The sequence below is a fragment of the Rhodanobacter terrae genome (assembly GCF_042657005.1).
Lineage (GTDB): Bacteria > Pseudomonadota > Gammaproteobacteria > Xanthomonadales > Rhodanobacteraceae > Rhodanobacter > Rhodanobacter terrae.
This window is the reverse complement of sequence record NZ_JBHSNG010000022.1, coordinates 1-57,671: the sequence shown is the minus strand read 5'-3', so window position 1 is coordinate 57,671 and position 57,671 is coordinate 1. Positions and strand designations below refer to the sequence as shown.

Here is a 57,671-nt window from a genome sequence, read left to right as displayed (position 1 = left end):
AGCCTTCGACCGGCATGCCCTTGCCAGCCTTCTGCGCACCGACCAGAAAGACCTCGTGGGTGTCCGCATCGAGCGCCAGGGTGCGTGCGCTCTTCAGCGTCGGCACGGTTGCCGCCACCCTGTAGCGCTCCTTGCCGTGCTGCGCGTACTGCTGCACCACGCTCAGCGTGCCTTCGCCGTTCGAACTCAGCACCAGCTTGCGTTCGGCATCCCACGCCACCGCGTCGGGCCGCTTGCCGATCGCGATTTCGGCAACATGATGTCCGTTGGTAGCATCGGTCACGATCAGCATGCCGTTGGCGCAGACCGAGAACAGCCGCTGCATGCCTGCGTCGAATGCCAGCCCGGTCGGGCCTTCGCACGGCGCCAGCGACCATGTCTGCAGCAGCTTGTTGGTGTTCAGGTCGATGTGCGCGAGCTGGGCGCTGTCTTCCAGATTCACCCACAGATTGCCCTTGCCGTCGCTCACCGCGAACTCGGGATTGCTCGGCAGCGCGATGGTGGTCAGCTCCCTGCCGGCGACCGGATCGATCACGCTGATGTTGTTGCTGTGGCCGTTCATCGCCAGCACATGGCCGCTGGCCGCATCGACGATGATCGCGTCTGGGTCCTTGCCGCTCACCGCGATGTGGCCGGTCACCTTGAACGTGTCGGTATCGATCACAGTGATGTTGTCGCCGTGGCCGTTGCTGACGTAGCCGCGATGCCCCATCGGGATCAGCGCCACGCCGTGGGCGTGCTGCATGCCTGGAATTTCGGCGAGCAACTTGCCGCTGGTCGTGTCCACTACCATCACCCGGTCGTCGCGGGCGATGAAGAGGTGGTGCGCGGCCGGATCCAGCGAGAGGTAATCCCAGCCGCCCACGCCGCCCAGCGCATGCTGCGCGGTGACCGCATAGGTCGGTATGGCCGGCGGCGCCAGCGGCATCGGAGGAAGCCCATGGTGAGATACGGCTGCCTGGGCAGCGGCCATCGCCGGTGCGGCGGCGGCGAGAAGCAAAGCAAATGCCGGAGTTTTCATCGATGAGTCCTGCAACGAAGGTGGGTTAAGGACGCCCTGGTCGATTCAACACAGGCGTCACCGATTCTGTCTGCTCGCAGATCTTAAGGTGCGCCGACGAAGGCAGGCTGGCCGCCTGTCGAGGAGGGGCGCCGCGGGGATGGGGGCAGACGGAGCCGGCCCCAACCGATTGAGAATAAATGACGGGGTGATGTCCAGAAGGTCCACAGGCGGCAGCGCGCGACTTGCCCACGCGGGAAGAGTCCACGGATGGACTCGGCTTTGAGGAGCGAGGAAGGCAGCCAGCCTTGGCTGCGCCACCCACTACCACCTGCGAACCTTCTGGACATCATGCCACCTGTGTTGAATCGACCAGGACGTCCTTACAGCTTGACGCGGAAACCCAAGGTATAGCTTTGGTCGTAGAACTCGCGCTGGATCGGCCGGGCATTCGACGGTCCCTCGGTGAATTTCATCCGGGTGCTGGTGAGATTCTTGGCACTGAAGAACAGCGACATGCGGCTGTCGAGCGCGTAGCTGGCACCCAGATCCAGCGAGAAACGCGGCTGCGACCAGATGTCGGTCGACGGATCGGCGCCCACGCCGAAGATGTTCTTGCTGACGTAGTAGGCGCCCAGGTTCACGTCGAGGCCACCCAGATCGTAGAACAAGGTGAGGTTGGCGGTGTGCTGCGAGGTGGAGGGCAGCAGTTCCTTGTCGCCGGGACGCAGCTCGGCGCTGGAGTCGACGTAGGTGTAGTTCGCACCCGAACCGAAGCCGCTGAGCCAGCCCGGCAACATGCCGAACTTCTGCTGGTAGTTCAACTCCACGCCGCGTGCATAGGCGTTGTTGATGTTGCCGTAGGTGAACACCTTGGCCGCCCCGGTGAAGCCGGCGAACAAGCCGTTGTTCGGGAAGCTGACACCCACTTCTTCCTTGTTGACGATGTAGTTGCTGAGCTCCTTGTCGAACACGCCGATCGAGGCGATGCCGCCGTCGTTGAGGTAATACTCCAGCGAGGCGTCGAAATTATCGCTGGTGGTGGGCTTCAGATCGGAATTGCCCTGGCTCACGCTGTCGGCCGACGGATCGATCAGCGTGGACGCGGTGATCTGATTGAAGCCCGGCCGGGCGATCGTCTTCGAGTAGCTGGCGCGGGCAATCAGGTTGTCGCGGATCTCATAGCGTGCCTGCACCGTAGGGAAGAAATCGCCGTAGCCGTGCCCGCGCGAGGTCGGCACCGCGGCCACGAAGTTGCCGTTCGCATCGAGCACGATCTGGTTCGCGCCATAGCGCGCCGCGGTGCGTTCCCAGCGCACGCCGGCGAGGATGCCAAGCTTGTCCAGCGGCTGGAACTGGTACTGGCCGTAGAGGGCGTACACGTTCTCGCTGGCGGTCGAGGCGCCCTGGGCGGCGTTCTGCTGGTCGGCCAACGGGTTCTTTTCCGGGAACAGCGTCGGATTGCCCACGAACAGGTTGCGCAGCATGTCGGCGTTGATGTTCGGGCCGTTCTGATAGTGACCGTCGTAGAAGGTGATCGGGCCGCCCATGATGAACTGGTCGAGCGGCAGCGACGGCGTACCGGCATTGAAGCTGGCGATGCCGATATGCCGATCGCGCAGGCGGCCGCTGACGCCGAACTTCAGCGCCTCGTCATCGCCCCGGAAGAGACGGGTCGGCACGGTCAGGTTGAACGCGCCGGAATACTCCTGGTCGTGCGCGTGCTCGGTGCTGTTCTGGAAGCCGCCCAGGGTGTAATTCGCCGGATCCAGCGGATCGGGGCCGGCCAGCGTGGAGAAACGCGGAAAGCGCGGGTCGCTGACGTTGTCGTAGGCAACCGTGGAGGGTGCGTCGGTGGAGAAAGTCGAGTTGTAGTCGAACAGCTTGTTGTAGGAGCCGATCGCCAGCGCGGCCAGATAATCGACACGGAAATCGTGAAAGTCGTTCTCGCCGCCGAGGGTGACGACGCGGGTGTCGATCTGCTCCTTCTCGTCGCGCAGCGTCTTGTCGAAGGTGACGGTGGGATCGATGAACCCCTGCGGATGGGCCGGATCGACGCTGGCCGAACCGGTGCCGTTCTGGAACATGTTGTAGGTCAGGCGCTGGCGATTCACCGTCTCGGTATAGCCGGCATCGAAGTAGCGTGCGTACCAGCGATTGTCGGCGTCGGGCTGGTAATCCAGCTCGGCACCATAGCCGAGCCGGCGCCGATGGTAGTTGTAATAGCGCTGCTCGAAATCGTTCATCACCTTGTCCGGCGTGCCGTTCGTCTGGTCGTCGGCATAGGCGCCCTCGATGTCGTCGACGCCGCGCTTGTCCTCGAAGTAGGCCAGCGTGCCGATCACGCTGAACGCATTGCCGGGCCCGAAGCGGCCGCCGCCGCTCAGCATCAGATCCTTGATCGGGCTGCCGCGCAGCGACTCGACGCCGCCGCCGATCTCGCCGTCGAAAAACCGGTCCTTCTGCGGCGGCACCTGCCGCGGAGTGATTTCGATAGTGCCCCCGAGGGCCTCGGCATCCTGGTCGGGGGTGTTGGTCTTGGTCACCGTGATCGCGCCGATCAGGCCGGCCGGAATCGAATCGAAGGCGACCGCGCGACCGCCGCTCAGCGGCGACGCCACGTTCGTCGGCGGCAGCCGCACACCGCCGAAGGTGGTGCCGTTGAGATCCGCGTCGAGGCCCCGGATGTTCACGAAACGGCCCTCGCCGGTGTCGCTCTCCAGCGCGATGCCGGGCATCCGGCGCACCGCCTCGGCCGCGTTCACGTCGGGCAGCTTCTGGATCTCGGTCGCCGGCAGCACGTTGACGATATTCGGCGCGTCCTGCTGGATGCTGCGGGCAAGTATGGCCGGTGTGGTCTGGGCGGTGACCTTGAGCGCCTGCAAGGTGGTGGCGCCCTTGCCGCCGACATTCATATCCTGCTCGACCCGCTGGCCTGGCTGCAGCGTCACGTGCTGTTCCACCGCCGGCTGCGGCTGTCCGTCTGCCGATTGCGCATTCACCACCAAGGTGTAGCTGCCCGCGTCGACATCGCTGAAATCGTAGCTGCCGTCGCCCTCGGTCACCGCGCTGCGGCCCAGCTCGCGCAGCTCCACGCGCGCGCCCGCCACCGGCTGCTGACCGTCGTCCACCTGCCCATGCAGGCTCGCCGGCGCACCGGCATGCGCCAGTGCCGCGCCTGTCAACGTCACGAAACCCACTATCAAGCTGCCTGCACGTGTTCGAGCCATGAAAAACCCATCCGATCCGGTGAATACGCGGGACATCGCAGGCCGGCGCGATCGCCGTGAACTCCTGCTGTCATCTGATCGACGTTAAATGGGCGGCATGACCGAATGGATGCGGGAGGCTTACCAAGCTGTAAGAAAGGCGCTGTCCGCAGACGACGCGCCTGCAGCACAACCGATCCACCACCGCCGAGCCGGGCTTGCACATGAAGATCCTGATCGTCGAAGACGACCACGCCATGGCGGCCCACATCGTTGCCGGCCTGCACCCGCGGCACCGGCACGTCGAACGGGTTGCCGACGGCTACCAAGGCCTTTCGCAGGTGGCCAGCGCGCACTACGACCTGCTGATCGTCGACCGCATGCTGCCGAAGCTGGATGGCCTCGGCCTGGTGCGCGAACTGCGCGCCGCCGGACGCGAGACTCCGGTACTGATGGTGTCAGCGCTGGGTGAAGTGGATGCGCGCGTCGAGGGACTGGAAGCCGGCGTAGACGACTACCTGGCCAAGCCGTTCGCGATGACCGAACTCAATGCCCGGATCGACGCGCTGGCGCGCCGTCCGCGACTGGGCGAACCGACGACGCGGCGGCGCGTGGCCGACCTCGAACTGGACCGGCTCAGCCGCACGGTGAAGCGTGCCGGCCGCACGATCGAATTGCAGCCGCGCGAATTCCTTCTGCTCGACTACCTCATGGCACATGCGGGCCGCGTGGTGACTCGCGCAATGTTGCTCGAACACGTCTGGGAATTTCATTTCGAGCCGCAGACCAGCGTGGTGGAGACGCACATCAGCCGGCTGCGCGCGAAGATCGACCGCGACTTCGACGGCGAGTTGCTGCATACCATACGCGGCGTCGGCTACAGTCTGCGTGCAGCGCACTGAGCCGGTGCGCAGCCCGGTATTGCGCACCGCGGCGTTCCGGATGGCGCTGTGGCAGGCCGCCTTGTTCGCGCTGCTGGGCGCGGCACTGCTCGGCATCGTGTGGCTGCGCATCAACGACTACGCGCAGGACGAACTGCGCGGCAAGGTCGCCACCGAGATGGCCAGCCTGCGCCAGGCCGACGCCGACGGCACACTCGTCGTGCAGTTGCGCCAGCGGCTCGCCGCGCTGCCGGCGGGACCGGATTACTACCTGCTGACCGACGCGCAGCGGCGGGTCATCGTCGGCAACCTGCGCTATCGGCCCGACGCCGTCGGCTGGCATGTGCTGCCGCTGCGCGGTGCGATCGGCAAGGACAACAACGACGCCGACCAGGTGAGCCTGTACGTCGCACACTTTCCCGACGGCCGCTGGCTGTCGGTGGGGCGCGACAACCGTCTGGTGGTCGAACTGGGCGAGGTGCTCGGCAACAGCTTCATCGATGTCGGCGCGCTGGCGATCGTGCTGATGCTGCTTGGCGGCGGATTGGCGAGCTGGCGTTATCTGTATCGCATCGACGCACTGGGTGCCCGTGCCGAACGCGTACTCGAAGGTGCCCAGGAACTGCCGCTGGTCGGCAGCGGGCGGGGCGACGAGCTCGACCGGCTGGCGGCCCGCCTGAATCGCCTGCTCGAACGCACGCAGGTGTTGATGGAAGGCATGCGCCAGGTATCCAACGACATCGCGCACGATCTGCGCACGCCGCTGGCGCGGACGCGCCAGCGGCTGGAGGCGAGTCTCGCCGATGGCATGGACGCGGCCGGCCTGCGCCGGACCATCGGCGAGGCGGTCGGCGACATCGACGACTTGCTGGCCACGTTCCGCGCCCTGTTGCGTATCGCCAGTGTCGAGGCGCGCCAGCGCCATAGCGGCTTCGAGCTGATCGATCTGTCTGCGCTGTTCGAAAGCATCGCCGAGATCTACCGGCCCGTGGCCGAGGACAGCGGCCACCCGTTCGAGGCCCGGATCGCCGCCGGCCAGCGCCTGCACGGCGACCGCGCGCTGCTCACCCAGATGCTGGTCAACCTGGTGGAAAATGCGCTGCATCACACTCCGGCGCCCTCGCGTCTCCGGCTGGAGCTGCAGGTGCGGGCCGATGCCACGATCGGGCGGGTGATCGATGGTGGCCCCGGCATCGCGCCCGAGTCGCGCGCGCAGGTACTGAAACGTTTCGCGCGGCTGGATAGCAGCCGCAACCTGCCCGGTGCCGGACTCGGCCTCGCGCTGGTCGCTGCGATCAGCGATCTGCACGGCATCGGCCTGGTGCTGCGCGATGCGATGCCGGGGCTGATGGTGGAGCTGCAATTTCCGCGCGCACGCATGGGTCAGGGACGCCCTGATCCAATCGACGCAGGCCTCGCCGGATAAGCCAATCCCGACCCTTCCGGCCGCCGTTCGACGCTCGCCGCACGTGCCGCGCCGGCGTCATTCGGCTATCGTGCAGCTCCCAACGCCTTGCCCAACATCCATGGATCAGTCACCGACTACCGCCCCGCCGCAGCGCCGGGCCGCGCTCACTTTCATCTTCGTCACCGTCACGCTGGACATGCTGGCGTTCGGCATCATCATCCCGGTGCTGCCGCACCTGATCGTGGAGCTGATCGGCGGCAGCATCTCGAGGGCAGCGGTGTGGTCGGGCGCGTTCGGCGCGCTGTTCATGCTGATGCAGTTCATCTTCTCCCCGGTGCAGGGCACGCTGTCGGATCGCTTCGGCCGGCGCACGGTGATCCTGATCTCCAGCTTCGGTCTCGGTGTCGACTTCATCGTGATGGCGCTGGCGCCGGTGCTGTGGCTGCTGTTCATCGGCCGCGCGGTGTCGGGTATCTGCGCGGCGAGCTTCTCCACCGCGAATGCCTATATCGCCGACATCGTGCCGAAGGAGAAACGCGCGGCCGCGTTCGGCACGCTGGGCGCCGCGTTCGGGATCGGCTTCATCGTCGGCCCGGCGCTGGGCGGCTTTCTCGGCCATCTGCATATCCGGCTGCCGTTCTGGGTGGCGGCCGGATTGTCGCTGGTCAATTTCTGCTACGGCTACTTCGTGCTGCCCGAATCGCTGCCGAAGGAAAAGCGCAGCGCCCGCTTCGACTGGCGTCATGCCAATCCGTTCGGCGCGGTGGTGCTGCTGCGCCGCTATCCGCAGGTGTTCGGGCTGGCCGTGGTGTTCTTCCTGATCAACCTGGCGCAGTTCTCGCTGAACTCCACCTACGTGCTGTACACCGATTACCGTTACGGCTGGGGACCGCAGGCGGTCGGCTACACGCTCGGACTGGTCGGCCTGTGCAGCGGGCTGGTGCAGGCCGTGCTGGTGCGTCGGCTGATGCCGAAGCTGGGCGAGCGGCGCATGATCCTGGCCGGGCTCGCGCTGTGCATCGTCGGCTACGGGTTCTTCGGCTTCGCCTCGCTATCGTGGCTGTTCCTGCTCGGCATTCCGTTCCTCAGTCTGGGCGGCCTGGCCGGGCCGCCGGCGCAGGCGATGATGTCGCACCAGGTCGATCCGCATGAGCAAGGCCGCCTGCAGGGCGCGCTGACCAGCCTGGCCAGCCTCGCCGGCATCTTCGGGCCGGCGCTGTTCGCCAATATCTTCGCGCTGTTCATCAGCGATCACGCCCCGGTGCGGCATCTGCCCGGCGCAGCGTTCGTGCTGGCCGCGTCGTTGCTGTTCGCCGCCGCGTTGATCGCCGTACGCGTGATGCGCCATGCACCAGCTGCGGCGCCATTGGCAATCGACGACGTCGTCCCCACTCTGCCATTCAACGAATTTTCGTCCGAATCGATTCCCCACGCCCCACCGGAGCAATCCCCATGACGCTTTCCTTGTATCAGGCTGCCGTTCCCGTCTTCACCCGCGCGCTCAACAATCTCGTGCACGTGCTCAAGAAAGGCGAGGAGCATGCAAAGGCAAAGAACGTCACCGGCGAAGTGCTGCTGCAGACCCGGCTGATTCCCGACATGCTGCCGCTGGTCAGGCAGGTGCAGATCGCCTGCGACATGGCCACCCGCGGCACGGCCCGTCTGGCCGGAGTCGAGCCGACGCCGTTCGAGGACAACGAGACCACGCTGGAGCAGGTCCATTCGCGCATCGACCGCGCGCTCGAGTACATCAAGACGTTCAAACCCGAGCAGATCGACGGCAGCGAGGGCCGCACCATCGTCCTCAAGACGCGCACCGGCGAGATGACCTTCGACGGCCAGGCCTACCTGCTGCAATTCCTGATCCCGAACCTGTTTTTCCATTGCACCACCGCCTACAACATCCTGCGCGAAGCCGGCACCGAGATCGGCAAGACGGATTTCATCGGCCAGGCGTAACGCGCCCGCCGGCGGCTTCACCGTGGGAGCGGGTTCAGTCGCGATGCTCTGCATCCCCCACGGGAATCCGCGCGACCAGACGCGCCCTGCGCCGCGCCGGGTCCGCAGCGCCCGCCCGAGCGCTGAAATACCCCGGATTCGAAATCTGTGATCCATACCGCATTTGCCCGCGGCGTGGTGGCTTGTCCCGTGCTTGGTATATCGGCAACTACCCCGCTACGCGATTACCGAGGACACTTCCATGGAGCAGAACATCGAATACGTTATTGTCGGCGGCCCGCAGCACGGCCTGGTCTGCCAAGACCCATCGCATCAGGCCCGCGCGCAGGCGATCGCCAGCAATGATGGCCATCTCTGTCTGGCCGCAGCTTGCCGGCATTCGCGCCGGAGTGCAGCGCGCCTGATCCTGCTGCATCCACAAGCCACGGGTGAGCAATTCCTGGCCATTCTTGCCGCCTGAACTGACGCCGTGCGTCAGCTTCGCAACACCAGCAAGCGATGATCGGCGGCCAAGGGCTCAAAATTGCGCCTTGTCCATCGCGCGCGATCGCATCGACAATACCGGGCCAGCCCCGACGGCGTGACGGCCCTGGGGCCCTTCTCCCCGCTTCGACCGACCACGACGGATCCGCATGCTGCGACTGACCGACCTCAAGCTGCCGCTGGATCACAGCGAGGCCGCACTGACCGCCGCGATTCTCAAGCGACTGGATATCGAGGCCGGCGCGCTGACCGGTTACAGCATTGCCAAACGCAGCTATGACGCACGCAAGCGCGGTGCGATCGCGCTGATCTATGCGCTGGACATCGACACCACGCACGAGGCGGAGCTGCTGCGGCGTTTCGCCGACGACCCGCACGTCCAGCCCACGCCCGACACCAGCTACCACTTCGTGACGCAGGCACCCCCAAAACTGTCCCAGCGCCCGCTGGTGATCGGCTTCGGTCCCTGCGGACTGTTTGCCGGGCTGATCCTGGCGCAGATGGGCTTCCGGCCTATCATCCTCGATCGCGGCAAGGGAGTGCGCGAGCGCACCAAGGACACCTGGGATCTGTGGCGCAAGCGCCACCTGCATCCGGAATCCAACGTGCAATTCGGCGAGGGCGGTGCCGGCACGTTCTCCGACGGCAAGCTGCACAGCCAGATCCGCGATCCGCTGCATCACGGCCGCAAGGTGCTCACCGAATTCGTCAAGGCCGGCGCGCCGGAGGAGATCCTCTACGTCAGCAAACCGCACATCGGCACGTTCCGGCTGGTGACGATGGTGGAGAACATGCGCGCCACCATCGAATCGCTGGGCGGCGAGATCCGCTTCAGCAGCCGCGTCGACGATCTCCTGCTCGAGCCGGCCGCGGATGGCCGGCAGCGGATCCGCGGCGTGACCCTGGCCAGCGGCGAGCAGATTCGCGCCGATCACGTCGTGCTGGCGCTAGGCCACAGCGCACGCGATACCTTCGAGATGCTGCACGCGCGCGGGGTGTATCTGGAAGCAAAACCTTTCTCGATCGGCTTCCGCATCGAACATCCGCAGTCGGTCATCGACAGCGCCCGTTTCGGCCCGCAGGCCGGCCACCCGGTTCTCGGCGCGGCCGACTACAAGCTGGTGCATCACTGCAAAAAAGATCAGGACGGACGCGGCCGCACGGTATACAGCTTCTGCATGTGCCCCGGCGGCACCGTGGTCGCCGCGGCTTCCGAACCGGGCCGCGTGGTCACCAACGGCATGAGCCAGTACTCGCGCAACGAGCGCAATGCGAACGCGGCGGTGGTGGTCGGCATCGATCCGTCCGATTTCGCGCCCTACGACGCCAGCGGCGGTCCGCTCGCCGGCATCGCCTTGCAGCGCGCGCTGGAAAGCCGCGCCTATGTCCTGGGTGGCGAAAACTACAGCGCACCGGGTCAGCTCGTCGGCGACTTCCTCGCTGGCCGCGCTTCGCGCGAATTCGGCGACGTGCAACCTTCATACAAGCCGGGCGTGACCCTGGGCAATCTCGACAGCATGCTGCCCGACTATGCGATCGCCGCGATCCGCGAAGCGCTGCCCGCATTCGAACGCCAGATCCGCGGCTACGCGATGCACGACGCGATCCTCACCGGCGTCGAGACGCGCACCTCCTCGCCGGTACGGATCACGCGCGACGACAGCCTGCAAAGCCTGAACACCCGCGGCCTGTACCCGGCCGGCGAAGGCGCCGGCTATGCCGGCGGCATCCTTTCGGCAGCGGTGGATGGCATCCGCATCGCGGAAGCGGTGGCGCAGAACATCGCTGGGAACTGAAGCAAGCGGGTATTGTCAGCGAACGGTGACATCCGTATATTGTCATCGATCGCTGTCATTTTATAATGCCGCCGTACGGCGACTCCGAGACCCATCATGTTCATCCGGACCCCGCAGGATATCGGCGCATTTTTGCGCGAGAACCGCAAGAATGCCGGACTTGGCCAGGCTGAATTGGCCCGCCGCATCGGGGTCAGCCGACAGTGGGTGGTGGAGGTCGAGCGCGGCAAGCCACGGGCGGAGATCGGCTTGGTGCTGCGTGCTCTCAACGCGCTCGACAGCCCATTGCAGACAGGTCTGGCGACGTCCTTTCGTGGCGTTGCCGATGCACCGGATATCGACATCGATGCCATCGTCGATGGCGCGCGGCAGCCATGACTGCAGCCCACGAACTGGTCGCCGTAATGAACGGTGTGCCCATCGGAACCGTTGCCCGCGAACGCAACGGCCAGTTGCACTTCGAGTACGCGGACGAATGGCGCCAGCGCCCGGATGCCATCCCGTTGTCGCTGTCGATGCCGCTGCTGCGTGCAGTGCATCCGCATGCCGCGATCGATGCCTTCCTGTGGGGCCTGCTGCCCGACAATGAACAGACCCTGGCGCGCTGGGCCGCCCGCTTCCAAGTCTCCGCGCGCAATGCATTCGGCCTGCTGACGCATATCGGAGAGGATTGCGCCGGCGCCGTGCAGTTCGTGCCAACGGAGCGCTTGCCGACCCTGCAACGCCCGGCAGACGACGACATCGTCTGGTTGGACGAAGCCGAGATCGGCGAACGCCTACGCGCCTTGCGACAGGATCCCTCCGCCACCCGGCGCGCCACCGACCATGGCCAGTTCAGCCTTGCCGGTGCGCAACCGAAGACCGCGCTACTGCTGCGCGATCGTCGCTGGAGCGTACCCGCCGGGCGCACGCCCACCACGCATATCCTGAAGCCGACCACCGCCGCATTCGACGGCCATGCCGAGAATGAACATTTCTGCCTCGCCCTGGCCCGCCGGCTCGGCCTGCCGGTGGCACGTTCCGAACTGCGCCGATTCGATGGCGAAGCGGCCATCGTGGTGGCCCGCTTCGATCGCATCGAGCGTCAGGAGCAGTGGCTACGGGTGCACCAGGAAGACCTGTGCCAGGCGCTCGCTGTTTCGCCCACGCGCAAGTACCAGAGCGACGGAGGCCCCGGTCCGCTCACCATCGTCGAGCTATTGCGTACGCACTCCAGCGCCCCGTCCCGCGACGTGGACACTTTCATCGACGCACTCGCCTTCAACTGGCTGATTGTGGGCACCGATGCCCATGCGAAGAACTACGCATTGCTGTTCGGTCGTGGTGGCCGCATCCGCCTGGCACCGTTGTACGACCTTGGTAGCGCGCTGCCCTACCCGGCACTGCACCAGGACAAACTGGCGATGGCGATGAAAATCGGCAACACCTATCGCCTGCGCGATATCCGTCGGCACCACTGGGAGTCGTTGCTGCGCGGCAGCCGGGTGAATGCCGAGGCGGCGCTGGCACGCATGGCCGGCATGGCCGATGCGCTGCCGGACCACGCCAGCGATCTGGCCCGAAGCATGCGCGACGGCGGCATCGACCATCCGATCCTGCAGCAATTGCCGGCCCTGCTCGCCGAGAGTGCCCGCGAGAAAGGGCGCTGGATAGCCCAGACTCCCTGGAGAGCCTGAATGAAACTTCATCCGCCCATCCGGCGCTCGACAGCCCGGAAGCGGGTCAGGCGGGCTGACGAGCAGAAGCTTGTTCTGGCGTTCTTCGAGGTCCGCTTGGTGCGCCAGACCGAGCGTCCGGCAAAAAAGCTTCGGCGAGCTTTGATGGCGTCCACCGCGGTGACGCAAATCGTCGATCCGCCGCTACATCCGGCCGCACACCGATCATCCCATCAGGAGTCGCCCGATCCGGGCCCAGGCCACATCCCAGCCGATCCGCTCCTGCTCCAGCCGCACGCGCACACCCCAGCGGTCGCCGTGCAGATCGCGATAAAGCGCCTGTTCGGCGGCATCCAGGTGGTCGATCGTGCCGGCACGGTGCGGCTGCGGCTCGATTACCCACAACGCGCGATGGGCCAGCAAGGTCGCTTCGTCCATCAGCAACGATGTCACCTGCGGCAGATGGCCGCGAAGGCGGCCGAGGATGGCCAGGCCATGGGTGTCCAGGTCGCCCCAGTAGTGCACGGCCTGCGCAGCGCGCAGCCACGGCAGTGCGTGCAGATGCTCCACCGCGTAGCCGCGTGCCATCAGCACGACGGAATCGGGCAGGTCGTCGAAGGCCAGGCCGGTCTGCTTGTTCTCGACGATGAAGACGCGGCGCGCCGGCAGATCCAGCGAGGCCAATTCGCCGAACGGCGCATGGATGTCGCCCAGGCCGCCCACACGCGAACGCAAAGCGGGATCGAGCACGCGCAGACGCAGGCGATCCGGCTCGCGGCGCAAGCCGCTGGCTTGCCAGAACTCCGTGTCGCGCGGCAACCCGACCAGCGTGCGCAGCCAGTCGCCGAGCAGGCCGGTGCGGCTTTCCAGCCACTTGCTGTCCAGCCCGGCCACCGGCAGCTGGCGCACGAACAGATTCGACGACGGATGCGCCCACAGCCACGCCAGCATGTCGCCGAAGCGGGCGAATTCCGTGTCGTCGGCGTCGGCCAGCAATGCATACTGACGGCGCAACGTGGCGGCCAGCATCGGCCAGCGTTGCACCCACGCGTCGAAACGCATGCCGGCACGCCGCCAGCGCACGGCTTCGCCCAGCAGTTCGGCCAGCGCCTCCGCGTCGGGCAACGACAAAGCCTCCGGCACGGACTGACGACCGAGCAGCGGCCAGCGCCGTTCGGCCCAGCTCACCTCGCCACCGTGCCAGTCTTTCCACCCGGCTCGCCACGCCTCGAACGCCGCCCAGTGCGCACTGGCCTGACGCTCGCCCGGTGCTGCCAGCGATACGCGCAACGGCCAGTCGCCGCCGCCGCCCAGCCAGTCGCCGGCCTGCCGCCGCCAGCTGCCGCGCAGCAGCGCGACGGCCTGCTCAGGGCTGCGCATCGTCGCCCTCGCGCGCAGCGCGTGGCAGATCCAGGCGCTGGTTGTCGGCGTCGTACTCGATCATCAGCACGCGGGAATCGTGGCGGCCGTCGATCTCGACGAAGCAGGCGCCGCCGATGAACGGCTCCAGGGTCATCACCGATTTCAGCGGCGTGGCGACGATCATCTGGAAACCAAAGTTCTCGAAGATGCGCATGGCCATCGCGGTGAATTCGTTGTCGGCCTTGTCGAACGCCTCGTCCAGCACCACCGCCGCGTATTGCGGCACGCCGCCGTCCTCGTCGCCGAGCTGGTAGCGCAGCGCGGCAGCCAGGCAGGTGGTGGCCAGTTTCTGGCGCTGGCCGCCGGATTTACCGGCGCCGCTGCGGTACACCTCCAGCTGGCGGCCGCTTTGCTCATCGCGCTCCTCGCCGATGAACTCCACATGCAGGCGCACGTCCAGCACCTGCTCGCGCCAGCGCTTGTGTTCGGGGTCGGTCGAGGCCAGCCGCGCCACCAGCTTGCGCAAGCCATCGAACTGCGCTTCGGCGCGCTCGCGATCGTCGGTGCGCTGATGCGCCAGCACGTCGCGCAACTGCTGGCGGAACTCGATCACCTCCGGCAGGCGGCGATCCTCGGGCTTGATCTGCAGGATGCTGCCGCGGTTGAACGGCACTTTTTCCAGGCTGGCGTTGACGTCTTCCATGCGCGCCCGGATCGCCTTGTGCGCCTGTGCGATATGCGTCTGCAGCGCCACCAGGTTCTGCCCGCTCTGCGTGCGCAGCATCTCGAAGAAGCGTGCCTCGTGGGCCGGCAGGCCGTCGCGTTCCAGCCGCTCCAGCCGCGCGAAGAAATCCGTCGCGCTTTCCAGGTTGGCCTGCACGTCGCCGGCGTCCTGCACCCAGCGGCGGCGGAAGCTTTCGAAGCAGCTGACGATGCGGTGGCTCTGCTCGGCCGCCTCCGTCTCCAGCGCAGCGATGCCCTGGTTGAGCGCGCGCTCCATCGCCAGCGTGCGCTCGGCCAGGTTACCCAGGGTGAACGACGCGCCCGCATCGCAGCGCGCATCCAGCCCTTGCTGCTGCAACGGCGTCAGCGGCCTGGCGGCCACCTCCTCCCCGCAACGGGCACGGTCCTTGTCCAGCCGCTCGCGCTCGCGCCGGTGATCGCGGCGCTCGTCGCGAACGTCGTTCAACAGGCGCTGCGCGGTGGCGACCTGTCTGCCGCTGGCCTCGATGCGCTCGCCCAGTTCGCGCAACGCCACATCGCCTTCGCGTAGTTCCTTCAGCGTGCGCTCGATGGCATCCAGCCGCGTCAGCAGGGGTGCGACGTCGATGTCGCTCCAGCGCAGGTTGGCCAGCGACTGCGCCGCGGCGGCACGGCTGGCCTGGCGCGCGCGTTCGGCCTTGATCGCCGCCATCGTGTTGTCGGCCTCGGCGATCTGCTGCGCCAGCGCGCCGGCTTCGGCCTTGTACAGCGCCAGCTTTTCGCGGTTGTCGAAACCCATCACCCACTGGCGGCGATCACCGACGGCGTGGCGGTCGTCCTTTTCGTGCCGGCTGCGGCCGTGCTTGATCTGGCCTTGCACGGTGATGGCGCGTTCGCTCTGGCGCAGTGCCTGCACGCTGTCCACGCAGGCGTAGTCGTAGCGGCGCAGCAGTTCGGCGTGCAGCCACTCCTGGTGCGCGTGCGGGGCCAGCTCCAGCTTGTGCAGCAGCGAGCGCGGCGGTGGTGCGGACACGTTCGGCGCATCCGCCGCGCCGATGCGGTGATAGACCAGCTTGCCGCCGAGATGGGTGGCATCGACCCAGGCGGCGACCTTGGCGTAATGCCGCTCGTCCACCAGCAGCGACAGCGCGAAGCCGTGCAGCAGGCGCTCGATCGCGCCGCTCCACGCCTGCTCGTCCGCGCGCACCTGGATCAGCTCGCCGGCGAATGGCAGCGCGGTATCGGCCAGACCCAGCGCGGCACACAGGCGGCCGCGCAGGGCCTGCAGATGCGCGGGGATGTTCGACGGGTGCGCTTCCAGCGCGGCGATCTCGGCCCGTGCGCCGTTAAAGGCGTCTTCGGCTTGCTTCTTCTGCATGCCCAGTTCCAGCATGCGCTGGTCGGCATGGGCGGTGGCGTCCTGGCCGGCATCGAGCAGGCTGCGTGCCTGGGAGAGTTGCTCGGCGAAACCCTGCGGCGTGCCGGCGAGCTGCCAGTCCAGTTGCCGGCAGGCGGCGTCGGCCACGCCACGGTGGCGCAAACAGGTTTCGCGATCATGCGACACGCTGTCGCGCTCGCGTTCGAGCTGCTCGATCTGCGCACCGCCCTGTTCGCGGTGACGCGCCTGCAAGTCGCCGAGTTCGCGCTGGTGCTGTTCCAGGCCTTGCAGGCGACGGCCTTCTTCGCCTTCGAGGCCGCGATCCAGCGTGTCCAGTTCGGTCAGGCGCGCATCGAGCAGGCGCACGCGCAGCCGCTCGCGATGGCCGTCCATGCCCGCCAGCAGCTCGTCCAGTTCGCTGCGCTCGCGGCGCACGGCCATCAACCGCTCATGGGCCGCACGCGCGGGGCGCAAGGTCTCGATCTGTTCGCGCGCGGTGACCACCGCCTTGTGCGCCTCGTCCAGCTCGGCGAATTCGGCCACCAGGCGATCGGCCACGGCGAAGGTCTCGGGGCGCTCCAGCATGAAATCGCGCAGGAAATGGTTGAGGTCGCCCAGGTTCTTCGCCGATTGCGTCTTGTGCAGCAGGCGCAGCGCGGTGTCGTTGCCGATGCCGAGCAGGCGGCGGAAGCGCTCGGCGTAGGCGTTGAAGCTGTCGTGATGGTGCACGTCGGCCAAGCGCTGCTTGAGCCGGCGCAGGTCCAGATCGAAACCCTTCAGTTCCTCGGCCAGGTCGAACGGCCGCTCGGCGACGATGAAATGCTTTTGCACGTCGGCGGCGGTAGAGCTGTTGCCGCGAATCCACAGCAGCCGCACCAGGGTCACGCAGCGGCCCAGCGCGTTGCGGTATTCCAACGCCAGCGCCGACCATACCGGGCCGCGGCGCAGGTACTGGGTGGCGACCTCACCCGAATCCTCGTCGTGCTGGTCGGCCCAGGCGCCACGCACGTAGGACACCAGCGAACGGTCGCGGCCGCTGCGTTCGGCCTCGCGCGCGGCGGCGTTGAAATCGACCAGCGCAGGCGGCACCAGCAGCGCGGACATCGCATCGAGCAGGGTCGACTTGCCCGAGCCGGAACGGCCCACGAACAGGAAGCCGCGCTCGGCGATCGGCACTTCATGCAGCCCGGAGAAGGTGCCCCAGTTGAATACCTGCATGCGGCGCAGGCGGAATTGTTCCTCGCGCGGCGTGGGCAGGTCGCTGAGGAACAACGGTGCGTTGGTGTCGGCCCTGGCCATCAGTCGTCCTCCTCCGGCGTGACGCCGTCGAGGATGCGGGCGCCGGCCAGGTGTTCGCGATAGACCGCGCCCAGCGCCTGCACGTCCTCGGCGGAAAACAGCAGCTTCAGCGTGGGCGATACCTCGTGGCGGCCTTCGCTGCCGCGGATCGGTTGCAGCACGTTGTTCTTTTTCATCTTCTCGATGGCGGCGTTGAGCTTCTTGGTGAAGCCGGCGCGGTCGGTGCCCTGCGGCGGCTCGTACACGGCCAGCTGCGCATGCAGTTCGTCCACCTCCACCACCGCGCGCTGGCCTTGCGCCTCGGCTTCGGCCAGGCGCTGGCGCAAGGCCAGCAGCAGCACCGAGTCGATGAAGGTGAGCGGACTGGAACGCAGCAGAGTCGGGGTTTCCAGCTCGCCGGTATCGGCCTGGCGTACGAAGGCCACGCGCAGGTCGCGATCCAGCACCAGCTCCAGGAACAGTTCGCACAGGCGCGCGCGGATGGCGGTTTCTTCGCGCAGCAGCACCGGCCAGAGCAAGGCGTGGCGCTCGGCGTCCACGCTGGGGCCGGCCAGCAACTGGCACAGCACGCGGCGCGCCTCGAACGGCAGGCTGCCGCTGTCCCCGGGGAACAAGCCGGCATCACCCACGCCTTCCGATGGCGGGTTTGCCGATTCCGGCTCGATCATGTCATCAGACCAGTTCATCGCGTTTTTCCTTGAGGAAGTACAACAGGGGAATGCGGGCGCGGCGCTCGTGACCGTCCTCGCCGCGCCAGCTCACCGATTCGTGGCGGTCGGGCACCAGCATGCCGTGGCGGCTGCCCAGCGCCACGTAGCCGACCACGCTGCCCAGGCCCTGTTCGGCCGGATAGCGCTGCAACACGGCGCCCACCGAACATTGCGCGTGATCGGCCAGCAGCGTGTGCACGCATTGTTTCAAGCTGCGGAAGTCGATCTCCGACTGCGCAACGAGTTCGCCCACACCGTCCAGCGTGATCGCCGCGCCCTCGGCGCGCACGATGCTGCTGTCGACCTGGCTGTGGCGCGGGTCGTTCAGACGCCAGCGCGACAGCGAGTGCACCCGCGCACCGCTCAGTATCAACGTGTAGTCGATACCCTCGTTGCTGCGCACCCGGTCGCGCAGTTTCAGCGCCTCGGCCTGGGTCTGCTTGAGCAACTGGTGCAGGCGGCGCTGCTCCAGGTAGGCGCGGCTCTGCACGAAGCCCTTCAGGCTGCGCGCGAAATGCTGCAGCACATCGTGCACGTGACCGCCGCGGTCGAGCAGGGTGCGGGTAAGATGCAGCAGGAAGCTGCGCTCGCGCCGGTCCAGCTTGCGCGCGAACTCGCGGCCGGTCACCGCATCCACCGCGGCTTCCAGCTGGCCGCTCTGCTCGGCGTCGGTGAGCAGCCGCCAGAACGCGTCGAAGCTGCGCCCCGATTCGCTTTCAGCGATCACGTCGACGCCGGCGAACAGCGCCTCCAGCATCTCGCCGCGCTGGCGTTCGTCGTCGATGATGCGCTCGCGGAAGTCGCGATCCAGCTGCTGGAAGTCGTCGCGCACATGACGGAAATCCTCGGCCAGCTCGTCGGCCAGCGCGATGATCTCGCGTGCACGTTCCAGCGCGCGGGTATCGTCCAGCACGTCCACCCGCCCCTCGCTGACCGCGGCGATCTGCGCGTCGACGCGCTCGCGCTCGGCCAGCAACTCGGCCAGCCGGCTGTGCGGGTCGCCATCGGTCTGCCGGGCCAGTTGCACCAGTTGCTGGATGACCAGCGCAAGCCGGCTTTCGGTCGCCACATTGCGGCTGCTGTCCAGACTGCCGAGAAAGCGCAGCGCACCGATCGCCTGGGTGGACAGCTCGTACTGTTCCTCACTGGCTCCTTCCGGAAAGCGCCGCTCCAGCCAGCCAGAACCCAGCCATTCGGCCACGTAGGCCTGTGCGGTGCGCGGCACGGCGTGGCCATGCGCACGCAGTTCCTCCAGCTCGCGCGCCAGCCGCTCGTGCAGCAACGAAGCCGGCAACTGGCGCTCGACGTCGAGTAAAAGACCCTGCAGCAGTGCGGCGGTCAGCGGCGCGTTGTCCGCCGCCAGCAATTTCCAGGTCGGCTGCTGACGCAGGCGCTGCCAGGTGGCGATGCGCGCACGGGTTTTCACCGCGGCACCGGATGCTGCGCACCAGCCAGTCCCGGAACGGTGACCGGCAAGGTCTCGTTGCTTGTCTGCAGGGATAGTACGTGCACGATGTGGATATCCGCCGTTCGTTGTCCGGACACGACGGTGCCTGGACGGTCGCCCAGTGTAATCGGCGACGTCTCATCCGTTGCGACGTTTCGCGCCGGCAATGTCATGTTTCAACGCCTTGAACCGGCCGACGCCACCCCAACCTCTGCACTGCCTTCCACTACGGCAGACGCCCCATGACCTCTCCCGCTATCATCCGTATCGACTTTGTCTCCGATGTCTCCTGCCCGTGGTGCGCGATCGGGCTCGCTTCGCTGCAGCAGGCGCTGGCGAAGCTGGAGGGCGAGGTTGCGGCGGAGATTCATTTCCAGCCGTTCGAGCTGAATCCGCAGATGGCCGCCGGGGGCGAGGATTCCACCGAGCATCTGGTGCGGAAATATGGCAGCACGGCCGACCAGATCGACGCCAACCGCGCGTCGATCCGCGCGCGCGGCGCCGCGCTGGGCTTCACCTTCAACATGGATCGACGCAGCCGCGTCTACAACACGTTCGACGCGCACCGGTTGCTGCACTGGGCCGAGCTGGAAGGTCGCCACCTCGCCCTGAAGCAGGCGCTGTTGCGCGCCTATTTCACCGATGGCGAGGACGTCAGCGCGCATGACACGCTGCTGCGGCTGGCCGGCGAGGTGGGCCTGGATATCCAGCACGCGCGACAGATCCTCGCCGGCGACACCTACGCGAACGAGGTGCGCGCGCAGGAGCAGTTCTTCCAGAGCCGTGGCATCCATTCGGTGCCGGCGACGATCATCAATGGCCAGCACCTGATCTCCGGCGGGCAGCCGCCGGAGGCTTTCGAACAGGCGTTGCGGCAGATTGCCGCCACGACATAAGTCTGCTCACGCGTCGATTGCGCGCGGCTCCGACCAGTGCGCGATCGGCGACGGGTGACCGAGCAGGTAGCCCTGGCCCATCTCGCAGCCCATCGCCATCAACGCACCGTACTGGATTTCGCTTTCGATGCCTTCGGCGATGACCTGGATGTTCAGCGCGCGCGCCAGCGCGAGGATCGCCGCCACTACCGTGGTGCTGCTGGTGTTGGCGCCCTTGTCCAGCTCCTGCACGAACGCACGGTCGATCTTCAGGATGCGCAGCGGCAGCGAGTGCAGGTAGCTCAGCGAGGAATAGCCGGTGCCGAAATCGTCCAGCGCGGCACCGACACCGATCGTGCGCAGGCGATCGAGCGTGGCGCGAACGCGCTCGGGGTTGTCCAGCAACGCGCCTTCAGTCACCTCGACCACCAGCCGCGACGGCGACAGGCCGATGCGTTCGAGTAGACGGATCAGGCGTCCGTCGAAATCGGCGTGGCGCAGGTGCAGGGCCGAAACGTTCACAGTCATGAACATGTCGGCACGGCCGTGCCGCAGCAACAATTCACAGCTGAGTTCGAACATGCGCCAATCGATCGTCTCGATCAGTCCGCTGTCCTCGGCGATTTTCAGGAAGTCGGCGGGTCGCAGCACGCCGCGTTGCGGATGGTTCCAGCGGATCAGCGCTTCGTAGCCCACCACTTTGCCATCATTCATCGCACAGATCGGCTGGAAGTACGGCTCGAACTGATCGCGCTGCAATGCCTGACGCAGCTCGCCTTCCAGCGTCAGCACGTCGACTACGTTCTTTGCCAGCGTCTCGTCGAACAGCTCGAACCGCTTGCGCCCCAGTTCCTTGGCCCGGTACAGCGCGATATCGGCATCGCGCAGCACCTCATCGGCCGCGTCGTAATGACTGTCGCCGATCGCGATACCCACGCTGGCGGTCACCTGCAGTTCCTTGCCGATGATCTGCATCGGCGCGGTCAGTGCGTGCATCACGCGTTGTGCCACCGCCGTGGCATCGGCCGGCAGTTCAACGTTTTCCAGCAGGATGGCGAATTCATCGCCGGACAGTCGCGCCACCAGATCGGGATGGCGCACGCAGCCGGCCAGCCGGGTCGCCACCTCTTTCAGCACCTCGTCGCCCGCCAGATGGCCCAGGCTGTCGTTGATGATCTTGAAGCGGTCGACGTCCAGATACAGCAGCGCACAGCGTTGCTGCGGCTCGCGCCGGATTGCAGCCAGCACACGATCGATGCGATCGCGCAGGTAGCCGCGATTGGGCAAGCCGGTCAGCGAATCGTGCATCACCTGGTGACGGAGCTGATCCTGCATGCGCTCGCGTTCGATGATTTCCTTGCGCAATGCCAGCGTGCGCTCTTCCACCCGAAGTTCGAGTTGCTCGTAGGCACGCTTCAGCGACTCGGCTGAGCGGCGGCGGGTCAGGCTGTTGGCGATCTGCGAGGCGACGAAGCTGAGCAGCTCCTGATCGGCTGGGCCATAGACCACGCTGGGCCGGTAGCTCTGCACGGTCACCAGGCCGATCACTTCGTCGCCCACGATCAGCGGCACGCCCAGCCAGCACATCGCGGGCGAACCCATCCGTCCCGGCGCGATCTCGCCCAGCCGGTCGAGCTCTTCGATGTCCGCGTTGTCGGCGCGCAATGCGGTGCCGCGGCGCAATACGTACTCGCTGAGGCCGCGGCCCAGCGGACGTTCGGCCGGCGGCCGCTTCACGGCATCCACGGCATAGGGAAACGTCAGTCGCTGGCGATCATCGGAGAGCAGCGCGATGAAGAAATTCTCCGCATTCAGCAATTCGCCGACCACCGCGTGCACGCGCCGGTAGAACTCGTCCTGGTCGATATCGGCGGTAGCCAGCTGGGCGAGCTGGAACAGCGCCGACTGCAGGTATTCGGCGCGTTGCCGTTCCAGGATTTCCAGTTGCAGCCCGCGATTGGCCTCGGCCAGCTGCAGGGTGCGCAACTGCACCCGCTGCTCCAGATCGGCCTTGGTCTGCTTGCGGTCCAGCGCGGTGAGGATATGGCTGCCGACAAACTCCAGCAGGGCCAGATCCTCGTCGGTGAAGCCGATATCCTGCCGATAGCTCTGCACCACGAGCGCGCCGCCCGGCTGGCCGTCGCGCAACATCGGCACACCGAGCCAGTCGTAGCTGTCCACGCCGATCAGCGCCACCGGCCCAGGCACCTGGCTGCGCAGCTCCTCGGCGTTGCCCATGCGCGCGTTGCCGTCGCTGATCACGTACCAGGTCAGCGTGTATTCGATCGCGCTCAGCGGAATGTCCTGTCCGTTGCCGGGCGGCTCCGGATCCTCGACATCGACGAAATACAGGAAGCGGATCGTGTCCTGCTCGGCATTGCGCAGCACGATGAAGAAATTCTCCGCGTACATCAGCGTGCTGACGATGGCGTGGATGCCGCGCAGCAGCGCCGGCATGTCGCGTTCGGAACCGGCCAGGTCGGAGATTGCAAAAAGTGCGCGCTGCAGTGTTTCGGAGCGCTCGAGTTGCTGATGCGAATACTGCAGCTCGCCCCACTCCAGCGCCCGCCGCATATATTCACCGGCGAATTGCAGCGGCGCCGCCAGTTCGTCGAGAAAGCCGGCGCCATCGCGACCGGGCTGCAAGGTCAGCAGCAGCAGCGCCGGCTCGGGCCGCTGGCACAGGCGGATCGCGACGCGACGGCGATCCGGATGCCAGTGCGGTGTTTCCGCGCGGCTGGCTTCATCCAGCCACGGCCACTCCGTCGGGTCGATCCGGGTTACCGGCGCATTGTGAAGATGGTCCGGCTGATCCAGACCCCACAGCACGCAAGCCGCGGCGCAGCCCGGATGGGCCTGCGCCAGCGCGGCGATCGTCGCGCCCACTTCCTCGGGAGTATTGCCCGCTGTCAGCCGAGCCAGCCAGCTCAATTGCAACGAGCCGTCAGACGGCGTCGATTCAACCGCACCCGCGTGTTTCATTGGTGGAGCTCCCCCGAGCACGGCCGCCAACGCCTGCCGGCTAGCATACCCCTTCGATGCCGCGCAACAACGCTTGCCTCGGGTTGCCGCGAGCCTGCATATATATGCGGTCGCACACGCAATGCCGATAAACTGCCGAAGTTGCATACGCCCGGCTGCGCTTCCGACGCGAGGCGTCTGCCCGCAAGCCGTTGCCGCTGCCCGGTTCCATGCGTCATCCGCGTCACAGGTTCTCGATCCAGCATGCTCGCCGACACCACCAAAGACGCCATCCGCGCCGCCTATGCACGCCTGAAGGACGGGCTGCCGGGCTTCCGCGCGCGTGCCTCGCAGGGAAAGATGATCGCCGAGGTGGCCAAGGCGTTCGGCCGCGCCGGCGGCGTGGCGGTGGTCGAGGCGCCTACCGGCACCGGCAAGTCGATGGCCTACCTGATCGCCGGCGTGGCCGTGGCGCGCTTCCAGAAGAAGAAGCTGCTGATCGCCACCGCCACGGTGGCGCTGCAGGAACAGCTGGTGCAGCGCGATATCCCGCTGTACCTGCAGCTCAACGGCATCGAGGCGAAGGTGGCGCTGGCCAAGGGCCGCGGTCGCTACCTGTGCCCGCGCAACCTCATGATGGCGGCGAACAGCATCAACGACGCCGCACAGATGGGCCTGGCTGGTTTCGACGCGGACCTGGCGCTGTGGACCAGACCGCCGCAGGCGCGCGACAAGCAGGCGCTGGCAAAACTGCGCGCCGCGTTCGACCGAAACGAGTGGAACGGCGACATGGACAGCGCGCCGGAAGCCGTCAGCGACCTGCTGCGCCCGATGGTGACCACCAGCGCCGGCGGCTGCACCGGGCGCAAGTGCGGCCAGTTCATGATCTGCCCGTTCTTCGCCGCGCGCCGCGCGGTGGACGATGCCGAGATCATCGTGGCGAACCAGGACCTGGTGCTGGCCGACCTCACCATGCCGGGCGAGGACGAGGGCTGGGGAGGGATCATCCTGCCGCGGCCGGACGAGACGCTGTACATCTTCGACGAAGGCCATCACGTGCCGGGCAAGGCGATCGACCGCGGCGCCAGCGAGGTCTACATGAACGTCACCGTGCGCCAGCTGAGCCGGCTCGGCCGGCAGGTGCATGCGGCGTATTCGCTGACCGACAAGCAGACGCTGGGCAAGCTGTCGCTGGATGCCGGCGACTCGAAGCTGCAGGAACTGAGCAACACGCTGGAGGAACTGGAGAAGGAAATCCGCCTCGGCTGGCTGCCCGATCCGGCCGAAACCGAGCCGATGTATCGCGGCTCGCTGGGCCAGTTGCCGGAAACCTGGGTGGAGCATGCGCGCGTACTCGGCATGTATACCGGCGAGGTGCATCGCTGGCTGACCGCGGTGCGCCGCGCGGTGGTCGAAATGACCGATGGCGGCCCGACCCAGGAAGCGCTGTCGCGCGAACTTGGCATCGCTTTGGAGCGCATCGGCAAGCAGGCCAGTTGCTGGCGTGCCTGGTCCAGTGAAGATCCCGATGACGCACCACCGCTGGCACGCTGGGTCACGCTGGGCGGCGATCAGCAACTGGTCTGCCATGCCTCGGCAGTCTCCGCCGGCGGCCTGCTGCAAAGCGTGCTGTGGGGCAACGCCAGCGGCGTATTGCTGACGTCGGCCACATTGAGCGCGGGCGGCAACTTCCGCGGCTTCGCCGATGCGGTGGGCCTGCCCGACGACGCGGCATGCCTGAGCCTGCCCTCGCCGTTCGACCTCGCTGCGCAGGCACGGCTGGAAGTGCCGGCAATGCGCACCTTGCCCGACGCGCGCGAGGCGCATGCCGAGGAAATCAGCGAATGGCTGGCCAAACATCTCGACTGGGACGCCGGCAATCTGGTGCTGTTCACTTCGCGGGTGAAACTCGATCGCGTGCTGCAGAAGCTGCCGATCGCGCAGGTGCGCAAGGTGCGCGCGCAGGGTTCGCTGGGCAAGTCCCAGCTGATCGCCGAACACTGCGCCGACATCGAGGCGGGCAAGGGCAGCACGCTGTTCGGACTGGCGTCGTTCGGCGAAGGCCTGGACCTGCCGGGCAAGCTGTGCGAGACGGTGGTGATCACCCAGCTGCCGTTCGCCGTGCCGACCGACCCGGTCGGCGCTACGTATGCCGAATGGCTGGAATCGCGCGGGCGCAATCCGTTCATCGAAGTGAGCATTCCCGAGGCGACGCGCCTGCTGACGCAATACTGCGGCCGATTGATCCGCAACGAAACCGATCGCGGCCGCATCGTGCTGCTGGATCGCCGCGTGGTCACCAAGCGCTACGGCAGCGGCATGCTGAAGGCGTTGCCGCCGTTCCAGCGCATCATCGAGCGCACCGCATGATCATCCGCCTGTCCGACTGTCCGTCGCAACCGTGGAAGAACGGCCTCGGCAGCACGCGCGAAATGGCTGTCCATCCGCCCGGCGCCGGCAGCGACGATTTCCTGTGGCGCGTGAGCATCGCCGAAGTCGACAGTGCAGCGCCGTTCTCCCGCTTCCCCGGCATCGACCGGCAGATCGCGTTGCTCGACGGCAACGGCTTCACCATGACGCTGGACGACGGCCGCATACATCCATTGACCACGCCGTTCGCGCCGTTCGCATTTGCCGGCGAAACCAAGGTGGCGGTGAACCTGGTGGATGGGCCGACACGCGATTTCAACCTGATGGTGCGCCGTGAGCATGCCCGTGGCGAAGTCCTGGTTTGGCGGGGGCCCGGAACACACGAACCTGATCCATCCAGCGTGCTGGTCTACTGCGCCCGCAGCGTGATCTACAGCGCGGAAGGTCCGCTGCACGCAGGAGATGCGTGGCGGCCTTCGTCGGCGAGCCCGGTCCAGTTGCACCTGCAACACGGCGCGCTGGCGCTGGTCGTCCGGATCGAGCGATACGCACCTGGCAGAAGCCGCACCTGACAGAAGCCGGTAGTCGCCTATACTCGGCCCACCCTTCCGCAAGGTATCCGCCATGTCCGTGCTGATTCTCGGCCTGCTGATCTTTCTCGGGGTGCATTCCCTGCGCATCTTCGCCGATGGCTGGCGCAGCCGGCAGATCGCCCGGCTGGGCGAGAAACCCTGGAAAGGCCTGTTCGCGCTGGTGTCGCTCACCGGCTTCGTGCTGATCTGCTGGGGCTTCGGGCTGGCCCGCCAGCATCCCGTGCTGCTGTATGTGCCGCCGCTGCCGTTGCGACATCTCAATGCACTGTTCACGCTGGTCGCGTTCGTGCTGTTTGTCGCGGCGCGCGTGCCGCGCAACCGCATCAAGGCGAAACTGCATCATCCGCAGCTGCTGGCGGTGAAGGTGTGGGCATTCGGCCACCTGCTGGCCACCGGCATGCTGCACGACGTGGTGCTGTTCGGCGCATTCCTGGCGTGGGCGATCGTGCTGTTCGCGGTATCGCGTCGGCGCGACCGCCTGGCCGGCACCGTCTATCCGGCCGGCTCGCTCAAAGGTGACGTACTGGCCGTGGTCATCGGTGTCGTGGCGTGGCTCGCCTTCGCGTTATGGCTGCATTTGTGGCTGATCGGCGTGAATCCCATGACGTGAATCCCATGGCGTGAACCGTGAACGGCCGGGGTGGCAAGAGTCATCTGGGCACTTGCCTCCGGCTGCGCTAAAGTCCGCGCATCCCACCCGCGCGAGGTCGTGTCATGGCCGCTTTCCTGCTCTGGCTGTTGCTGCTGGTGTTCTGCTGGCCGCTCGCGCTGCTGGCGCTGGTGCTGTATCCGATCGTGTGGCTGCTGTTGCTGCCGCTGCGCCTGGTCGGCATCACCGTGGGCGCGGTGTTCGCCTTCCTCGGCGCCCTGTTGATGCTGCCGGCGCGCGTGCTGCGCGGCCGGCCGGTCTGACACCCGCGCCGCCCCTTACACCAGCACGTCGCTGGCCTGAGGCATTCGTAACTTTACAATAGGGTCGGATAACTATCCAATAGGCGCCGCATACTCTATGGTGTCCCATGGCCCGACCCAGTCGTTCTGCGGAAATTGACGCCTCGCTGCTGGCCCAGGTCCGGAGCCATCCCAACGACCTGGTGCCCGTTGTCGCCGAAACGCTGGGCCTCAGCCGCGCTGCCGTAGCCACGCGGGCTCGCGCACTGATTAGCGAAGGCTATTTGGCCAAAATCGGAACGACACGGCCAACCTATCGTCTCGGCACCTCCCGCCGAGCCAGTTTTCGCTATCCATTGCACGGTCTCGCCGAGGATCGCGTATGGGCACGTGATGTCGCACCGCTGCTGAAAGACCTGCCGACGAACATCGTGGACATCAGCCACCATGGTCTTACCGAAATGGTCAATAACGCCATCGATCACTCCGAAGGAAAACACCTCAGGGTCCTCGTGGATCGCAACGGCGGCCAGGTTGCCATGCTGGTGGCGGACGATGGCATCGGCATTTTTCGCAAGATCACTCGCGCACTGGAGCTCCCCGACGAACGGCTGGCGCTGCTCGAGCTTTCAAAGGGAAAGTTGACCACCGATCCAAGGCGCCATTCTGGTGAGGGTGTGTTTTTCACTTCGCGCATGTTCGACCGCTTCCAGATCGCTTCTGGCGACCTCGTCTTCGACCATGATGATGGAGCGGGCGACGATCTGCTTTTCGACAACGACATGCACCATGTCCGCCATGGCACGACCGTGCTTATGGAAATCAGGACCGACGCCACCAGGACGGCCAGGGAAATCTTCGATCAATATTCCAGCGGCCCGGACGACTACACCTTCGCCAAAACGGTGGTCCCGGTCAGGCTGGCCCGGGTCGGCGACGAGAACCTGATCTCCCGCTCGCAAGCCAAGCGCCTGATGCAACGGCTAGAGCGGTTCCGCACCGTGGTGCTCGACTTCGAAGCGGTGACCAGCATCGGCCAGGCCTTCGCGGATGAAGTGTTCCGTGTCTTCGCGCACGACCACCCGGATGTCACCCTGGTTCCGACGCATGCGGTTCCTGAGGTTCAGCAGATGATTCGCCGCGCCGAAGTCGCACGCGATGCGGAAAGCGATTCGCTCTGACTATGACCATCAAACCTCACTCGCCCTCCTGCGAGCGCAATCGCGAGCCGATCCTCGGCGTGCTGCGTGAACACTTCGCCGATCGCCGGCATGTGCTGGAGATCGGCAGCGGCACCGGTCAGCATGCGGTGTATTTCGCCGCGGCGCTGTCGCAGCTGGTCTGGCAGAGCTCGGATCGCGCGGAAAACCTGCCGGGCATCCGCGCCTGGCTGGACGAAGCGGCGCTGCCGAACACACCTGCGCCGCTGGAATTCGATGTGGCCGGCACTTGGCCGGCGATGCGGTTCGATGCGATCTTCAGCGCCAATACCTTGCACATCATGGCGTGGCGCGACGTGGAGCTGCTGTTCGCCCGGCTGTCCACGATAACCACCGACGACGCCAGCGTGATCATCTACGGCCCGTTCAATGACGAGGGCCGCTACAGCAGCGAGAGCAACGCCGCCTTCGATCAGTGGCTGCGGGCTCGCGGCGCGCACATGGCGATCCGCGACGCCGGAGCGGTGGACGCGCTGGCAGGCAGGGCCAGCTTCAACCTGATCGGCGATATCGCGATGCCGGCCAACAATCGCTGCCTCGTGTGGCGCCGCCGCGGCGCCTGAACGGCGACCCCGACGACGCGCCTGCACAAATGGGCCGAAGCGGGTACAAAGGCGGCATGAAGTCGATCGACACACAGACCCCCTGCCCTTGCGGCAACCCCGCCGGCTACACCCAATGTTGCGGCCCGCTGCACGAGGGTGCCGCCGCCGCAACGGCCGAGCAACTGATGCGTTCGCGCTACAGCGCCTATGTGCTCAAGCGGGAGGATTACCTGCTGGCGAGCTGGCACGCCAGCTCGCGCCCGGTGTCGCTGCGACTGGCCGCGCAGCAGCCGGCGCCGACCTGGCTGGGGCTGGAGATCCGCCAGCACCAGCAAAGCGACGACGACCACGCCGTCGTCGAGTTCGTCGCCCGTTATCGGCTCGGTGGCGGCCGCGCACAGCGGCAGCACGAGACCAGCCGCTTCGTGCGCGAAGCCGGTCGCTGGTACTACCTCGACGGCCAGCTCGATAGCTGACGCTCAGAATCCCTCTACGCCGGCCGCCTGCAGTCGCGCCGCCAGAGCGCGTATGTCGGGGTGGCTGAAGAATTCGACCAGCTGATCCGCCCGACCGGCGCCGATGCCATCCAGCGATTGCCAGTCGTCCGCGTCACGGTGGCTCAACGCCGTCCAATCCGACGATGCGCCGGCAGCGCTATCGACCGGCACTCCCAGCGCTCGCAGCCAGCGTGCAAAGGGACGGTCGCGTGCTTCAGCAAAAGTCTGTGCCACTGCCGCGGCGCGTGTCGAACCGAAACCCGGCACGGTGGCGAGTTGCGCCGGGGTCAGCTTCATCCAGTCGAGCAGGCCGTGGATCAGGCCGGCATCGATCAGCGCCTGCCAGGTATCGGCGCCGAGGCCGTCCATTTGCAGGCCCTGCTTGCCGCCCAGCCACAGCAGCCGCGCGCGGAATTGCTGTTCGCAGCCCGGCACCGCCCGCCAGCAGCTCAGGCGGCCATAGGCCTGCGGATCCGGTGGCGTCACCACCGCGCGTTGCTGCGTGCGCCATACCACCGATTGCAGGCGGGGAATGGTCAGCCCGGCGAGCGCCAACTCGATCTGGTCGCCGGGCCGGATATCCAGTTGCCGCCAGCGTTGCAGCGAACCGACGCTGACCCGCTGCACGCGATGATCGTCCAACTGCACCGGTACCAGTTCCAGCACCGGCGTGATGCGGCCACTGCGACCGATCGTGAAGACCACCGCACGCACTTCGGCCAGGGCCGACGCTGCCGGATACTTCCATGCCACCGCCCAGTCCGGCGGCACCGCTTCCCACGCGTTGGCCGGCGGTCGACGACCCTGACGCACCACCGTGCCATCGGCGGCAAACGGCATCGCGCCGCGGTACCACTGCTCACGCTGTCGCCGCACGTCGTCCAGCGATGCGGCGGGACGCGTATACGTCACGCTGTCGGCCAGGCCCATCGCGGCCAGCCCGGCCAGGCGGGCCGGCATGTCGGCCGGGCCGCTGGGCCAGTCCCACACGAACAGCCCGATCTGCGCGGCGGTGTCGGCGTCAAGCGTGTCGCGCGCCAGCGCGCCGGCCGCGGCGGAGCGCGCGTTGGCGCCGCCATCGCTGGCCTGCACGTGGCCGGGCCGGCGCCAGTAGATTTCGCCCTGCAACACCACGCGCGCGGGCGCATGCGGCAGGTGCTTGGGAATGGCGTCGATGCGCCGCGCCCTGGCCAGCCAGTCCGAACCGCGGATGCCGTCGCCGCGACTGGTCGCCTGGCGCAATTGGCCGTCCATATACAGCAAGGTCACCGCCACGCCATCGACCTTGGGCTGCACCCACAGGTCGCTGTTGCCACGCTCGCGCATCCACGCCGCCAGCGCCGCGGCGTCCGCCAACTTGGCCAGGCCGGTCTGCGCCACCGGCGACCTTGTGCTGCCGCCGGCATCGGCCAGGTGCGCAAGCGGCGCTGGCGCCTGTGCGGGAAAGCAGCGGCTCCATTGCGCCAGACGCTTCTGCGCCTGGTCGTAGACCGCGTCGTCGACCGGCGATTGCCCGTCGACCCGGTACGCGTGATTCCAGCGATCCAGCCGGTCGTGCAACGCACCCAGCTCCTGCCCCGCTTGCGTCGGCGACCAGGCGGGGCAGTCGGATGCGCGGGCGGCACCAGTGGCGAACAACGCGAGGCCGATCATCGGCAACAGCATTTCCTTGAGCATGCATCGCTCCCATCCGTCGACGTTGCGGGCAGGCTAGCCAGCAGCCGGCCACACAGGCAGCCGGCGATGCCGAAGGAGCGCGTAGGCGTAGGCGGGATGCTACGTCGGCGATGAATCGGCGAAGCGCAGCATCGTCTCGCCTTCGAAGCTGCCATTCGGTCCGAACCGGCGTTCGACGATCATGCCGCGGCCGTCGTGGCCGATCGCCACCACGGTGCTGGCCCGGGTGCCGTAGGCCTCGCCACGAATGAACGCGGCCGACAACCGGCGCTCGCGTTCCAGTCCGATGCCGGTATCCGGCAACTGCTCATCGGGCGCCACCTGCTCATCGGCGAGCGCCGCGAACAGCGGCGCGAAATTCGCGTCATCGCCCATGTCGACCCAGTGCTGCAGGTGTTGCATCAAGGCGCGCGTCTTCGGCCACGGCGTGTTGAAGTCGGCATTCGACAAGCCATGTACGCCAGGCGTCACCGCCTGCGCGCGCGACTCGGGGCGATTGCCCAGGTAGAACGCGTCGCGTGCATCGAAGGTGAGCAGGTTGAACGGCCGGTACGACGCGGCCGAGCGCAGCAGTTCCTGCGCGTGAGCCGACGCGCCTGCACTGCCGGTGAGATAGTCGGTCGCCAGCAGGCCACGCGAAACGCCCAGTTGCGGATCGCGCGGATCGCGTACGTTGGTCACCACGCAGCAGCGTCCGCTTTCGGTGACGCCAAGCCAGGTGCCCCCCGCCTCGAGATCGCGGCCACCGGTGATCGGCGCATCATCCCAGCGCGCCAGTGCCGTGCTCGGCCGCGCGTGGAATTCGTCGCGGTTGCCGGCCAGCAGCAGGCGCCAGCGCGGATGGCTGTGCCAGGCGAAGGCGATCAGGCACATGGGGCGAGAAGCGAGTGAAGAGGAGCGAGAAGAGAGAGAGGTGAACGCGCAACCAGGCAGGACGCCTGGCGCGCACGCCCTCTATCGTCGGCAGGCATGCCTTGTCGCAACGGCCTTTGCCCGATGCATGTCGTCTGTGCTCTCACTCCTCTCTCCTCTTCACTCATTTCTGCATCTTAGCCTTGCCGCCTCGACCCAGCGCGCCGCCACCCGGGGCGAGGTGATGCATACGGCTTCGTCGGTACGCGTGGTCACCGCGCGTTCCAGCAGCTGGATGTCGGCTTCGTGCTGGCGGGCCACGTGCGGGTCCTCGAAAAAGATCGCGCGATGGCAGCGGCGTTCGAGCACCAGGTCCGCGATCTGCGCGTCGCCGCCCATAGGGCCGCTCTGGTACCGCTGCACCCAGGCCCGATCAGCCGGCCAGCCGCGGCTCCACGCCAGTTCGTTGAGGCGCTGGCCGGTGGTGCCGGTGGCGACGCGGTGGGCATACCGCGACAACAGATCGAAGTGCTCCGCGGCGAAGGCCAGCATCTGCGGCTTCATCGCGTCGTGCGCGATCAGCGCCAGCGTGCGCGACTCCAGCCGATGAAACACGTCCGCGCCCGGATCGGGCGCCAGCCCCGCATGGATGCGCTCCATCTCGATCCAGTCGCGCGCCGAGGCCACCGTCGAAATGAACGGCTTGCCGTGGATCACGCACTGGCGCTTCAGCGCCGCCGCCTCGGGGAACACCGACGACGGATCGACCGGATCGATCAGGTAGATCGCACCATCCAGCACGCGCGCACCGTCGTCCAGGCCGACCACCTCGGCCACCAGTTTCATCAGTCCGCCTTCGCGGCCATTCGGAAAACGCTGCAGCGCGGGGTAATCGGCCAGCCAGCCGGCACGCACGATGGCATCGTAGGTGCGCCCCACCGCGCCGAAGCCGATGCCCAGCTCGCGGATGCCCGGTTCGCACGCGCGCAGCCAGCGGAACAGCGCGGCATCGCCGTGACCGTGGTGCAACTGATTGGCGGCAAGACCCAAACGCATCGTGCATGCTCCGTCGTGATGGGAGAGGTTCTTCAGTATCTTTCGTCTCGACCTGCGCCGTCGTCACTGACGGGCATCAACAGGACAAGTTTGTGATCGGGGCCGCCCGTGGGCACCAGCGTTATCTGATCATGCACGACCCGGCCGTGGCGGGGGTGCTCGAAGGCGCGCCGCCCACCCTCGCGGGCCAGCACGTCGTGCCGGCCCCAGTAGTCGTCGAACGCCGCGCTCGCCTGCCGCAACCCAGCCACCAGCGCGAGCAAGCCTGCGTCGTCGGGGTACAGCGCGGTGTCGGCGCGGAATTCGGCCACCAGCCGGCGGGCTCGCGCTGCCCAGTCGCAAATGAACCCGCGCGCCAGCGGATCGAGGAAGACGAAACGCAGCAGGCAGGCCTCGCCGCTGGCCAGCCATGGCGAAAACAGATCGGCCGCCGCGAGATTCCATGCGCACAGCCGCCATGCGCGGTCGAGCAGGTAGGCCGGCATCGGCAACGCCAGCACCGCGTCGCGCAGCTCGCGCGGCACGGCCTGATCGCAGGGGGAAACTGGTGGTGCGGGATCATGGCGGCGCGCGAGTTCGAACAGGTAGCTGCGCTCGGCCGGTGAAAGCCGGAACACCTCGGCCAGCCGCGCCAGCGCCGCACCGGACAGCGAAATTCCCCGCCCTTGTTCGAGCCAGGTGTACCAGGTCGTGCTGATGTCGGCCAGCTGCGCCACCTCTTCGCGCCGCAGGCCCGGCGTTCGGCGCCGAGCCGACGCCGCAGCGAGGCCTGCGACAACCGGCGGCGTCGCCTCGCGGCGCGCCCTCAGGAAGCGCCCCAGCGCATGGCGCAATTCGTTATCGGCAACGAGAGGGGAAGTATTCATACCGGGATGATCGCGCAACTTACATGGCTGCTGCGCCGGCGCCAGAATGCCGCCACACCATGACGGAGCGCATCGCATGCCCCCTTCCCAGCCCACCTTCGTGGCCGAACAGTACGGCCCGCGCGCGCAGGACTACCTCAGCAGCGAAGTGCATCGCAGCGGTGCCGACCTGGACCAGATCGAAACCGAACTGCAGGGGCGGCACGATGCGCATGTGCTCGACCTCGGCTGCGGCGGCGGACACGTCAGCTACCGCGCGGCGCCGCTGGTGGCCGAGGTGATCGCCTGCGATCTCACCGAGAGCATGCTGGCCACGGTGCAGGCCACTGCCGCCGAACGCGGCCTGGGCAACATCGCGATACAGCGCGCGCCGGCGGAACGGCTGCCGTTCGCCGACGCCCGCTTCGACGTCGTGGTGGCGCGCTTCACCACGCATCACTGGCAGGACCGCGATGCCGGCCTGCGCGAAGCCCGACGAGTGCTGAAGCCGGGCGGTCGGGCAATCTTCATCGACGTGGTGGCGCCACAGGATGCCTTGCTGGACAGCTGGCTGCAGACGCTCGAACTGCTGCGCGACATGTCGCACGTGCGCAATTACCGCACGGCCGAATGGGTCGCCGCCTTGGCCCGTGCCGGCTTTGCCATCGACAGCCTCACGCCGCGCCGGCTGCCGCTGCGCTTCGACGACTGGGTGGCACGCACGCGCACCAGCGGCGAGCACGTCGCGGCGATCCGCAGCCTGCAAGCCCATGCGCCCGAGGAAGTGCACCGGCATTTCGCGATCGCCGCCGACGGCAGCTTCACGCTCGACACGCTCGCCCTGGTCGCACGCGCCGCCTGAGGCGACGCATGCGACGCGGCCGCCTGCATCAGGCATGGGCATGCGCGAACGCAGCCACCGTCGCTTCCTGCAGCATCTGCGCGATCGCCGCGGCGGCCTCGCGGCCGTCGTGCACCGCGCGCACCACCAGGTCGGCACCGCGCATGTTGTCGCCGCCGGCGAACACCTGCGGATGACCGGTCTGGAACGGCAGGCGGCCGGTGCCGCCAGCCAGGATGCGGCCGCTGCAGTCCAGTTCGATGCCGTACTCGGCGCACCAGGCCGGCGGGCTGGGACGGAAGCCGAAGGCCTGGATCACCACGTCCGCACGCAGCTCGGCCTCGCTGCCTTCCACGTTGCGCGGCCGCGGGCGGCCGTCGCCGTCGTCGATCAGCTCGGTGGTCACCACGCGCACCGCGCGCGCCCGACCGCCCTCGCCCAGGATCCCCAGCGGCTGACGCTGGAACAGGAAGCGCACGCCTTCCTCGCGACTGTAAGCCACCTCGCGGCGTGAGCCGGGCATGCTCCCCTCGTCGCGACGGTAGACGCAGGTGACCGAGGCTGCGCCGAGGCGGATCGAGGTGCGGTTGCAGTCCATGCCGGTATCGCCGCCGCCCAGCACCACCACGTGCTTGCCGTTGAGATCGAGCGCGGGCGGCACCGGCAGGTCGTCGAGCAGGCGGTTCGCGTTGGCGATCAGGAACGGCAGCGCGTCGTGCACGCCGGCGAGCTCGCGCCCCGGCAACTCGCCGTCGACGAAGGTGTACGCGCCGGTGCCGATGAACACCGCGTCGTAGTCGGCCAGGAGCTGCTCGAACGCGATGTCGCGGCCGATCTCCACGCCGAGCTGGAACTGCACGCCCATGCCTTCGAGCACCTCGCGGCGCGTGCGTATCACGCTCTTGTCCAGCTTGAACGGCGGGATGCCGAAGGTGAGCAGGCCACCGATCTCGCGCTGGCGATCGAACACGTCCACGGCGATGCCGGCGCGGCGCAGACGATCCGCGCACGACAAGCCGGCCGGACCGGCGCCTACCACGGCCACGCGGCGGCCGGTTTCCGCCACGCCGGACAGATCCGGTCGCCAGCCCTGGCGGAACGCCTCGTCGGTGATCGAGCGCTCGATGCTGCCTATCGTCACCGAGCCGAAACCGCCCTGCTCCAGTGTGCAGGCGCCTTCGCACAGACGGTCCTGCGGACATACCCGACCGCAGATTTCCGGCAACGGGTTGGTCTCGTGCATCAAGGTAGCCGCCTCGAACAGGCGTCCGTCCTGTACCAGCTTGAGCCAGTCAGGAATGTAGTTGTGTACCGGGCAGGCATGCTCGCAATACGGGTTGCCGCAGTCGAGACAGCGCTCGGCCTGGCCCACCGCGGACGACGGCGGCGCGAAATCGCCGCTGATCTCGCCGTAGCCGAGCACGCGGATCGCCACCGGCACCGCCTTGGGCGGCTGTCGCGGCAGGTCGAGGAAGCGGAACAGTTTGTCGCTCATGGCCGGAATCCAGAAGTGAGTGAAGAGGAGTGAGAAATGAGTAAAAGCGTGGCAAGAGTGGCGGCGCCTCTCTCTCGTTTCTCACTTCTCTCCACTCTTTTCTCGCCCTTCATGCCGCCCTCCGCAATTCGTCAGCCAGCGCGGCCAGGCTCGCCGCCTTCGGTTTGACCAGCCAGAAGCGCTGAAGCAGCCCCCGGAAATCGCTCAGCAGGTGGCGCGCCCAAGCGCTGCCGGTGAGTTCGGCGTGGCGTGCGATCAGCCCGCGCAGATGCTGCATGTAATGCTCCATGCCTTCCGGCGAGATGCGCACGATGTCGACCAGCTCGTGGTTGTAGCAATCGACGAAGGCGCGTTCGAGATCGAGCACATAGGCGAAGCCGCCGGTCATGCCCGCGCCGAAATTCAGCCCGCAGGAACCGAGCACGGCGACCACGCCGCCGGTCATGTATTCGCAGCAGTGGTCGCCGGCGCCTTCGATCACCGCCAGCGCACCGGAGTTGCGCACGCCGAAGCGCTCGCCGGCGCGTCCCGCGGCGAACAGCTCGCCGCCGGTGGCGCCGTACAGGCAGGTGTTGCCGAGGATCGCCGCGTCCTGGCTGGCGAATGGCGACTCCGGCGACGGCCGGACGATGATGCGGCCGCCGGTCATGCCCTTGCCGACGCCGTCGTTCGCCTCGCCGGTGAGGTCGATCTGCACGCCGCCGGTGTTCCACGCACCAAGACTCTGTCCGGCGCTGCCTTCCAGCTGCAAGGTGATCGGCTCGATCATGCCGTGATCGCCCCAGCGCCGCGCCACGTCGCCGGACAGGCGTGCGCCGATCGTGCGATCGGTGTTGGCGATCGCATAGCGGAAGGTGCCGCCGCTGCCCAGCTCCACCAGCGGCGCGGCATCGTTGGCGATGCGCGTGGCCAGCGCCGCTTCGTCGCGCATCGGATTGCGCGGCAACGTGCAGGCGCTGTCCACGGTGACGCCGAGACCGTCTTCGGCGATCAGCCGGGACAGATCCAGCTGCTTCTGCACCGGCGTGCTGCCCTCGGTCTGGGTCAACAGGTCGCTGCGACCGACCAGCTCGCCGAGACTGCGCACACCGAGTGCGGCCAGGTGTTCGCGCACATCCTCGGCGACGAAGCGGAAGTAGTTCATCACCATTTCCGGCAAGCCGATGAAGTACTCCTTGCGCAGCACTTCGTTCTGCGTGGCCACGCCGGTGGCGCAATTGTTGAGATGGCAGATGCGCAGATATTTGCAGCCCAGCGCCACCATCGGACCGGTGCCGAAGCCGAAGCTCTCCGCACCGAGCATCGCCGCCTTGATCACGTCGAGGCCGGTCTTCAGGCCGCCGTCGGTCTGCAGCCTCACGCGTCCGCGCAAGCCATTGCGACGCAGCGTCTGCTGCGCCTCGGCTACGCCCAGTTCCCATGGCGTGCCGGCGTATTTGATCGAGGTGAGCGGACTGGCGCCGGTGCCGCCGTCGTGGCCGGAGATGGTGATCAGATCGGCACCGGCTTTCACCACGCCAGCGGCGACCGTGCCCACGCCGGCATGCGAGACCAGTTTCACCGAGATCAGCGCGGTCGGGTTCACTTCCTTGAGGTCGTGAATCAACTGCGCGAGGTCCTCGATCGAGTAGATGTCGTGATGCGGCGGCGGCGAGATCAGGCCGATGCCGGGTTTGGCATAACGCAGCCGCGCGATGGTGGCGTCCACCTTGTGGCCGGGCAGCTGGCCGCCCTCGCCGGGCTTGGCGCCCTGCGCGATCTTGATCTGCAGCACTTCGGCGTTGATCAGGTACTCGGCGGTGACGCCGAAGCGGCCGGAGGAAACCTGCTTGATCTTCGAGGTCTTCTCGGTGCCGTAGCGGGCCGGATCTTCGCCGCCCTCGCCGGAGTTGCTGCGGCCGCCGAGCCGGTTCATCGCGATCGCCAGCGCCTCGTGCGCTTCCGGGGACAACGCGCCGAGCGACATGCCGGCCGAATCGAAACGCTTGAGGATCGCCTCGACCGGCTCGACTTCCTCGAGCGGAATCGCGATGCCGGCGGCACGGGGCTGCAGCAGGTCGCGCAGCGCGGACGGCGGGCGCACGTCGACGTGTTGCGCGTAGCGGCGGTAATCAGCCATCTCGCCGGTGCGCACCGCCTTCTGCAAGGTGTCGATCACGTCCGGGTTGTACATGTGGTATTCGCCGCCGTGGACGAACTTGTAGATGCCGCCGGCGCGCAGCGGCTGCGCCTCGTTCCACGCTTCGGCCGCCAGCAGGCGCTGGTCATGCTCGAGATCCGCGAAACCCGCGCCGCCGACCCGCGATGGCGTGCCCGCGAAACACAGCGCCACCACTTCGGGCGCCAGGCCGACGATCTCGAACAGCTGCGCGCCGCGATAACCGGCGACGGTGGAAATACCCATCTTCGACAGGATCTTCAGCAACCCCTTGCGGATGCCGCGACGGTAGCTTCGGCCGATCTCGCGCGGAGTGCCGTCGCCGCGCTTGATGTGGCCGTCACGGCCCAGCTCGAACAGGCTCTGGTAGGCCAGCCACGGGTAGATCGCCGTGGCGCCGAAACCGATCAGGCAGGCGAACTGGTGCGCGTCGCGCGCGGTGGCGGTTTCCACCAGCAGGTTGCACTGGCAGCGCAGGCCGGTCTCGATCAGGTGCGCGTGGATCGCACCCACCGCCAGCAGCGCATGCGCCGGCAAGGTGTCCTTGTTCGGATAGCGGTCGGTGATGAAAACCATGCCGGCGCCGGCGCGCACGCCCTGCTCCGCTTCGCGGCAGAAACGGCGCAGCGCCGCCTCCAGTCCTTCGCCCAGCGGATAGCACAGGTCGATCTGCACCGTCGCGTTGACGAACTGCGGCAGGGCAAGCAGCTGGCGCAACTTGCGCTGCGAGCAGATCGGAGAATTCAGCAGAACCTGCTTCGCGTTGTCGGCCGACAGCTCGAACAAGTTGCCCTCGCGGCCGAACTGGGTGACCAGCGACATGACCAGCCGTTCGCGCAACGGATCGATCGGCGGATTGGTGACCTGGGCAAAGCCTTCGCGGAAGCGGTCGAACAGCGGCCGCACCTGCCGCGACAGCGCCGCCATCGGCGTGTCGTCGCCCATCGCGCCGGTGGCCTCGGCCTCGGTTTCGGCCAGCACCTTGAGTACGCTCTCACGCTCCTCGCGGCTGAGCCCGTAGAGTTTCTGGAAGCGGCGCAACTCGTTCGCCGGCAACGGCTCGGCGGCGAGGCTCGGATCGATCAGGTCCGATTCCAGATAGCTGACGCCGGCGCGCAGCCAGTCGCGGAACGGCGCGCGGCTGCGGTTGATCGCGTCGATGTCGGCGTCATGCAGCAGACGATGGTTGGCGAAATCCACCGCCAGCATCTGGCCCGGCCCGAGCCGGCCCTTCGCCACCACGCGAGCCGGCGGCACGTCCCACAGGCCCGCCTCGGAGGCGACGATCAGGTGGTTGTCGTCGGACAGCGCCCAGCGCGCCGGACGCAGGCCGTTGCGATCGAGCGTGCACACGGCGTAGCGGCCGTCGCACATCACCAGTCCGGCCGGGCCGTCCCACGGTTCGCTGTGCAGCGCGTAGTACTCGTAGAAACCGGTGAGGTCTTCGTCCAGATCCTCGCGCGCCGCATACGCCGGAGGAACCAGCACGCGCATCGCCGTGAGCATGTCGAGGCCACCGGCCAGCAGCACTTCCAGCGCATTGTCCAGGCTTTCCGAATCCGAGCCGGTCTGGCGCACCAACGGGCCGATGTCGGTCAGGTCGAGCAACGGCGAACGCAGCACTGCCTCGCGCGCCTGCATCCAGCGGCGGTTGCCGCGAATGGTGTTGATCTCGCCGTTGTGCGCGAGCAGGCGGAACGGCTGGGCCAGCCGCCACTGCGGCGTGGTGTTGGTGGAGAAGCGCTGGTGGAACACCACCGCGTCGCTCGCCAGCGCGGGATGCCGCAGATCCGCGAACACCTCGCGCAGCCGGCCCGGCGCGGCCATCGCCTTGTAGCCGATCACCTGCGCGGACAGGCTCACCACGTAGAACTCCGGATCGTCCGCCAGCGCCGTTTCGGCGCGCCGGCGCGCGCGGAACAGCGCACGCTCGAAAGCGTCATCATCCATGCCGACCGCGGCATTCACGAATACCTGGCGCACGCGCGGGCAGGTTGCGCTGGCCAGCGGGCCGCAGGCCTGCCGGTCGATCGCCACCTCGCGCCAGCCCGCCAGCGGCAGACCGGCCTCGGCCAGATGACGCTCGAACTCGATCGCCGCGGTCTCGCCGCCCGCCGGATCGAGGAACACCAGTCCGGCAGCGAAGCGTTCGGCCGGCACGATGCCGGCCTCGGTGGCCAGCGCGCGTAGCCAGGGCGCAGGATGATGGATCAGCACGCCGCAACCGTCGCCGCTGATGCCGTCGGCGTTCACACCGCCGCGGTGGGAAAGTTTCGCCAGTGCGGCAAACGCGGTATCGACCAGCGCCGCGCTGGCGTGCCCGTCGAGCTGCGCGACCAGGCCGAAGCCACAGCTGTCGTGCTCGAAAGCCGGGTCATACAACGTTGCCGTGCCGCTAGCTGCCATCACCGCCCTCCGGCCTGCGCAGGCTGCCGCGATACCAGGTGGCACCGATCGTTTTTGCGCAGAATCGACTCCGACTAGAACACAGTTGCTGCGTCGCGTCAAAATATTTATTTGGACGGCTAAACTTCCATATGCCGATCGCCGCCGGGCGGTGGTATTTCCGGCAGTGCAAACGGGCGCGGCGCCTCGGTCTTCGTGACGGCCTGCAATTCCCGTACATTCCTGCTACCCGGCGGCGGCGGATTTTGCGCATTCGGGGTCTGCGCCGCGTTTGCGATCTGCCGCTGTCCGGGCGCTCTTGCACAGGTGCGGCGGCTATCGGGGAAGGCCAGACCCGAACAAGCATGTGGCTGACGAAAATACCCTTCCACTGGCGGAGCAGTCACGAGGAACTCGGGGTGAGGAAGCCTGCTTCAGCAGCCAGCGAATGGCCACGAGCGGGGCAAAGGCCTCTTCGCAAACGCGCTTCGATACCTCGCCAACTCGCACTCAAGTGCCTAATTTAACGACGTATTCATGCACAGTTTCGGACCAGGCAGGGCACTTGGTCATCGACGCGTCGTCGGCCAACGCATTCCGTAAAACCGGCGGATGGCGCTGTCTCGCTCCGCTCGGGGATAATCGGCCGCATGCCCAAACCCGCCCGTTTCGCCGCCCACCCCGTTCGCTGCCTGATCCTCGTCTCCTTGCTGGGCTGCATGGCGATTGCGCCGCTGCAGGCGCGGCAGGACGGCAAGAGCCGCACCGAACAAGCCGAGGCGAAACAGAAGCTGGCCGACCTGCGCAGCAAAATGGAGGCGCTGGCGAAACAGCAGGCCGAAACCGCCGAGCGCCGCGACAGCGTCAACGCCGAACTCGCCAGACAGGCCAATGCGCTGGCCGGCGCGGCACGTGCGGTGCGTCAGACCGATGCCGAGCTGGTCGCCAAGCAGCGGCAGCTCGATCAGTTGCAACAGCAGCGCGCCGCCCTGAAGCAGACGCTGGACGGCCAGCGCGCCGCCATCGCCGACCTGCTACGCGCCACCTACGCGCTGGGCCACGGTTCGGATCTGCGCCTGTTGCTGGGCGACGAAGACGTCGCGCGCATTTCCCGCGCGCTGGTGTACTCGAAGTATTTCCAGCAGGACCGCGTGGCGCGGGTACAGAAGCTGATGGCCGACCTGGCCAAGCTGCAGGAGCTGGAAAACACCATCACCGGCGAGCAGCAGGCCTTGCAGGCCGCCAGGGCGCAGCGCGAACAGCAGGCGAAAACGCTGAGCCAGCAACGCGCCGCGCAACAGAAGCTGGCCGCCGCCGCCGATGCCCAGTACAAGGATCAGGCGGAACGGCTGGCCGCGCTGAAGCAGAACGCGCAGTCGCTCAACAACCTGGTCGACAAGCTTCAGAAGGTGATCGACGAAGCTGCGCGCGAAGCGGCCGCCCGCGAGGCCGCGGCGCGTGCCGCGGCATCCGGCAGGCACCCGGGCCACAAGCCGCCCCCGATCGAGGTCGGCAACGCCGGCGCCAATATCCGCGGCAACCTGCCATGGCCGGCCAGCGGCGTGGTCAACAGCTACGGCAGCGGGGTGCTGATCAAGGCCGGCGGCGGCAGCGAGGTCCACGCCGTCGCACGCGGCCGGGTGATCTACGCCGGGTTTCTGCGCGGTTACGGCATGCTGCTGATCCTCAACCACGGCAACGGCTGGATGAGCATGTACGGCAATAACGAGACACTGCTGCACGGCGTCGGCGACCAGGTCGAAGCTGGCGAGGCGATCGGTACCGCCAGCGCGCCTACCGGGATCAATACCGGGGTGTATTTCGAGCTGCGCAAGGGCGGCCAGCCGGTCGATCCGCGCAGCTGGCTCAGCCAGCGCCGTTGACGCGGTCGCCGTCGCGTCGCAGGCTAGGGATGCTCTGATCCATTCTACGTAGGCGTCACCGTGACTGTCTATTCGCAGGCCACAGGGCCGTCGGCGAAGGCAGACTGGCCGTCTGTCGAGACGGCGGACCGAAGGCATGCGGACAGACAGTCACGGCCCCAACGCATTGAATTTAAAGTGATGGGGTGATGTTCAGAAGGCGCGCAGGCTGCGCCGCGCAGCTTAGCAAGACGGCCAGTCTTCCCGGCGCCGCGCAACACACCCTGCGCGCCTTCTGAACATCATGCCGCCTACGTAGAATGGATCAGAGCATCCCTAGACCCATGCTTTTCGATGAATTAGCGGGGCGTTCGGTTGTCTCACGTCCTGTCACTCTTTCCGTCGCGTTCCGGCGCGATGTCTGCCTGTTGTACGGAGTCACCCCATGCGTTTTTCCACCTGTAGCCCCACTGGCAGCCTGACCGCTCTGCTGCTGGCCGTTCCACTGCTGCTGTCCGTGCCATGCGCACACGCGCAGAGTGCGCCGGCAGCCAGCTCCAGCGTAGCCGCACCGGTCGACCTGCCGGCCACCGACAGCCACGCCAGCGCACCTGTCGGCGCCAGTTCCAGCGACCAGGTCAGCCTGGACGACATCCGCAATTTCAGCCGTGTGTATGAATTGGTACGCCAGGCGTATGTGGAAAAGGTCAACAACAAGACGCTGATGAAGGCGGCGATCACCGGCATGCTAAGCGGGCTCGATCCGCACAGCGAATACCTGGACAAGGACGGCCTGGCTCAGCTCAGCGAGGACACTACCGGGGAATACAGCGGCCTCGGCATCGAGGTGCTGCAGGTCGACGGCGGCCTGCGCATCGTCTCGCCGATCGACGACACGCCGGCCGCGCGCGCCGGCATCAAGCCCGGCGACAACATCGTCAAGATCAACGGCACGCTGATCGACCCGGGCAATGTCGACGAGATGTTCAAGCAGCTGCGCGGCAAGCCTGGCAGCAAGATCGATCTCACCATCGCGCACGAGAAGAGCGACAAGCTGATCGATCTGCACCTGGTGCGCGAGAACATCACGGTCAGCAGCGTCAAGGTGCGCGAGCTGGAGCCCGGCTACGCCTATCTGCGGATCAGCCAGTTCCAGGACGACACCGCCGGCGACCTGGAGCGAAAACTCGGCGAACTGATCCAGAAGAACGGCCCGCAGAAAGGCGCCGTGCTGGACCTGCGCAACAACCCGGGCGGCCTGCTCACCGCCGCGGTGGGCGTCAGCGACGAGTTTCTCGACTCCGGCACCATCGTCACCACCCGTGGCCGGCTGCAGGACTCCAACCTGAGTTTCAACGCCCACCCAGGCGACCGGCTGAACGGCGCGCCGATGATCGTGCTGACCAACAACGGCACCGCCTCGGCCGCCGAGATCGTGTCCGGTGCGCTTAAGGACAACCACCGCGCGCTGATCATGGGCCAGCGCACGTTCGGCAAGGGCGTGGTGCAGACCGTGCTGCCGCTGGATGCCGATCATGCGGTGAAAATCACCACCGCGCGCTACTACACGCCGAACGGCACCTCGATCCAGGCCGAAGGCATCAAGCCCGACATTGCCCTCGCCGACCTCACGGTGAACAAGGCCGACAGCGGGCCGGTGCTGATCAGCTCGGAAGCCGACCTGCCCAACCACCTGGCCAACGAGCATGCCAAGGCCGGCGACAACATCAACGACGACGGCAGCGCCGCCGACGGCAAGCTGGCCACCAGCGACTACGCATTGTCGCAAGCCCTGAACGTGCTGAAGGGCATGGCGCTGCGCCAGCCTGCCGCCATCCGGCGCTGACCCGTTGCGCCTCATCGGCCGCCCGCGCAACACGAGCCGCCGGCGATGACGCGCGACGTTTCCGCTCCCGCCGGTTCGCCCAGGGTCGTGATACTCGGCGGCGGCTTCGGCGGCATGGCGGCGGCGCGGCAGCTGGCCGGCATGGCCGCACGGATCACGCTGGTCGACCGGCGCAACCATCACCTGTTCCAACCGCTGTTGTATCAGGTCGCCACCGCGAGCCTGGCAGCGCCATCGATCGCCGCGCCGTTGCGGCAGATCCTGCGCCGCCAGCGCAACCTCACCGTATTGCTGGACGAAGTGACCGGCATCGATCTGGCGACCCGCCGGGTGCAATGCGCGCATGGCATGCTCGACTACGATTTCCTGGTGGTCGCCACCGGCGCCACTCACGCCTATTTCGGCCATGACGAATGGGAACGCTACGCGCCGGGACTGAAAACGCTGGACGATGCCTTCCTGATCCGCCGTCGCGTGCTGCTGGCATTCGAGCACGCCGAGCGCGAGACGGATCCCGCACGCCGCCAGGCCTGGCTCAACTTTGTCGTGGTCGGCGGCGGCTCCACCGGCGTCGAACTGGCCGGCACCCTGATCGAACTGGCGCGGCATACCTTGTCGCGCGAATTCCGCCGCAGCGATCCGCGACACGCCTCGGTGCGCCTGATCGAAGCGGGGTCACGCCTGCTGACCGCCTACGACCCGATCCTGTCCGACAAGGCGCGCCGGCAGCTCGAACGCCTCGGCGTGGAAGTGCACACCGGCGTCGCCGTCACCGATATCGATGCAGGCGGCGTGAAGCTGGGCGAACACTGGCTACCCGCACGCACCGTGCTGTGGGCTGCCGGCGTGGCGGCGTCTCCGGTGGGGCGTCTGCTCGGCGCCGCACTCGATCGCGCCGGCCGCGTACAGGTGCTGCCGGACCTGAGTCTGCCGGGGTATCCGGAGGTCTTCGTCATCGGCGATCTGGCCGGAGTTGCCCAGAGCAACGGCAAGCCGGTACCCGGCGTGGCGCCGGCGGCCAAGCAGATGGGCCGGCATGCCGGAGCGATGATCCGCGAGTGCCTGCGCGGCAGCGGAAAGAGACGGCCGTTTTCCTACCGCGACGACGGCTCGCTCGCCACCATCGGGCGGCTGGCGGCCGTGGCGCAATTCGGCAGACTGAAACTGTCCGGCTTCCCGGCGTGGTTCGCATGGCTGCTGGCCCACATCTACTTTCTGATCGGCTTCCGCAACCGGCTGGTGGTGATGCTGGACTGGGCCTGGGCGTATTGGACGCACCAGCGGCATGCCCGCATCGTCAGCGGCGGCGACATACCGGATGACGATGTCGGGCGGCATCAGGAATAGCCCGACCGACGTGCAAAGACCGACATGCAAACGGCCCCTCGCGGGGCCGTTGCTTATCCGCTCATCCATGAGCGCTTGAATGACTTGCTCGCCCGGATCAAGCCGTGGCGAACAGGCCACGCATTTTCTTCATCGCATTCGCTTCCACCTGGCGGATGCGCTCGGCGGAGACGCCGTACTCATCAGCCAGATCCTGCAGCGTGGCCTTGTTGTCGTCATCCAGCCAACGGCGCTGGATGATGTCGCGCGAACGCTTGTCCAGATGGCTCAACGCATCGGTCAAGGTCTGCATCTGGTTGTCCGAGTAGTCTTCGTCGGACACGTTCTCGTACGGATCGGCGCCGTCGTCGATCAGGAACGCCGCCGGTGCGGGCTTGGCATCGTCGTCGGCATCTGCCGGCGCTTCGAAGCCGATGTCGCGGCCGGACAGGCGCGATTCCATCTCGCGCACCGTCGCCTCGGGCACGCCCAGATCCTTGGCTACCGTGCTCACCTCGGCCGCGTTCATCCAGCCCAGGCGCTTCTTGCTCTTGCGCAGGTTGAAGAACAGCTTGCGCTGCGCCTTGGTGGTGGCGACCTTCACGATGCGCCAGTTCTTGAGAATGAATTCGTGCATCTCGGCACGGATCCAGTGCACCGCGAAGCTGACCAGACGCACGCCCTGATCCGGATCGAAACGCTTCACCGCCTTCATCAGGCCGATGTTGCCTTCCTGGATCAGGTCGGCCAGCTGCAGGCCGTAACCGCTGTAACCGCGGGCCACATGCACCACAAAACGCAGATGCGACATCACCAGCTTCTTCGCAGCGGCGAGATTCGCTTCTTCGAGGTAGTCACGCGACAGCGCCTGCTCCTCTTCCGAGCTCAGCACGGGAATGCGGTGAACCGCAGAAATATAGGCATCCAGACTGCCGACTACGCTCGGTAGCGGAAAGTTGGCGGTCACCAAAGCTTGAGACATGGGTGGAACCTCCTGAATGACGTCAAAGTTTAGCACTCGGGTGGTTGGAGTGCTAAAGCCCGGTTTTGGTTCCGAGCTTTAATGAACCATATGGTACAGATATTTATCACCCTTGTCCAGCGCTCAGGAGCACCCGACATGCGGATCACATCCCGGCATTCAAGCGGGCGTGAAATCGGCCTGCGGCATGGCGCGCGGTGGCAGCGACCAGTCGATCGGCGCCTGGCCCTTGGCTTCGAGATAACGGTTGGTGAAGGGATAAGGGGACGGGGGAAATTAAGGCCTCGCCAGATGACCGTATGGAGTCGATTCTGTTGAAAAACTCCGTCTTAACGAATGGACGTCCAAATTTTGGATCGCGTTGGCCGCGACAACTCGATCCTGCACAAATTCGCACGCTCAGGGAAACAGAAGGCGACTGTCGTGGGCGATTTCTACGCCTCGGAAAATCTCGAAATTTTCAAAGCGAGTTTTTCAACAGAATCGAGTCGAAAGCTGACAACCCAAGCGTACCCACCTTTGGTCGCATCGTCCGGCAGAGCGATCACCCCGGATCGATGCAGTGATCAAGCTGTCTCCACGCACGCAGCATCCCGGGGTTCTGCGCCGGACCGGCCGCAATCATGCGCCATGCTGCGCACCGGTGCTTGCGCGCGAATCGCCCCGCCCAAAACCTGACGAAATACGGCACGGCCATCAGCGTGGCGCCGATGCCGAGCAGGGCGTAGGTGGTCGAGACGAAATAGGGAAAGGCCATCAGCGCCAAGCCGCAGGCCAGGGGGACGGGCTTCTGCTGCTTCTTGCCGTAGATGAAGAAACCGAGCCCGATGGAGCCGAACAGCAGTCCCCAGAATAGCGATGCCACGCTCACGCTCGTCCCCCGCCGCTGACGGCGCCCGCCGCCATGCCAGCATAGCTAAGCGGCAGGGTGTGGGGCCGGAACGCCGCCACGGCCACCGGGCGGTCGCGATGACATGCCTGGGCCGCACAGCAGATGCCTAGCCCGGGCCCGTTCCGCCGCCAGCTGCGCCGGGCTCAGCGGCAGATAGCCCGGCCGCGCGGCGGCGAGCAGGCGCTGGCCTGACGCCGACAGCAGCAGTTGCAGGTAGCGGCAGGGCAGGCGGTCCCGCTGGCCGACCCGCGCCGCGCGGGCGTAGACGTAGAGATAGCGGTCCAGCGGATAGCGTCCCGAGACGATGTCCGCGCGCGACCCGGTCGAGACACCCTGCCCGGCGCCCAGCCGGATGCCCAGCACGCGCACTGCGGGGTTGGCCTGGTTGAGGTCGGCGAAGCACAGCGCGTCGGGATCGGCAGCGACCCTCTGGAGCACCCGCTCGGACTCGCGGTAGCCGGTATAGCCGGCCGCATAGTCCTTCCCGTCGAAGCGGTGCCGGCGCATGTAGCGCCCGAGCGCGGTGTCCGGGGCCAAGCCGCAAGGATGGATGGGCCGCCGCGCCCAGGTACCGCCCAGCCCCAACTGCCCCCAGCTCGCCAGCGGCGCGGTGTCGGTGAAGACGCGGCGCAGCTGGGCCAGGCTGATGCTGGACAGCGGATTGCCGGGATGGACGTAGATCGCCAGCGGCGAGGAGCGAGCGCGAGGATCGAGCGCGGCATGCGCAACACGGAACTGCAGCGGCTCGCTACCGACCTGCCGCCGGTAGGCGGCCAGCGCGGCGGGCAGGAACTCCGCGCCCATCGGCGCGAACAGGCTGCTGCCGTCGGCCAGCGCCGCCGGGGCGGTACGTGTGCCCTTCAGGATCAGCCTGAAACGCACGCCCGGATACCGCTGCGCGTAGTGCCGGTCGATCGCCTGCAGCATCCAGCGCATGTCGTTGTAGCCGACGATGCGCACCGCGCCGTCGCGGTCGAGGTAGGCGGGATGCGCGGCGCTGGCCGGCGGCACGGTCGCGCCGCAGTCGTGCACCAGCCCGGCGCGCGCGCCGCGCCGCTGCGCCGGCGTCAGCGGCAGGAAGCGCATGCGGTCGCGCATCACTTGGCGCTGGCCGGCAGGGCTCAGCGCGTAGGCAAGGAAGCGGCAGGCTGCCGGCGCCAGTCCGCCCGCCGCGGTGGCCGGGAAGCCCAGGTAGATTTCGCGCGCCAGCGCATAGCGGCCGGCGGCCACCGTGGCGGGGCTGCCCGCCACGGTGGCGTCACCCGCCTGCATCGATAGAGGTAGCGCGCGCACCGCCGGCGTCGCATAGCCGAAGCCGCTGTAGCCGATGCTGTCCGGGTCGCGCCCCACCTGCCGCACGATCGCCGCTAGCGCAGTGGAACCTGGCGTGTCGACCTGCACCCGCAGCCCGGCGCGCCAGGGCTGCCCGCGCAGGACGCGCTGGTCCAAGAAATTGACGATGCCGGGCGGGCTGCCGCTGTCCCGCCGCGAGGTCATGCCGTACAGATGGATGGGCCGCCCGGCCCAGGATCCGTGCAGTCCCAGCTGGCCCCAGTGGGTCGGCGGCCGCGCCTGTCCCGGCGCGGGCCGGCCCGAGAACAGCGCGGCCAGCTGCGCCAGGCTCAGGCCACGCAGCGGATTGGCGCGGTTGACGTAAACCGCCAGCGCGAAGCTGCCGTGCGGCGTGGCGAAGCTGCCGCCGGCGACCGGGACGACCACCAGCGCCCGCCCCAGCCGGCGCCGGAAGGCGGCGCGCTCCGCCGGGAACGGCTCGCGCGCGAAGCTGACGCAGTTCGCCGTGCCGGCCAGCACGGCGGCGACGCCGGCGGCCGAGTAACGGGTGCCGGCGCCGACCTCGACCGGCGCGGGCGGCTGCAGCGCATTGAAGCCGCTTGCCCAGCTCGCCAGCAGCGTCTGCATGGTGTCGGCGCCCAGGCAGCGCAGCCCGGCGACAGCCGCCGCCGGGCCCGCTGGATCAGCGCCAGCCGGCCTCGCCGCCGCGGCCAGCGGGATCAGCCAGAGCACCATCAACAGCCATGCCAGCCGCCGCTTGCGCGGACGCGCGGGCATGGCCCTGCCGAAACGCTGGAGGGGGGATGCGCACAACGAGGCGCCCTCCAGCGGCAGCGGGGTTCGGTGCGGACTCACCGGCGGCCATGGCCGCCGATCGACCACAGCACCACGGCATCGAACAATGCCCGGCCCTGGGCAGTGAGATCGTCGTAGGACGGGTTGTCCAGCGGCAGCAAGGCGCGGCGGGCCGGCGCGACGAAACCGTCAGCCATCACCGAGCCCTTGGGATAACCGAAGATCGCGCGTTGGTCGGGCGCATTGGGCAGGGTTGCAATCACGATCGCGTCGGGCAACGGGCGCGCCCACTTCAGCACGCCGGGGTGCTCCGTGAACTTCACAAGTCCTGGCGGCAAGCCGGCCGCCATCGGATGCCAGGCGCCCACGATGTCGAGGTAGTTGTCCGGCGGATCGTCACTTTCCTTCTCCTCGCCGTGCTCCCCATAGTCGACATAACGGTCGCGGCCGGAGAAATGCAGTGCGTCCGAATACAGCGCCTCCAGCGTGATCAGCGGCACCGTGGTATCGACATACTTGTTGGCCAGTTTGTACTTCGAGCATGAGGATGAGATGAGCACCAGATCCTCGCCGTCGGCGCGGGATTGCGGATCGGTCTGGTCGGCAATACTGACCTCGAAGCCCAGGCTGCGCAGGTCCGCGACGGTATGCTCGTCGGCCTCACGGCCCTCGCCGGCGTTGACCCGCTCGACAAACAGCACTTTCTTGCCGTGGGCCACCCGTCGTATCCGCGCGTCCAGCGCGGCAGGGTCGTATGGCTCGACCGCCTGCGGTGGGCTGGCCGCCCAGCGAATGGCCTCGTCGAACAGCTTCAAGCCGATCGCCCAGCGACGCACCTGCGGATCGTTTGCCGCCGGCCCGTGGACATCGGTGAGCAGGTGGAAATTGCCATCGGCGAGATAGAAGCCGACCCGTCGGGCTGGTGCAGTCGCGCCATCGGCAAGACTTGCCTCGCGCTCGTAGGTGAACACCGCAGCCCGCTGCGGCTTGCCTTCGAAGTCCGCGATGACCGTAGCGCCAGGTCCGGGATTCCCCCAGCCAACCGAGCCGGGCTCCAGATACAGCGTACCGAACAGTTGCGGCCTGAGCCCGACCGCGCGGCTGATGGACGATGTGGTGTTGGCGCCATAGCCGTAGAGGATCGAAAAACTCTCCGCGTAGTGCTGGATCGGATCGACGACGCCAAAGTCCTGGTGCAGTTGGGGACCGGTCATGCCGAGGTTGGGGTAGTCGAAAGTGTTCCAGGTAAACAGTGGCACGGAAGTCTGCGCAAACTTTGTTTGCAGTTCATGCGCGTCGGCGGTCGAGGAAATCACGATCAGGTCCATGCCGCTTGCCGCGGATGACGGAACGGATGCGTCGACCGTGGTGACCTCGAAACCAAGTTGCTCCAGATGCTGGCGCACGATGGCATCGTCATTGGGCTCACCGGGGTCGGTCTTGCCCGTCACGAACAGCAGTGGTTTGCCCTTCAGCGTGGATGAAGGCGGTGGCGCGGCATGCAGCGAAGATGCGCTGAAGCCAAATCCCAGGACGCATCCGAGAAAACTGAGCAACACTCGATTCATGGGGTAGCTCCTTCGCTCGGCGTCAATACCAGCAATTCGATTTGCCCTGCCGGGGCGCCGGCCTCCGTTTTGGTGGATGGCGATCGGGCGAGCGCCAGCCAGAGCTGGCCAGCGGAGGCATTCAGCGCCATGGCCTGGGCTTTGCCATCCAGCGCATGGGTACCGCCGTCACTGTAGTTCACGAAAGATTTCATGCGCAGCGCCGCCAGCTCGCCATTGTCACCGGCACTGAGCGCCACACCCTTCCAGCCGCCAGCACCGAAAGGATGCATGGCGAATGTCATCTGCGACGAGCCCGGGGTGCCCGCTGGAAATGACTCGAAGGTGAAACCCAGGTCCGTATCGATCACCGTGCGAGCGCCGTCCCGACAGGAGACAAACAATCTGCGGCCAACCAGATCCATTGCCAGTCCGGTTGGTCCGACGCAGTCGCGGGTGGGTATCGCGCCGAGTTTGTTCATGTCATGTCCGTCCACCACATCGATGGCGTTGTCTGCCGCATTGGCAACATAAAGAGTGCCGCGAGCATCAGTCGTCATCTGCCCAGGCGTTCCGGATAGATGGACCTGTCCCGTGAGCTTTCCGTTCGCCACATCCCAGCGCGCGATTGACGAGCTTGCGCGGCTCAACACGTACAGTGCGCGCTCGGACGACGCATAGTGCAGTGCGGATGGGGCACCATCGTGCAACGGAATCGTCGACTCGATGCGCAGCGGGTGCAGCTGGAATACCACCAGTTCGGAGGGCGCCGCGATGGCCGCATAGCCCTTGCCTTTACTCGGATCGATGGCCATGGCCGCTGCTACGGCGGGGAGCTGAAGCGTACCGGCCTGGCGAAACGAAGCGACATCGAACGCGTCTACCGCGTTGCCGGTTGCCACGTAAGCCTGTGCACCCGAGACATCAAAGCCGATACCGGTGACTGGCGCCGCCCCGGAAACTGCTATTCGATGGATGACCTTCAGCGGAAGTTCGGCCGCGTGCAGCGGTCCGCTGGCCATCCAGAGCATCAGCGGAAGTGTGTACGCGCCGACGCATCGAGCGATTGCGCCGAAATGAAGGTGCTTTGTCGGAGTACTCATGGATGCAGCCCTGGCGATGTGGGAGCAATCAGTGATCTTGCCGGGTTGGACTGGAACTCACGCAGCGGCAGGAAAATCGCTTCGCTCAACACTGCCTGCTGGCCCTGGCGGCTCAACACGAACCGGAGAAATTCCTGCAGCGCCGGATTCATGGCACTCCCCGGCTTGCGGTTCACGTTGGCATAGATCAATCGACTCAGCGGATAGCTGGCTGTGGCGACGTTGCTGTAGGTGGGCGCCACGAATTGACCCTCCGTGCCGATCGAAATCAATTTGACCGGTGCATCGACGAAGGCAAGGCCCGCGTAGCCGATGCCATCAGGGTCGGCGGCCACCCCATCGGCGACCGGAAACACCAAATGATCGAAGTGCAGGTCCTTACGCCAGTGACCCCGCTGCCCATTCACATCCAGCACTCGCTGGCGGACAAATTCCTCGAACCCGTTCCACGGTTTGATTGCATAGACGTGGATCGGATGAGTAGCCCAGTCGCCGGTCACGCCGACGTCGCCCCAGGTCTTGGCCGTGCTGCCGCCACGCAGGTGCGAACTCGACAGGATCTGGTCAAGCTGCGTCAGACTCAGGTGCTCGACCGGATTGGCTTGATTGACGAAAAAGCCGACGGCATCGAGAAAACCGAACTGCCGATATGACCCGCCGGATACCGGCACGCTCAGCGGCGGATAGCCGTGGTCAGCGGCGAATGTGGCGATATCGGTCGGCTTCAGCTCACGAGAAACGAAGGCGATGTCGATCTTGCCGTGGTCCATTTCCGCTTCGGCATGGGTGCCCTCGTAGGGTGGCCCGAAGGATATGTGCACGTCGGGATAGAGCCGTTCAAAACCGGCTATCCACGAGCGCACCAATCCCGGCAGGACATCCGAGGATCCCATCCTGAGCGAACCCTTGAGGGTGTGGCCGTAGTGTGGCTTGAAAGTCGGCAGGGTGGGGTCCAGCGTGGGCTGCAGAATCTCCGGTGTCGGCAGGGGGCGCCCGGTTCTCTCGCCGGCGTCGCTCTGCGCAGGGGTCTGCGGGGCGTATTTTGGCGCCGGCGACACAAGCAACTCGACCTGGGTTGGACCGGTGGACGCCTGTACCACACTGGTCACAACGCAGGCCAGGATGCTTGCGATGATGCTCGCACATGCGCGGTGGCCGCACGGTATGCGGGGTTTGCTTATCGATTTCATTCGAAGTAGAACCTTGCCGACAAAGTGATCAGACGTGGGTTTCCGGGCAATATTGCGAGATTGGAAGACGAACTCTGGTAGTAGATTTTGTTGAACAGGTTTTCCACCTTGAGCGTCAAGGCGTACTGGTCACGGTTGTAGTACAGCGCGGCATCCACGCGGGTGTAGGCCGGCAGTTGCAGAACCGGTTGATTGAACGCCGTAGGTGTGATGCCGGCACGCTCGCCGCTGCGGATGACACCCACGCCGAAACCGAGACCTTGCAGACTCGCCGAGCTGAAGTCGTAACGCGACCAGAGGTGCGAACTATGTTCCGGTGCGTTGGGCAGTCGCGTGTCCACCTGTGCCGGAATCGTCGACGCCACGATCTGCGCGGCCGTGAAGGCATAGCCAGCGGTCAACTGCCAGTTCGGCAACGGACGTGCATTGACTTCCAACTCGGCGCCTTGGGAACGCGCCTTGCCGACCTGCGTGTAGCAGGTACCGTAGCTGGCGCACTTGAAACTGCTCAGCAGGTTCTTCTCGTCGATACGGAACACGGCCAGGGTTCCCGTCAATCGGCCTTGCATGAAATTGGCCTTGCTGCCCAACTCGACCTGACTTGCAGTAGTCGGCACGAAGTTGTTGACCCCATGGATGTCGATCGCGTTTGCCGAAGGGGGAACGTAGGAGGTGCTATAGCTGATGTAGTGGCTCCAATGCTCACTCGGCTGGTAGATCAGTCCAGCCATGGGCAGCACCTTGCTGCCTGGTTTGCTGCTCGACGGCACACCTGCGACTCTCAGCTCCTCGATCGCCTGGCGATCATGCGAGTAGCGCAGCCCCAAGGTGGCCTTCCACTGGCTCGACAGCGTCATCACGTCTGCAAAATAGGTGCCGAAGCTGTAGGTCGTGGTGAGCCGGTCAGTGAGGAGACTGGCACTGCCGGGAGCGTAAAGGGGAAGTGACGACAACGCCGGTGTCAATCCGTAGATCGGGTCGTAAATGCTCATGATGAGTGCTTTCGGCCCGAACGTTGGTGCGTTGTAGAACTGCGTCCGGTCCAACGTCGCTACATCGCGCCCCTCGGTCAGCCCGACCACCATATTGTGTTGAATGCCGAATGTGTCGAACGGCATGTGCAGGTTTGTGTCGAGGTAGTCATAGCGTCGCTTGTTGAGCTGGCCACGCGCCCGCAGTCCGACGTCCTGAAGATTGTTGAGGATCGACGCCACGTCGTAACCGTGCGCATCGTCGGTATGCCAGACGTCGCGTGTGTTCAGGTTCCAGCTCATGCCGTTGTCAAACTGGTGGTTGAACAACAGGGTCAGCACGCTGCCGTATTCGTGCTCTTCATCGTTTGGTTGCTGGTAGCGAGTGGTGATCGGCGCTACCAAGGCGATGTTGTTGTTGGGAGCGACCAGTTCGGTGTCATAGCTGTACTTCAGGCGCTGAAACACGTACTGCGCGGTCAGGCTGGTGGCGTCGGAGATATTCCAAGTCAGGCTGGGCGCGAAATAGACGCTGTGGCTGTAGCTGTTGTTGCGGAACGTGTTCCCGTTCGCGTCGTCCAGGACCAGGCGGTAAAGCAACCGATCGCTGTGGCCTAGCGGGCCGGTGAGGTCGGCGGCGAAGTCACCACCGAGCTTGTCGGTCACGCCGATGCCGGAACCATCGTAGGTGGTTCCGCTGGCGCTGAACTCGTACAGCGGATCGGCCTCGGGTTTCTTGGTGACCAGATTGACGAAGCCGCCCGGCTGCTCCTCGCCGTTGAGTACCGAAGCGGGCCCGCGGACCACGTCGATTTGCGAAATGCCGATCGTGACCGGAGAGCCGAAGCGCGTAGCCAAGCCCGGCAGTCCATCGACCAAGACCGAGTTCTGGTCGTTGACGCTGCTGGTGAAGCCGCGGAAAACCAGATCGTCGCCGGTGTTGCCGGCGGCCTGGACGCCTGTCATGTAGGGGTAAAGCGTGTTGACCTGCGCAGCCTCGATCGCGTGGATGAAACTGCCGGTATAGGTGGAAATCGAGAATGGCGTATCGCGCGCTTGCACGTCCATCTTCAGCGCACTGTGGCCGGCTTTGGCAATGAAAGGTGACGTGACCTTGATCGATTTCAGTTGCGTCACCTTGGGCGCCGCCGTCGTGGCTTGCTTCGAGCTTGGCGTCGTCGCTGGCGCCGTGCTCTGCGATCCAATCGCGTCGGCACCAGTATCACCGGCCACCGGCTGACTTGGCGAGGTTGCGGCCAGCAACGTTGACGGTGCGATCAAACAAAGAGCGGCAAGGATCGAACATGCGAGCGCATTCATTCTCGAAGCGAACATCATCACTCTCTCCGCGCCGATACCAGCGCTGTTAGTTAATGTTGGTCCAGGCCTACAGCCAGCTTCCGCCAGAACCCGGAGCTCCTCCCCCGAGGAATGGCGCGTTGTCTAAGTACTCCCCGATCCTGTACCTAACCTTTAATTAGTATTAAAAAAAATTCAGGAAGTCTTCGTCATCCGGAAACATGCGGAATGTGCTCGCCTGGAACGGTCGGTCTTCTCACGGATTCGAAGGCTTCACCGGTGGCGCTCCACCTCACACAGCGTGCGTTCGGGCGCAAGACACCTCTTCAGGCTATTCGCACCTGGCAGACAAAACGAGCTGAGCTGTTCACCGCTAGGAGGAACAACCGGGCGGAACTGGACAGTTAGAGATCCAAGATCAGCGTTGGACTGTTGGCTCTTGAGCAACAAGGGGTGAACTGATCGTTTCTGGCGCGCTCTTCGGCGGTTAGGAACAGGTCATTGTGTTCGATATCGCCATCGATCACCTTGGTAAGGCAAGTTCCGCACAAACCCTCGGCGCACGAAACAGGGATATCGAACCCGCACCGCCTCAGCGCTGCAGCTGCCGTCTCCTCGGGTGCCACATGGATCAATTTCCCCGTGCTAGGGATGCTCTGATCAATTCTACGTAGGCGGCATGATGTCCAGAAGGCGCGCAGGGTGTGTTGCGTGGCGCAGGGAAGACTGGCCGTCTTGCCAAGCTGCGCGGCGCAGCCTGCGCGCCTTCTGGACATCACCCCATCATTTTAAATTCAATGCGTTGGGGCCGTGACTGTCTGTCCGCATGCCTTCGGTCCGCCGTCTCGACAGACGGCCAGTCTGCCCTCGCCGACGGCCCTGTGGCCTGCGAACAGACAGTCACGGTGACGCCTACGTAGAATTGATCAGAGCATCCCTAGCAATCTTGAGCTCAAAAGAAGTGGCCAACCTGTTCATGTGACCCGAGGCGGAAAAATGCTCCCGGTGTATGTGTGCCTCAGGCCAGCCCTTTTCACTCGCAGCAACGGTGACCCCATCTATGAACTCATTCGAGCCACAGACATAGATGTGCGTCTCATGAGGGTAGCTTTTGAGCAGAGAGGGAATGTCCAATCGCCCGCTCTCGCTTGATATATGAAATGTCACACGATCAGAAAATGGTGATTTTTTGATGCGCTCGACAAAAGCGGCTTGCGTCAGAGAGCGGACGCAATAGTGCATGGAAAACTCTGCGCCAATATTGGACAGGCGTTCCGCCATGCACAAGAGCGGGGTCACGCCAATACCCGCGGCAAGCAGAAGCGATCGCTTTGCCGAATGGGCAAGCTGAAAATGATTACGTGGCGTACTGATCTGAACCAGGTCGCCTACAGCCAGGTTCTCGTGCATCCCTCGCGATCCACCTCTTGAATTGGCATGAAGCAGCACACAGATAACGTATCGATGCGTCTCCAGTGGATCGTTGCAGAGCGAATATTGACGCGTGATTCCATTTCCGGTTTCGACATCGATATGAGAGCCAGCGCTGAATGGCGAAAGCACCCTTCCCTTCGGATCGGAAAATGCAAAGCTGCAAATACCTTCAGCCTCAACGGTCTTGCGAACAAGCCGAAGGTAAAAATTTGCCTTGACCCGCTTGCGGAGTTTTTTCCGTATATAGACGCTGGCCCCGGAATAGAATTGAACCGGAATTCCCAGCACCGCCAAAAGCAGCAGCAGCTGATAAGGCAATCCACCCACCAATCCGGAATGCAAAGCCAGCAGGTACAGGTACACTTTGCGCCCTTCCGGCATGCCCGTCTTGTAGCGGTCGAGGCGAATCGTGCTGCCCGTATATGCATTCAGATAGAGCTCTGTCTTGGCGTCTCCTGATTAGCCCCGACCCTCAGCCGCCTGTCGCATGATCTGCGACGCCCTCGGCGGACGATAGCGCCATCTTGGATACCGAGGTGATGCGCAATGGCCATGAATCCTGTGCAGTTCCAACCGGGCCT

At 66.2% G+C, this 57,671-nt stretch carries 42 protein-coding genes (1 of these 42 running past the window's edge); 20 read left to right on the top strand and 22 right to left on the bottom strand.

Annotated elements, in window-relative coordinates; all coding sequences use genetic code 11:
• Both ACFPPB_RS16415 and ACFPPB_RS16410 read right to left on the bottom strand, forming a co-directional pair.
• On the bottom strand, positions 1-1,021 hold the 5' portion of the coding sequence (locus tag ACFPPB_RS16415) for a YncE family protein (protein WP_377329042.1). The gene continues 29 nt to the left of window position 1, outside the view; the window shows 1,021 of its 1,050 coding nt (coding positions 1-1,021); its start codon is at positions 1,019-1,021; the stop codon falls past the left edge of the window.
• Positions 1,022-1,383: 362 nt separating this feature from the next.
• Positions 1,384-4,230: a TonB-dependent receptor gene (locus ACFPPB_RS16410; RefSeq protein ID WP_377329040.1), complete on the bottom strand. Its 2,847-nt coding sequence runs from the start codon at positions 4,228-4,230 to the stop codon at positions 1,384-1,386.
• A 203-nt stretch (positions 4,231-4,433) separates the two neighbouring features.
• On the opposite strand from ACFPPB_RS16410, the gene ACFPPB_RS16405 reads away from it, so the two are divergent.
• The 8 genes from ACFPPB_RS16405 (at position 4,434) to ACFPPB_RS16370 (ending at position 12,412) form a co-directional block, all read left to right on the top strand.
• The gene (locus ACFPPB_RS16405) at positions 4,434-5,111 is read left to right on the top strand and encodes a response regulator transcription factor (protein WP_377329038.1); all 678 of its coding nucleotides are present in this window, start codon (positions 4,434-4,436) and stop codon (positions 5,109-5,111) included.
• On the top strand, positions 5,098-6,516 hold the full coding sequence (locus ACFPPB_RS16400) for a sensor histidine kinase (protein WP_377329036.1): 1,419 nt from the start codon (positions 5,098-5,100) through the stop codon (positions 6,514-6,516). Before ACFPPB_RS16405 ends, ACFPPB_RS16400 begins: the two co-directional genes overlap by 14 nt.
• Before the next feature lie 100 nt (positions 6,517-6,616).
• On the top strand, positions 6,617-7,954 hold the full coding sequence (locus tag ACFPPB_RS16395; RefSeq protein WP_377329034.1) for a TCR/Tet family MFS transporter: 1,338 nt from the start codon (positions 6,617-6,619) through the stop codon (positions 7,952-7,954).
• On the top strand, positions 7,951-8,457 hold the full coding sequence (locus ACFPPB_RS16390) for a DUF1993 domain-containing protein (protein ID WP_377329032.1): 507 nt from the start codon (positions 7,951-7,953) through the stop codon (positions 8,455-8,457). Before ACFPPB_RS16395 ends, ACFPPB_RS16390 begins: the two co-directional genes overlap by 4 nt.
• Before the next feature lie 241 nt (positions 8,458-8,698).
• Positions 8,699-8,917: a hypothetical protein gene (locus ACFPPB_RS16385; RefSeq protein WP_377329030.1), complete on the top strand. Its 219-nt coding sequence runs from the start codon at positions 8,699-8,701 to the stop codon at positions 8,915-8,917.
• A 172-nt stretch (positions 8,918-9,089) separates the two neighbouring features.
• Positions 9,090-10,736 carry an NAD(P)/FAD-dependent oxidoreductase gene (locus ACFPPB_RS16380; RefSeq protein WP_377329028.1) on the top strand — a complete coding sequence of 549 codons (1,647 nt, stop codon included), beginning with the start codon at positions 9,090-9,092 and terminating at the stop codon, positions 10,734-10,736.
• Positions 10,737-10,832: 96 nt separating this feature from the next.
• The gene (locus ACFPPB_RS16375) at positions 10,833-11,114 is read left to right on the top strand and encodes a helix-turn-helix domain-containing protein (protein ID WP_377329026.1); all 282 of its coding nucleotides are present in this window, start codon (positions 10,833-10,835) and stop codon (positions 11,112-11,114) included.
• Entirely contained in the window at positions 11,111-12,412 is a 1,302-nt protein-coding gene (locus ACFPPB_RS16370; RefSeq protein WP_377329024.1) for a type II toxin-antitoxin system HipA family toxin, read from the top strand. Before ACFPPB_RS16375 ends, ACFPPB_RS16370 begins: the two co-directional genes overlap by 4 nt.
• Before the next feature lie 204 nt (positions 12,413-12,616).
• Here ACFPPB_RS16370 and ACFPPB_RS16365 read toward each other — a convergent pair whose 3' ends face one another.
• From ACFPPB_RS16365 to ACFPPB_RS16350, 4 genes are read right to left on the bottom strand one after another with little or no spacing between them, the layout of a single operon-like run.
• Positions 12,617-13,771 carry a Wadjet anti-phage system protein JetD domain-containing protein gene (locus tag ACFPPB_RS16365; protein WP_377329022.1) on the bottom strand — a complete coding sequence of 385 codons (1,155 nt, stop codon included), beginning with the start codon at positions 13,769-13,771 and terminating at the stop codon, positions 12,617-12,619.
• A complete protein-coding gene (locus ACFPPB_RS16360; protein WP_377329020.1) occupies positions 13,758-17,132 on the bottom strand; it encodes an ATP-binding protein in 3,375 nt (1,124 codons plus the stop codon). The genes ACFPPB_RS16365 and ACFPPB_RS16360 overlap by 14 nt, the downstream gene beginning before the upstream one ends.
• A complete protein-coding gene (locus ACFPPB_RS16355; RefSeq protein ID WP_377329018.1) occupies positions 17,132-17,818 on the bottom strand; it encodes a DUF4194 domain-containing protein in 687 nt (228 codons plus the stop codon). The genes ACFPPB_RS16360 and ACFPPB_RS16355 overlap by 1 nt, the downstream gene beginning before the upstream one ends.
• Positions 17,805-19,268: a DUF3375 domain-containing protein gene (locus ACFPPB_RS16350; protein ID WP_377329016.1), complete on the bottom strand. Its 1,464-nt coding sequence runs from the start codon at positions 19,266-19,268 to the stop codon at positions 17,805-17,807. The genes ACFPPB_RS16355 and ACFPPB_RS16350 overlap by 14 nt, the downstream gene beginning before the upstream one ends.
• 263 nt (positions 19,269-19,531) lie before the next feature.
• Between ACFPPB_RS16350 and ACFPPB_RS16345 the strand changes: the two genes are divergently transcribed.
• Positions 19,532-20,185, top strand: coding sequence for a DsbA family oxidoreductase (locus ACFPPB_RS16345; protein ID WP_377329014.1), 654 nt, complete (start codon positions 19,532-19,534; stop codon positions 20,183-20,185).
• Between the two features lie 6 nt (positions 20,186-20,191).
• Here ACFPPB_RS16345 and ACFPPB_RS16340 read toward each other — a convergent pair whose 3' ends face one another.
• The gene (locus tag ACFPPB_RS16340; RefSeq protein ID WP_377329012.1) at positions 20,192-23,146 is read right to left on the bottom strand and encodes a bifunctional diguanylate cyclase/phosphodiesterase; all 2,955 of its coding nucleotides are present in this window, start codon (positions 23,144-23,146) and stop codon (positions 20,192-20,194) included.
• A gap of 243 nt (positions 23,147-23,389) precedes the next feature.
• Between ACFPPB_RS16340 and dinG the strand changes: the two genes are divergently transcribed.
• The 7 genes from dinG to ACFPPB_RS16305 all read left to right on the top strand — a co-directional run bounded on the left by dinG (position 23,390) and on the right by ACFPPB_RS16305 (position 29,220).
• Positions 23,390-25,495 carry an ATP-dependent DNA helicase DinG gene (gene dinG / locus ACFPPB_RS16335; RefSeq protein WP_377329011.1) on the top strand — a complete coding sequence of 702 codons (2,106 nt, stop codon included), beginning with the start codon at positions 23,390-23,392 and terminating at the stop codon, positions 25,493-25,495.
• Positions 25,492-26,067, top strand: a complete 576-nt coding sequence (locus ACFPPB_RS16330) for a HutD/Ves family protein (RefSeq protein ID WP_377329009.1) — start codon at positions 25,492-25,494, stop codon at positions 26,065-26,067. Before dinG ends, ACFPPB_RS16330 begins: the two co-directional genes overlap by 4 nt.
• 52 nt (positions 26,068-26,119) lie before the next feature.
• Positions 26,120-26,698 carry an NnrU family protein gene (locus ACFPPB_RS16325; RefSeq protein ID WP_377329007.1) on the top strand — a complete coding sequence of 193 codons (579 nt, stop codon included), beginning with the start codon at positions 26,120-26,122 and terminating at the stop codon, positions 26,696-26,698.
• 104 nt (positions 26,699-26,802) lie between these two features.
• Entirely contained in the window at positions 26,803-27,000 is a 198-nt protein-coding gene (locus ACFPPB_RS16320; RefSeq protein WP_377329004.1) for a hypothetical protein, read from the top strand.
• Between the two features lie 107 nt (positions 27,001-27,107).
• Positions 27,108-28,160: an STAS-like domain-containing protein gene (locus ACFPPB_RS16315; protein WP_377329003.1), complete on the top strand. Its 1,053-nt coding sequence runs from the start codon at positions 27,108-27,110 to the stop codon at positions 28,158-28,160.
• 2 nt (positions 28,161-28,162) lie between these two features.
• Positions 28,163-28,762, top strand: coding sequence for a DUF938 domain-containing protein (locus ACFPPB_RS16310; RefSeq protein ID WP_377329001.1), 600 nt, complete (start codon positions 28,163-28,165; stop codon positions 28,760-28,762).
• A gap of 56 nt (positions 28,763-28,818) precedes the next feature.
• The gene (locus ACFPPB_RS16305) at positions 28,819-29,220 is read left to right on the top strand and encodes a YchJ family protein (RefSeq protein WP_377328999.1); all 402 of its coding nucleotides are present in this window, start codon (positions 28,819-28,821) and stop codon (positions 29,218-29,220) included.
• A gap of 3 nt (positions 29,221-29,223) precedes the next feature.
• Here ACFPPB_RS16305 and ligB read toward each other — a convergent pair whose 3' ends face one another.
• From ligB to ACFPPB_RS16285, 4 genes are all read right to left on the bottom strand, one after another.
• Complete coding sequence (gene ligB, locus ACFPPB_RS16300) at positions 29,224-30,918, bottom strand: NAD-dependent DNA ligase LigB (protein WP_377328997.1); 1,695 nt, start codon at positions 30,916-30,918, stop codon at positions 29,224-29,226.
• Between the two features lie 99 nt (positions 30,919-31,017).
• Positions 31,018-31,791, bottom strand: a complete 774-nt coding sequence (locus tag ACFPPB_RS16295; RefSeq protein ID WP_377328995.1) for an NRDE family protein — start codon at positions 31,789-31,791, stop codon at positions 31,018-31,020.
• Between the two features lie 159 nt (positions 31,792-31,950).
• Positions 31,951-32,826, bottom strand: a complete 876-nt coding sequence (locus tag ACFPPB_RS16290; protein ID WP_377328993.1) for a methylglyoxal synthase — start codon at positions 32,824-32,826, stop codon at positions 31,951-31,953.
• A 32-nt stretch (positions 32,827-32,858) separates the two neighbouring features.
• Positions 32,859-33,692, bottom strand: a complete 834-nt coding sequence (locus tag ACFPPB_RS16285) for a helix-turn-helix transcriptional regulator (RefSeq protein ID WP_377328991.1) — start codon at positions 33,690-33,692, stop codon at positions 32,859-32,861.
• 76 nt (positions 33,693-33,768) lie between these two features.
• Between ACFPPB_RS16285 and ACFPPB_RS16280 the strand changes: the two genes are divergently transcribed.
• Positions 33,769-34,533, top strand: a complete 765-nt coding sequence (locus tag ACFPPB_RS16280) for a class I SAM-dependent methyltransferase (RefSeq protein WP_377328989.1) — start codon at positions 33,769-33,771, stop codon at positions 34,531-34,533.
• A 28-nt stretch (positions 34,534-34,561) separates the two neighbouring features.
• Here ACFPPB_RS16280 and ACFPPB_RS16275 read toward each other — a convergent pair whose 3' ends face one another.
• Both ACFPPB_RS16275 and gltB read right to left on the bottom strand, forming a co-directional pair.
• Positions 34,562-36,007, bottom strand: coding sequence for a glutamate synthase subunit beta (locus tag ACFPPB_RS16275; RefSeq protein ID WP_377328987.1), 1,446 nt, complete (start codon positions 36,005-36,007; stop codon positions 34,562-34,564).
• 109 nt (positions 36,008-36,116) lie between these two features.
• Complete coding sequence (gene gltB, locus ACFPPB_RS16270) at positions 36,117-40,571, bottom strand: glutamate synthase large subunit (protein ID WP_377328985.1); 4,455 nt, start codon at positions 40,569-40,571, stop codon at positions 36,117-36,119.
• 629 nt (positions 40,572-41,200) lie between these two features.
• Here gltB and ACFPPB_RS16265 point away from each other — a divergent pair.
• The 3 genes from ACFPPB_RS16265 to ACFPPB_RS16255 all read left to right on the top strand — a co-directional run bounded on the left by ACFPPB_RS16265 (position 41,201) and on the right by ACFPPB_RS16255 (position 45,605).
• Positions 41,201-42,433, top strand: coding sequence for a murein hydrolase activator EnvC family protein (locus tag ACFPPB_RS16265; RefSeq protein ID WP_377328983.1), 1,233 nt, complete (start codon positions 41,201-41,203; stop codon positions 42,431-42,433).
• A gap of 424 nt (positions 42,434-42,857) precedes the next feature.
• On the top strand, positions 42,858-44,258 hold the full coding sequence (locus tag ACFPPB_RS16260; protein WP_377328981.1) for a S41 family peptidase: 1,401 nt from the start codon (positions 42,858-42,860) through the stop codon (positions 44,256-44,258).
• Positions 44,259-44,303: 45 nt separating this feature from the next.
• Positions 44,304-45,605, top strand: coding sequence for an NAD(P)/FAD-dependent oxidoreductase (locus tag ACFPPB_RS16255; RefSeq protein ID WP_377328979.1), 1,302 nt, complete (start codon positions 44,304-44,306; stop codon positions 45,603-45,605).
• A 97-nt stretch (positions 45,606-45,702) separates the two neighbouring features.
• Here ACFPPB_RS16255 and rpoH read toward each other — a convergent pair whose 3' ends face one another.
• The 9 genes from rpoH to ACFPPB_RS16210 form a co-directional block, all read right to left on the bottom strand.
• Complete coding sequence (gene rpoH, locus ACFPPB_RS16250; RefSeq protein ID WP_072758970.1) at positions 45,703-46,566, bottom strand: RNA polymerase sigma factor RpoH; 864 nt, start codon at positions 46,564-46,566, stop codon at positions 45,703-45,705.
• 544 nt (positions 46,567-47,110) lie between these two features.
• The gene (locus ACFPPB_RS16245; RefSeq protein ID WP_377328976.1) at positions 47,111-47,437 is read right to left on the bottom strand and encodes a hypothetical protein; all 327 of its coding nucleotides are present in this window, start codon (positions 47,435-47,437) and stop codon (positions 47,111-47,113) included.
• A 45-nt stretch (positions 47,438-47,482) separates the two neighbouring features.
• Complete coding sequence (locus ACFPPB_RS16240; RefSeq protein WP_377328974.1) at positions 47,483-49,528, bottom strand: PstS family phosphate ABC transporter substrate-binding protein; 2,046 nt, start codon at positions 49,526-49,528, stop codon at positions 47,483-47,485.
• A 74-nt stretch (positions 49,529-49,602) separates the two neighbouring features.
• A complete protein-coding gene (locus ACFPPB_RS16235) occupies positions 49,603-51,114 on the bottom strand; it encodes a hypothetical protein (RefSeq protein ID WP_377328972.1) in 1,512 nt (503 codons plus the stop codon).
• Positions 51,111-52,196: a YncE family protein gene (locus ACFPPB_RS16230; RefSeq protein ID WP_377328970.1), complete on the bottom strand. Its 1,086-nt coding sequence runs from the start codon at positions 52,194-52,196 to the stop codon at positions 51,111-51,113. The genes ACFPPB_RS16235 and ACFPPB_RS16230 overlap by 4 nt, the downstream gene beginning before the upstream one ends.
• On the bottom strand, positions 52,193-53,386 hold the full coding sequence (locus tag ACFPPB_RS16225) for a PstS family phosphate ABC transporter substrate-binding protein (protein WP_377328968.1): 1,194 nt from the start codon (positions 53,384-53,386) through the stop codon (positions 52,193-52,195). The genes ACFPPB_RS16230 and ACFPPB_RS16225 overlap by 4 nt, the downstream gene beginning before the upstream one ends.
• The gene (locus tag ACFPPB_RS16220; RefSeq protein ID WP_377328966.1) at positions 53,383-55,494 is read right to left on the bottom strand and encodes a TonB-dependent siderophore receptor; all 2,112 of its coding nucleotides are present in this window, start codon (positions 55,492-55,494) and stop codon (positions 53,383-53,385) included. Before ACFPPB_RS16220 ends, ACFPPB_RS16225 begins: the two co-directional genes overlap by 4 nt.
• Positions 55,495-56,060: 566 nt before the next feature.
• Positions 56,061-56,432, bottom strand: a complete 372-nt coding sequence (locus tag ACFPPB_RS16215) for a 2Fe-2S iron-sulfur cluster-binding protein (protein ID WP_377328965.1) — start codon at positions 56,430-56,432, stop codon at positions 56,061-56,063.
• Positions 56,433-56,568: 136 nt separating this feature from the next.
• Positions 56,569-57,453, bottom strand: coding sequence for a ferredoxin reductase (locus tag ACFPPB_RS16210; protein ID WP_377328963.1), 885 nt, complete (start codon positions 57,451-57,453; stop codon positions 56,569-56,571).
• Positions 57,454-57,671 lie beyond the last annotated feature (218 nt).

Coding starts and splice junctions, on each gene's coding strand:
- ACFPPB_RS16410 (WP_377329040.1), bottom strand. CDS start 4,230: ATGGCTCGAACACGTGCAGGCAGCTTGATAGTGGGTTTCGTGACGTTG.
- ACFPPB_RS16405 (WP_377329038.1), top strand. CDS start 4,434: ATGAAGATCCTGATCGTCGAAGACGACCACGCCATGGCGGCCCACATC.
- ACFPPB_RS16395 (WP_377329034.1), top strand. CDS start 6,617: ATGGATCAGTCACCGACTACCGCCCCGCCGCAGCGCCGGGCCGCGCTC.
- ACFPPB_RS16390 (WP_377329032.1), top strand. CDS start 7,951: ATGACGCTTTCCTTGTATCAGGCTGCCGTTCCCGTCTTCACCCGCGCG.
- ACFPPB_RS16385 (WP_377329030.1), top strand. CDS start 8,699: ATGGAGCAGAACATCGAATACGTTATTGTCGGCGGCCCGCAGCACGGC.
- ACFPPB_RS16380 (WP_377329028.1), top strand. CDS start 9,090: ATGCTGCGACTGACCGACCTCAAGCTGCCGCTGGATCACAGCGAGGCC.
- ACFPPB_RS16375 (WP_377329026.1), top strand. CDS start 10,833: ATGTTCATCCGGACCCCGCAGGATATCGGCGCATTTTTGCGCGAGAAC.
- ACFPPB_RS16370 (WP_377329024.1), top strand. CDS start 11,111: ATGACTGCAGCCCACGAACTGGTCGCCGTAATGAACGGTGTGCCCATC.
- ACFPPB_RS16365 (WP_377329022.1), bottom strand. CDS start 13,771: ATGCGCAGCCCTGAGCAGGCCGTCGCGCTGCTGCGCGGCAGCTGGCGG.
- ACFPPB_RS16360 (WP_377329020.1), bottom strand. CDS start 17,132: ATGGCCAGGGCCGACACCAACGCACCGTTGTTCCTCAGCGACCTGCCC.
- ACFPPB_RS16355 (WP_377329018.1), bottom strand. CDS start 17,818: ATGAACTGGTCTGATGACATGATCGAGCCGGAATCGGCAAACCCGCCA.
- ACFPPB_RS16345 (WP_377329014.1), top strand. CDS start 19,532: ATGACCTCTCCCGCTATCATCCGTATCGACTTTGTCTCCGATGTCTCC.
- ACFPPB_RS16340 (WP_377329012.1), bottom strand. CDS start 23,146: ATGAAACACGCGGGTGCGGTTGAATCGACGCCGTCTGACGGCTCGTTG.
- dinG (WP_377329011.1), top strand. CDS start 23,390: ATGCTCGCCGACACCACCAAAGACGCCATCCGCGCCGCCTATGCACGC.
- ACFPPB_RS16330 (WP_377329009.1), top strand. CDS start 25,492: ATGATCATCCGCCTGTCCGACTGTCCGTCGCAACCGTGGAAGAACGGC.
- ACFPPB_RS16325 (WP_377329007.1), top strand. CDS start 26,120: ATGTCCGTGCTGATTCTCGGCCTGCTGATCTTTCTCGGGGTGCATTCC.
- ACFPPB_RS16320 (WP_377329004.1), top strand. CDS start 26,803: ATGGCCGCTTTCCTGCTCTGGCTGTTGCTGCTGGTGTTCTGCTGGCCG.
- ACFPPB_RS16315 (WP_377329003.1), top strand. CDS start 27,108: ATGGCCCGACCCAGTCGTTCTGCGGAAATTGACGCCTCGCTGCTGGCC.
- ACFPPB_RS16310 (WP_377329001.1), top strand. CDS start 28,163: ATGACCATCAAACCTCACTCGCCCTCCTGCGAGCGCAATCGCGAGCCG.
- ACFPPB_RS16305 (WP_377328999.1), top strand. CDS start 28,819: ATGAAGTCGATCGACACACAGACCCCCTGCCCTTGCGGCAACCCCGCC.
- ligB (WP_377328997.1), bottom strand. CDS start 30,918: ATGCTCAAGGAAATGCTGTTGCCGATGATCGGCCTCGCGTTGTTCGCC.
- ACFPPB_RS16295 (WP_377328995.1), bottom strand. CDS start 31,791: ATGTGCCTGATCGCCTTCGCCTGGCACAGCCATCCGCGCTGGCGCCTG.
- ACFPPB_RS16290 (WP_377328993.1), bottom strand. CDS start 32,826: ATGCGTTTGGGTCTTGCCGCCAATCAGTTGCACCACGGTCACGGCGAT.
- ACFPPB_RS16285 (WP_377328991.1), bottom strand. CDS start 33,692: ATGAATACTTCCCCTCTCGTTGCCGATAACGAATTGCGCCATGCGCTG.
- ACFPPB_RS16280 (WP_377328989.1), top strand. CDS start 33,769: ATGCCCCCTTCCCAGCCCACCTTCGTGGCCGAACAGTACGGCCCGCGC.
- ACFPPB_RS16275 (WP_377328987.1), bottom strand. CDS start 36,007: ATGAGCGACAAACTGTTCCGCTTCCTCGACCTGCCGCGACAGCCGCCC.
- gltB (WP_377328985.1), bottom strand. CDS start 40,571: ATGGCAGCTAGCGGCACGGCAACGTTGTATGACCCGGCTTTCGAGCAC.
- ACFPPB_RS16265 (WP_377328983.1), top strand. CDS start 41,201: ATGCCCAAACCCGCCCGTTTCGCCGCCCACCCCGTTCGCTGCCTGATC.
- ACFPPB_RS16260 (WP_377328981.1), top strand. CDS start 42,858: ATGCGTTTTTCCACCTGTAGCCCCACTGGCAGCCTGACCGCTCTGCTG.
- ACFPPB_RS16255 (WP_377328979.1), top strand. CDS start 44,304: ATGACGCGCGACGTTTCCGCTCCCGCCGGTTCGCCCAGGGTCGTGATA.
- rpoH (WP_072758970.1), bottom strand. CDS start 46,566: ATGTCTCAAGCTTTGGTGACCGCCAACTTTCCGCTACCGAGCGTAGTC.
- ACFPPB_RS16240 (WP_377328974.1), bottom strand. CDS start 49,528: ATGCCCGCGCGTCCGCGCAAGCGGCGGCTGGCATGGCTGTTGATGGTG.
- ACFPPB_RS16235 (WP_377328972.1), bottom strand. CDS start 51,114: ATGAATCGAGTGTTGCTCAGTTTTCTCGGATGCGTCCTGGGATTTGGC.
- ACFPPB_RS16230 (WP_377328970.1), bottom strand. CDS start 52,196: ATGAGTACTCCGACAAAGCACCTTCATTTCGGCGCAATCGCTCGATGC.
- ACFPPB_RS16225 (WP_377328968.1), bottom strand. CDS start 53,386: ATGAAATCGATAAGCAAACCCCGCATACCGTGCGGCCACCGCGCATGT.
- ACFPPB_RS16215 (WP_377328965.1), bottom strand. CDS start 56,432: ATGTCCAGAAGGCGCGCAGGCTGCGCCGCGCAGCTTGGCAAGACGGCC.